General features: G+C 53.9%; 53 protein-coding genes and 1 tRNA gene (1 of these 54 running past the window's edge). 43 read left to right on the top strand and 11 right to left on the bottom strand.

Features of this window, described 5'->3' with window-relative positions:
- From glnS to AC2FC2_RS18760, 7 genes are all read left to right on the top strand, one after another.
- Positions 1–877: the 3' portion of a glutamine--tRNA ligase gene (gene glnS / locus AC2FC2_RS18790; protein ID WP_490659717.1), read on the top strand. The gene continues 788 nt to the left of window position 1, outside the view; the window shows 877 of its 1,665 coding nt (coding positions 789–1,665); its start codon lies off the left edge, out of view; it ends in the stop codon at positions 875–877.
- A 570-nt stretch (positions 878–1,447) separates the two neighbouring features.
- Positions 1,448–2,851 (top strand): chitoporin ChiP, encoded by a 1,404-nt coding sequence (gene chiP / locus AC2FC2_RS18785; RefSeq protein ID WP_209636329.1) that lies wholly within the window; start codon positions 1,448–1,450, stop codon positions 2,849–2,851.
- Between the two features lie 216 nt (positions 2,852–3,067).
- A complete protein-coding gene (gene chiQ, locus AC2FC2_RS18780) occupies positions 3,068–3,394 on the top strand; it encodes a ChiQ/YbfN family lipoprotein (RefSeq protein ID WP_209636327.1) in 327 nt (108 codons plus the stop codon).
- A gap of 14 nt (positions 3,395–3,408) precedes the next feature.
- Complete coding sequence (locus AC2FC2_RS18775; RefSeq protein WP_490659716.1) at positions 3,409–6,066, top strand: beta-N-acetylhexosaminidase; 2,658 nt, start codon at positions 3,409–3,411, stop codon at positions 6,064–6,066.
- Positions 6,067–6,142: 76 nt separating this feature from the next.
- Positions 6,143–7,288, top strand: coding sequence for an MFS transporter (locus tag AC2FC2_RS18770; protein ID WP_490659715.1), 1,146 nt, complete (start codon positions 6,143–6,145; stop codon positions 7,286–7,288).
- A gap of 49 nt (positions 7,289–7,337) precedes the next feature.
- Positions 7,338–8,375: a UDP-glucose 4-epimerase GalE gene (gene galE, locus AC2FC2_RS18765; protein WP_209636319.1), complete on the top strand. Its 1,038-nt coding sequence runs from the start codon at positions 7,338–7,340 to the stop codon at positions 8,373–8,375.
- Positions 8,365–10,326, top strand: a complete 1,962-nt coding sequence (locus AC2FC2_RS18760; RefSeq protein WP_490659714.1) for a glycosyltransferase — start codon at positions 8,365–8,367, stop codon at positions 10,324–10,326. The genes galE and AC2FC2_RS18760 overlap by 11 nt, the downstream gene beginning before the upstream one ends.
- 206 nt (positions 10,327–10,532) lie before the next feature.
- On the opposite strand, the gene fur is transcribed toward AC2FC2_RS18760, so the two are convergent.
- The 4 genes from fur to ybfF all read right to left on the bottom strand — a co-directional run bounded on the left by fur (position 10,533) and on the right by ybfF (position 13,420).
- The gene (gene fur, locus AC2FC2_RS18755) at positions 10,533–10,979 is read right to left on the bottom strand and encodes a ferric iron uptake transcriptional regulator (protein ID WP_020825646.1); all 447 of its coding nucleotides are present in this window, start codon (positions 10,977–10,979) and stop codon (positions 10,533–10,535) included.
- Between the two features lie 320 nt (positions 10,980–11,299).
- On the bottom strand, positions 11,300–11,839 hold the full coding sequence (gene fldA / locus AC2FC2_RS18750) for a flavodoxin FldA (RefSeq protein ID WP_209636316.1): 540 nt from the start codon (positions 11,837–11,839) through the stop codon (positions 11,300–11,302).
- Positions 11,840–12,067: 228 nt separating this feature from the next.
- The gene (gene ybfE, locus AC2FC2_RS18745; protein WP_012005675.1) at positions 12,068–12,355 is read right to left on the bottom strand and encodes a LexA regulated protein; all 288 of its coding nucleotides are present in this window, start codon (positions 12,353–12,355) and stop codon (positions 12,068–12,070) included.
- A gap of 291 nt (positions 12,356–12,646) precedes the next feature.
- On the bottom strand, positions 12,647–13,420 hold the full coding sequence (gene ybfF / locus AC2FC2_RS18740; protein WP_404760158.1) for an esterase: 774 nt from the start codon (positions 13,418–13,420) through the stop codon (positions 12,647–12,649).
- A 281-nt stretch (positions 13,421–13,701) separates the two neighbouring features.
- On the opposite strand from ybfF, the gene seqA reads away from it, so the two are divergent.
- From seqA to AC2FC2_RS18720, 4 genes are all read left to right on the top strand, one after another.
- Complete coding sequence (gene seqA / locus AC2FC2_RS18735; RefSeq protein ID WP_209636312.1) at positions 13,702–14,241, top strand: replication initiation negative regulator SeqA; 540 nt, start codon at positions 13,702–13,704, stop codon at positions 14,239–14,241.
- A 77-nt stretch (positions 14,242–14,318) separates the two neighbouring features.
- Positions 14,319–15,962, top strand: a complete 1,644-nt coding sequence (gene pgm, locus AC2FC2_RS18730) for a phosphoglucomutase (alpha-D-glucose-1,6-bisphosphate-dependent) (RefSeq protein WP_490659713.1) — start codon at positions 14,319–14,321, stop codon at positions 15,960–15,962.
- 184 nt (positions 15,963–16,146) lie between these two features.
- Positions 16,147–16,800, top strand: a complete 654-nt coding sequence (locus tag AC2FC2_RS18725) for a PadR family transcriptional regulator (RefSeq protein WP_209636308.1) — start codon at positions 16,147–16,149, stop codon at positions 16,798–16,800.
- A complete protein-coding gene (locus AC2FC2_RS18720; RefSeq protein WP_209636306.1) occupies positions 16,800–17,099 on the top strand; it encodes a DUF3861 domain-containing protein in 300 nt (99 codons plus the stop codon). Before AC2FC2_RS18725 ends, AC2FC2_RS18720 begins: the two co-directional genes overlap by 1 nt.
- Before the next feature lie 27 nt (positions 17,100–17,126).
- Here the strand turns inward: AC2FC2_RS18720 and kdpE are convergent, their stop codons facing one another.
- From kdpE to AC2FC2_RS18690, 6 genes are all read right to left on the bottom strand, one after another.
- Positions 17,127–17,816 (bottom strand): two-component system response regulator KdpE, encoded by a 690-nt coding sequence (kdpE, locus tag AC2FC2_RS18715; RefSeq protein WP_209636304.1) that lies wholly within the window; start codon positions 17,814–17,816, stop codon positions 17,127–17,129.
- An 18-nt stretch (positions 17,817–17,834) separates the two neighbouring features.
- Positions 17,835–20,528, bottom strand: coding sequence for a two-component system sensor histidine kinase KdpD (gene kdpD, locus AC2FC2_RS18710; protein ID WP_490659734.1), 2,694 nt, complete (start codon positions 20,526–20,528; stop codon positions 17,835–17,837).
- Between the two features lie 79 nt (positions 20,529–20,607).
- The gene (kdpC, locus tag AC2FC2_RS18705) at positions 20,608–21,177 is read right to left on the bottom strand and encodes a potassium-transporting ATPase subunit KdpC (protein WP_490659712.1); all 570 of its coding nucleotides are present in this window, start codon (positions 21,175–21,177) and stop codon (positions 20,608–20,610) included.
- Positions 21,178–21,196: 19 nt separating this feature from the next.
- Positions 21,197–23,266, bottom strand: a complete 2,070-nt coding sequence (kdpB, locus tag AC2FC2_RS18700) for a potassium-transporting ATPase subunit KdpB (RefSeq protein WP_490659711.1) — start codon at positions 23,264–23,266, stop codon at positions 21,197–21,199.
- 26 nt (positions 23,267–23,292) lie between these two features.
- Positions 23,293–24,981: a potassium-transporting ATPase subunit KdpA gene (gene kdpA / locus AC2FC2_RS18695; protein WP_265554389.1), complete on the bottom strand. Its 1,689-nt coding sequence runs from the start codon at positions 24,979–24,981 to the stop codon at positions 23,293–23,295.
- The gene (locus tag AC2FC2_RS18690; protein ID WP_004949718.1) at positions 24,981–25,070 is read right to left on the bottom strand and encodes a K(+)-transporting ATPase subunit F; all 90 of its coding nucleotides are present in this window, start codon (positions 25,068–25,070) and stop codon (positions 24,981–24,983) included. The genes kdpA and AC2FC2_RS18690 overlap by 1 nt, the downstream gene beginning before the upstream one ends.
- Before the next feature lie 445 nt (positions 25,071–25,515).
- Between AC2FC2_RS18690 and AC2FC2_RS18685 the strand changes: the two genes are divergently transcribed.
- The 12 genes from AC2FC2_RS18685 (at position 25,516) to nei (ending at position 35,802) form a co-directional block, all read left to right on the top strand.
- Positions 25,516–25,722 carry a YbfA family protein gene (locus AC2FC2_RS18685; RefSeq protein WP_209636294.1) on the top strand — a complete coding sequence of 69 codons (207 nt, stop codon included), beginning with the start codon at positions 25,516–25,518 and terminating at the stop codon, positions 25,720–25,722.
- A gap of 144 nt (positions 25,723–25,866) precedes the next feature.
- Positions 25,867–26,820, top strand: coding sequence for a YbgA family protein (locus tag AC2FC2_RS18680; protein WP_490659710.1), 954 nt, complete (start codon positions 25,867–25,869; stop codon positions 26,818–26,820).
- A gap of 15 nt (positions 26,821–26,835) precedes the next feature.
- On the top strand, positions 26,836–28,266 hold the full coding sequence (phrB, locus tag AC2FC2_RS18675) for a deoxyribodipyrimidine photo-lyase (protein WP_490659709.1): 1,431 nt from the start codon (positions 26,836–26,838) through the stop codon (positions 28,264–28,266).
- A 22-nt stretch (positions 28,267–28,288) separates the two neighbouring features.
- Positions 28,289–29,269, top strand: a complete 981-nt coding sequence (locus AC2FC2_RS18670) for an MBL fold metallo-hydrolase (protein WP_490308044.1) — start codon at positions 28,289–28,291, stop codon at positions 29,267–29,269.
- 17 nt (positions 29,270–29,286) lie between these two features.
- Entirely contained in the window at positions 29,287–30,030 is a 744-nt protein-coding gene (locus AC2FC2_RS18665) for a type 2 GTP cyclohydrolase I (protein WP_490659708.1), read from the top strand.
- A 152-nt stretch (positions 30,031–30,182) separates the two neighbouring features.
- Complete coding sequence (gene pxpB, locus AC2FC2_RS18660) at positions 30,183–30,839, top strand: 5-oxoprolinase subunit PxpB (protein WP_209636284.1); 657 nt, start codon at positions 30,183–30,185, stop codon at positions 30,837–30,839.
- The gene (gene pxpC / locus AC2FC2_RS18655) at positions 30,833–31,765 is read left to right on the top strand and encodes a 5-oxoprolinase subunit PxpC (RefSeq protein ID WP_490659707.1); all 933 of its coding nucleotides are present in this window, start codon (positions 30,833–30,835) and stop codon (positions 31,763–31,765) included. The genes pxpB and pxpC overlap by 7 nt, the downstream gene beginning before the upstream one ends.
- Complete coding sequence (gene pxpA / locus AC2FC2_RS18650) at positions 31,755–32,492, top strand: 5-oxoprolinase subunit PxpA (protein ID WP_265554375.1); 738 nt, start codon at positions 31,755–31,757, stop codon at positions 32,490–32,492. Before pxpC ends, pxpA begins: the two co-directional genes overlap by 11 nt.
- Before the next feature lie 60 nt (positions 32,493–32,552).
- Positions 32,553–33,284, top strand: a complete 732-nt coding sequence (locus AC2FC2_RS18645; RefSeq protein ID WP_209636277.1) for a DUF969 domain-containing protein — start codon at positions 32,553–32,555, stop codon at positions 33,282–33,284.
- Positions 33,281–34,300 carry a DUF979 domain-containing protein gene (locus AC2FC2_RS18640; protein ID WP_209636275.1) on the top strand — a complete coding sequence of 340 codons (1,020 nt, stop codon included), beginning with the start codon at positions 33,281–33,283 and terminating at the stop codon, positions 34,298–34,300. The genes AC2FC2_RS18645 and AC2FC2_RS18640 overlap by 4 nt, the downstream gene beginning before the upstream one ends.
- 9 nt (positions 34,301–34,309) lie before the next feature.
- Positions 34,310–34,954 carry a pyroglutamyl-peptidase I gene (pcp, locus tag AC2FC2_RS18635; RefSeq protein ID WP_490659706.1) on the top strand — a complete coding sequence of 215 codons (645 nt, stop codon included), beginning with the start codon at positions 34,310–34,312 and terminating at the stop codon, positions 34,952–34,954.
- Between the two features lie 56 nt (positions 34,955–35,010).
- Positions 35,011–35,802 carry an endonuclease VIII gene (nei, locus tag AC2FC2_RS18630; protein ID WP_490659705.1) on the top strand — a complete coding sequence of 264 codons (792 nt, stop codon included), beginning with the start codon at positions 35,011–35,013 and terminating at the stop codon, positions 35,800–35,802.
- 59 nt (positions 35,803–35,861) lie between these two features.
- On the opposite strand, the gene AC2FC2_RS18625 is transcribed toward nei, so the two are convergent.
- A complete protein-coding gene (locus tag AC2FC2_RS18625; RefSeq protein ID WP_209636268.1) occupies positions 35,862–37,154 on the bottom strand; it encodes a citrate synthase in 1,293 nt (430 codons plus the stop codon).
- A gap of 733 nt (positions 37,155–37,887) precedes the next feature.
- Here AC2FC2_RS18625 and sdhC point away from each other — a divergent pair.
- The 20 genes from sdhC to AC2FC2_RS18525 all read left to right on the top strand — a co-directional run bounded on the left by sdhC (position 37,888) and on the right by AC2FC2_RS18525 (position 57,670).
- Complete coding sequence (gene sdhC, locus AC2FC2_RS18620; RefSeq protein WP_020825671.1) at positions 37,888–38,277, top strand: succinate dehydrogenase cytochrome b556 subunit; 390 nt, start codon at positions 37,888–37,890, stop codon at positions 38,275–38,277.
- Entirely contained in the window at positions 38,271–38,618 is a 348-nt protein-coding gene (sdhD, locus tag AC2FC2_RS18615) for a succinate dehydrogenase membrane anchor subunit (protein ID WP_209636266.1), read from the top strand. The genes sdhC and sdhD overlap by 7 nt, the downstream gene beginning before the upstream one ends.
- 1 nt (position 38,619) lies before the next feature.
- Positions 38,620–40,386, top strand: coding sequence for a succinate dehydrogenase flavoprotein subunit (gene sdhA, locus AC2FC2_RS18610; protein WP_209636264.1), 1,767 nt, complete (start codon positions 38,620–38,622; stop codon positions 40,384–40,386).
- Positions 40,387–40,402: 16 nt separating this feature from the next.
- The gene (locus tag AC2FC2_RS18605) at positions 40,403–41,119 is read left to right on the top strand and encodes a succinate dehydrogenase iron-sulfur subunit (protein WP_209636262.1); all 717 of its coding nucleotides are present in this window, start codon (positions 40,403–40,405) and stop codon (positions 41,117–41,119) included.
- Between the two features lie 261 nt (positions 41,120–41,380).
- Positions 41,381–44,188: a 2-oxoglutarate dehydrogenase E1 component gene (sucA, locus tag AC2FC2_RS18600; RefSeq protein ID WP_265554873.1), complete on the top strand. Its 2,808-nt coding sequence runs from the start codon at positions 41,381–41,383 to the stop codon at positions 44,186–44,188.
- 17 nt (positions 44,189–44,205) lie between these two features.
- A complete protein-coding gene (gene odhB / locus AC2FC2_RS18595) occupies positions 44,206–45,420 on the top strand; it encodes a 2-oxoglutarate dehydrogenase complex dihydrolipoyllysine-residue succinyltransferase (RefSeq protein WP_209636258.1) in 1,215 nt (404 codons plus the stop codon).
- Positions 45,421–45,662: 242 nt separating this feature from the next.
- Complete coding sequence (sucC, locus tag AC2FC2_RS18590) at positions 45,663–46,829, top strand: ADP-forming succinate--CoA ligase subunit beta (RefSeq protein ID WP_012005704.1); 1,167 nt, start codon at positions 45,663–45,665, stop codon at positions 46,827–46,829.
- On the top strand, positions 46,829–47,701 hold the full coding sequence (gene sucD / locus AC2FC2_RS18585; protein ID WP_209636256.1) for a succinate--CoA ligase subunit alpha: 873 nt from the start codon (positions 46,829–46,831) through the stop codon (positions 47,699–47,701). Before sucC ends, sucD begins: the two co-directional genes overlap by 1 nt.
- Before the next feature lie 795 nt (positions 47,702–48,496).
- Positions 48,497–50,065 (top strand): cytochrome ubiquinol oxidase subunit I, encoded by a 1,569-nt coding sequence (gene cydA / locus AC2FC2_RS18580; RefSeq protein ID WP_490659704.1) that lies wholly within the window; start codon positions 48,497–48,499, stop codon positions 50,063–50,065.
- Positions 50,066–50,079: 14 nt separating this feature from the next.
- Positions 50,080–51,219, top strand: a complete 1,140-nt coding sequence (gene cydB / locus AC2FC2_RS18575; protein ID WP_265554343.1) for a cytochrome d ubiquinol oxidase subunit II — start codon at positions 50,080–50,082, stop codon at positions 51,217–51,219.
- A gap of 17 nt (positions 51,220–51,236) precedes the next feature.
- Positions 51,237–51,350: a cytochrome bd-I oxidase subunit CydX gene (cydX, locus tag AC2FC2_RS18570; RefSeq protein WP_004949761.1), complete on the top strand. Its 114-nt coding sequence runs from the start codon at positions 51,237–51,239 to the stop codon at positions 51,348–51,350.
- On the top strand, positions 51,350–51,646 hold the full coding sequence (gene ybgE, locus AC2FC2_RS18565) for a cyd operon protein YbgE (protein WP_265554335.1): 297 nt from the start codon (positions 51,350–51,352) through the stop codon (positions 51,644–51,646). Before cydX ends, ybgE begins: the two co-directional genes overlap by 1 nt.
- Positions 51,647–51,776: 130 nt before the next feature.
- On the top strand, positions 51,777–52,181 hold the full coding sequence (ybgC, locus tag AC2FC2_RS18560; protein ID WP_012005710.1) for a tol-pal system-associated acyl-CoA thioesterase: 405 nt from the start codon (positions 51,777–51,779) through the stop codon (positions 52,179–52,181).
- Complete coding sequence (gene tolQ, locus AC2FC2_RS18555; protein WP_209636248.1) at positions 52,178–52,861, top strand: Tol-Pal system protein TolQ; 684 nt, start codon at positions 52,178–52,180, stop codon at positions 52,859–52,861. Before ybgC ends, tolQ begins: the two co-directional genes overlap by 4 nt.
- A gap of 12 nt (positions 52,862–52,873) precedes the next feature.
- A complete protein-coding gene (gene tolR / locus AC2FC2_RS18550; RefSeq protein WP_037418155.1) occupies positions 52,874–53,302 on the top strand; it encodes a colicin uptake protein TolR in 429 nt (142 codons plus the stop codon).
- Between the two features lie 81 nt (positions 53,303–53,383).
- Positions 53,384–54,625 (top strand): cell envelope integrity protein TolA, encoded by a 1,242-nt coding sequence (gene tolA / locus AC2FC2_RS18545; RefSeq protein WP_209636246.1) that lies wholly within the window; start codon positions 53,384–53,386, stop codon positions 54,623–54,625.
- A gap of 133 nt (positions 54,626–54,758) precedes the next feature.
- Positions 54,759–56,051 carry a Tol-Pal system beta propeller repeat protein TolB gene (tolB, locus tag AC2FC2_RS18540; protein WP_020825685.1) on the top strand — a complete coding sequence of 431 codons (1,293 nt, stop codon included), beginning with the start codon at positions 54,759–54,761 and terminating at the stop codon, positions 56,049–56,051.
- 44 nt (positions 56,052–56,095) lie between these two features.
- Positions 56,096–56,605, top strand: a complete 510-nt coding sequence (gene pal / locus AC2FC2_RS18535; protein WP_037418161.1) for a peptidoglycan-associated lipoprotein Pal — start codon at positions 56,096–56,098, stop codon at positions 56,603–56,605.
- A gap of 9 nt (positions 56,606–56,614) precedes the next feature.
- Positions 56,615–57,415: a cell division protein CpoB gene (cpoB, locus tag AC2FC2_RS18530; protein WP_209636237.1), complete on the top strand. Its 801-nt coding sequence runs from the start codon at positions 56,615–56,617 to the stop codon at positions 57,413–57,415.
- A 179-nt stretch (positions 57,416–57,594) separates the two neighbouring features.
- Positions 57,595–57,670 (top strand) — tRNA-Lys (locus AC2FC2_RS18525).
- Position 57,671: the final 1 nt, after the last annotated feature.

Genomic DNA, 57,671 nt, shown 5'->3' with positions numbered 1-57,671 from the left:
TCTTGAGTACGCCATCATGTCAAAGCGCAAGCTGAACCAGTTGGTGACCGAGAATATCGTTGAAGGCTGGGATGACCCGCGTATGCCGACCGTTTCTGGCCTGCGTCGCCGTGGCTATACTGCCGCATCAATTCGCGAGTTCTGCCAGCGTATCGGCGTGACCAAGCAGGATAACAACGTCGAAATGATGGCGCTTGAGGCCTGTATTCGTGAAGATCTGAACGAGAACGCGCCGCGTGCGATGGCCGTGCTGGATCCGGTGAAGGTCGTTATCGAGAATTTGACGACCGGTGTGGAAATGGTGACGATGCCTAACCACCCGAATAAGCCGGAAATGGGCAGCCGTGAAGTGCCGTTCAGCCGTGAGATTTATATTGATCGCGCTGACTTCCGTGAAGAAGCCAACAAACAGTACAAGCGTCTGGTACTGGGTAAAGAAGTGCGTCTGCGTAATGCATACGTGATCAAGGCGGAACGCGTTGAGAAAGACGCTGAGGGTGAGATTACCACCATCTTCTGCAGCTATGACCCCGATACGTTGAGCAAGGATCCTGCCGATGGCCGCAAGGTGAAAGGTGTGATCCACTGGGTTTCCGTTGAGCACGCATTGCCAGCTGAAATCCGCCTGTACGATCGTTTGTTCAATGTGCCGAATCCAGCTGCAGCAGAGGACTTCCTGACCACGATCAACCCTGAGTCGTTGGTTATCAAGCGTGGCTTCGTAGAGCCAAGCCTGGCAGCAGCACAGCCTGAAGAAGCCTATCAGTTCGAGCGTGAAGGTTATTTCTGTGCTGACAACCGCGACTCTTCGGCCGAGCACCTGGTGTTCAACCGTACTGTTGGCCTGCGTGATACCTGGGCTAAAATTGACGCCTGAGTTCTGAAGCGGTATTAACGCGAAAAGCGCAACTTGAGTTGCGCTTTTTTTATGCCTGTCGCTGCAGCTTAGCCCCAGCAGGGCGTTTTATTTTCTCAATCTTATTTATCTGCCCGGCATATCAGTAATTTCTTGATAAAAATCATTAGTAATATAACATTGCCTTATATATTCGCGATGCGAATTAATGTCATTTAGAGAGCGCTCTCACATTTTTTCTCCTGACTGACTTTTTTGATTAAGCTGAAACCATTAATCGTCTCTGGTTGACCTGGTATCCTTTTTTATTCTGATTTAATTGAATTTTTTATTCGACAGCCTCTTTGCATAGCTACGTAACAAAATCTCATCGATATGTGCTCTTTGTCATACTTTGACAAATCTCTCTCATAATTCATTTGATAATTCGCGTCGCGAAAAATAGTCTAGCTGTAGCAATAAGTGCTGTGGGGTTTGAGCTCTGCCAGCATTATTTTTTACCCGGTTGGGTTTTTTATTAGCAGTCGTGCAGGGCAGTGGTGAACACGGGCGGCTGCAACTTTTAAAGTTAAGTCAAAGAGGAATTTCATTATGGGTACGCACGGTGCTCAGCGTAAAACGCTGGCGCTCGCAGTAGCGGGTGCGCTGTTGGGAACAGGGTTTGCCATGGCCCCTGAGGCGAAAGCCGCAGGGTTTGTCGATGATTCCACGATGACCGGCGGTGTGTATTACTGGCAACGTGAACGCGACCGTAAAGATCTCAATCCGACCAGTGACGATTACAATAAATACACCACTAACCTGTCACATTCGACGGCCAACCTGAGCCTGGATTTCGCTTCGGGCTATGCCTGGGACATGTTTGGTCTGGACGTAGGCGCCTTTACCGCCATTGAGCTCGCTGAGTCCAGTGCCAGCGGCCACCCGAACGAAATTGCGTTCTCTTCCAAAAACCGTACCTATGATGAAGATTACAGCGGCGATAAAGGCGGTATCAGCCTGTATAAAGCTGCAGGTAAATTCAAGTATGGCCCCGTCTGGGCACGTGCCGGTTATATCCAGCCAACCGGCCAAACGTTGCTGGCGCCACACTGGAGCTTTATGCCGGGCACCTATCAAGGGGCTGAGGCCGGTGCCAAATTTGACTACGGTGATGCAGGGGCATTGAGTTTCTCCTACATGTGGACCAATAAATACAAAGCGCCATGGCATATCGAAATGGACGACTTCCGCCAGAACGATAAAAAAACGGGCGTCTCCTACCTTCATTCGCTTGGTGCGAAGTATGACTTTAAAAACGACTTTGTACTGGAAGCGGCATTCGGTCAGGCCCAGGGCTATGTAAACCAGTACTTCACCAAAGCCTCTTATAAATTCGATCTGGTAGGCAACCCGTTGACGACCAGCTATCAGTTCTACGGTACGGAAGACCGTATTAGCGACAAGAATGATCCTAATAGCATCTATGACGGGTTAGCCTGGTTGCAGGCGCTGACTTTTGGCTACACCACAGGGCAGTTTAATTGGCGCCTGGAAGGCACCATGGTCAAGGCCGAAGGCAATCAGGGTTACTTCCTGCAGCGTATGACTCCAACTTACGCTTCGTCCAACGGGCGTCTCGACGTGTGGTGGGATAACCGTTCTGACTTCAACGCCAACGGTGAAAAAGCGGTTTACGCCGGCGTGATGTATGACCTGAGTAACTGGAACCTGCCGGGGATGGCGGTTGGCGGTTCTTATGTTTATGCCTGGGATGCGAAGCCGAGTACCAACCCAATGTACGATCAGAGCCAGCGTTTGAAAGAAAGCGCCTGGAGCCTGGACGCGATGTACACCATTCAGGACGGTCGTGCCAAAGGCACCCTGCTGAAACTGCACTACACCCAATATGACAACCACACCAACATCCCAAGCTGGGGTGGCGGCTACGGCAACATCTTCCAGGACGAGAAAGACGTCAAGTTCATGGTTATCGCACCATTCACCATTTTCTAAAACATAGCCTATGGCCTTCAAGTTACGGCTAGGCGGCCAGCTGGCTCATCCCCTGGCAAGGTAGGGGCGCTGCATGCAGCGCCCGTATTCATCGGGACGAATATATTCGTCCCCTAGGGTAACGGGTAAGCGAGTGCCGATAACAACGCTGCGGCTTGAAAGATGACGGGTATATTCCCGGCGGCAGCGCCGGGGACACTTAACGGGAATAACACGATGAAAAAAATCATGTTGATGTTGGCCGCAACTGTCGCGCTGAGTGCGTGTGTACAGCCAGCTGCACCGCCGGAAGACGCCAAATTGAAACAGGCCTACAGTGCCTGTATTAACACTGCCGAAGGGTCGCCAGAAAGGCTACAGCCCTGTAAGGCCGTGCTGAACGTATTGAAACAAGAGAAGCAGCATCAGCAGTTTGCCGAGCAGGAAACGGTGCGGGTGATGGATTATCAGAACTGCATTCAGGCGGTTCATAGCGGCAACGGCCAGGCTTATGACGCACAGTGCGGGAAAATTTGGAAAGAGATCCACGATAACAATAATTAAGGATGATGCTAAAGATGAACAAATTCAAATTGAGTGCGGTTGCTGCATTGACGGCAACCGTAGGGTTATTTGGCAGCGTGGGGAACGCGATGGCCAATCAGCAATTGGTGGATCAACTTAGCCAGTTGAAACTGAATTTGAAAATGGTCGATAACCGCGCCGCAGACAGTGGCCTGGATTGCGGCAAACTGGGCGCCGATTGGGCAGCATGCAATAAGGTCCTAATCAGTCTGACCAACGATAATCAGGAAATTACAGGCCACGACTGGGCGATTTACTTCCACAGTGCCCGCCAGACAATGCGGGTGGACAACGATCAATTCAAAATATCTCACCTGACGGGCGATCTGTATAAGCTGGAGCCCACCGATAAATTTACCGGCTTCCCTGCGGGTAAAACGGTTGATATCCCGATTATTGCAGAATACTGGCAGTTGTTTAAAACAGACTTTGTGCCGCGCTGGTATGCCACTTCAGGCGATGCCAAGCCAAAAATCCTGATCAATACCGACACCGAAGATCTGAGTCAGTTTGTGGCGCCCTTTACCGGCGACCAGTGGAAGCGCACCAAAGATGACAATAACATCTTGATGACGCCAGCCTCCCGTTTCACAAAAAATGCCGAGCTGAAAACCTTGCCGGCAGCGTCACTACGCGGTCAGATCGTGCCCACGCCGCTGCATGTGAAAGTACATTCACAGGATGCCGATCTGAGTAACGGCGTAGCGCTGGAATTAAGCGCATTGTCCAAACCGGCCGCAGACGCGGCAACCCAACGTTTTGCTTTATTGGGAATAACCGATAACGCGAGTGGCTATCCGATCAAGACCGATATCCAGCCTGGCAAATTCAACGGTGAGTTGGCGGTGTCGGGTGCCTATGCGTTGAGCATTGGCAACAAGGGAGCACAGGTTATCGGTTTCGATCAGGCCGGGGTTTTCTATGGTCTGCAATCTATACTGTCGCTGATTCCTGCCGACGGCAGCGCCAAAATTGCCACGCTGGAGGTTAAAGATGCTCCACGCTTCCAGTATCGCGGTATCTTCCTGGACGTCGCACGTAACTTCCATCAAAAAGAGGCCGTTTTGCGTCTGCTTGACCAGATGGCGGCTTACAAACTCAATAAATTCCATTTCCACCTGAGTGATGACGAAGGTTGGCGTATTGCCATCCCAGGGTTGCCGGAATTGACGGAAGTCGGGGGGCAGCGCTGCCATGACTTGAGTGAAACCACCTGCTTGTTACCACAATACGGCCAAGGCCCTGACGTCTACGGTGGGTTCTTCTCCCGTCAGGATTATATCGACATTATCAAGTACGCTCAGGCGCGCAAGATTGAAGTGATCCCAGAGATCGATATGCCGGCGCATGCTCGTGCAGCTGTGGTCTCAATGGAAGCACGTTATAAAAAACTGCATGCCGCAGGTAAAGAGCAAGAGGCCAACGAATTCCGCCTGGTGGATCCGACCGATACCTCCAATACCACCTCGGTGCAGTACTTCAACCGTCAAAGCTACCTCAACCCTTGCCTGGACTCGTCCAAGCGCTTTGTCGATAAGGTGATTGGCGAGATTGCCCAAATGCACAAAGAGGCGGGGCAGCCGCTGAGCACTTGGCACTTTGGCGGTGACGAGGCGAAAAACATTCGTTTAGGTGCTGGGTATACCGATGTTGCCAAGCCGGAGGCGGGTAAAGGCATCATTGATCAGCGTAAAGAAGACAAACCTTGGGCGAAGTCCCAGGTGTGCCAAATGATGATCAAAGACGGTAAAGTCGCGGATATGGAACACCTACCAAGCTACTTTGGCGTCGAAGTTAGCCAACTGGTGAAGGCACATGGCATCGACAGAATGCAGGCTTGGCAGGATGGTCTGAAAGATGCGAAGAATGCCAAGGCATTCGCTACTGAACGCGTCGGGGTGAATTTCTGGGATACTTTGTATTGGGGCGGTTTTGATAGTGCCAATGACTGGGCCAATAAAGGCTACGAAGTGATCCTGTCTAACCCGGATTACGTTTACATGGATTTCCCGTATGAGGTGAATCCGGACGAGCGTGGCTATTACTGGGGTACCCGTTTCAGCGACGAACAGAAAATGTTCAGCTTTGCGCCGAATAACTTGCCGCAAAATGCGGAAACCTCGGTTGACCGTGATGGCAATCATTTCACCGCCAAGAGCGACAAATCTTGGCCGGGCGCTTACGGTATTTCAGCCCAGATGTGGAGTGAAACCCAGCGCACCGACGATGAAATGGAATACATGATATTCCCTCGTTCGCTGTCGGTGGCAGAGCGCGCATGGCACCGCGCAAGTTGGGAGCAAGATTACCGGGCGGGCCGGGAGTATAAAGGCGGTGAAACCCACTTTGTCGACACGAAGAAACTGGATCGTGATTGGCTGCGCTTCGCCAACCTCCTTGGTCAGCGAGAACTGGCAAAACTGGACAAAGGTGGCGTGAGTTATCGGCTGCCGGTGCCGGGCGCTCGCGTAGTGGGGGGCATGCTGGAGGCCAATATTTCTCTGCCGGGTCTGGGCATTGAGTATTCCACGGATGGTGGCAAGCAATGGCAGCGGTACGATGCCAACGCCAAGCCGCGTGTTGGCGGTGAGGTGCTTATCCGCGCGATAAGCCCGGACGGGAAGCGCTACAGCCGTGCCGAGAAAGTGTAATTTTTGAGCCACGGCCCGTCTGTTCGCAGGCGGGCCGTTATTGATCCTCAATAGCAGCGACCGACGGTAATCAGAGATGAATTCGATACGGCTGACCTTTATGGTCGTTGCTTTTTTTTCCGGGATTGCCGGGGCACTGCAAATACCGACCCTGAGTCTGTTCCTCACGACCGAGGTGCAGGTCACGTCTTTATGGGTCGGTTTTTTTTATGCGGTTAACGCTGGCGTTGGCATTATTGTCAGTTTTTTACTGGCGAAAAAATCAGACCGCCAACGGGATCGGCGCAACCTGATTTTAATCTGTTATTTATTGGCGGCGGGGAACTGTCTGTTATTTGCATTTAATCGCAATTATTTAACGCTAATAACGGTGGGCGTGCTGTTAACGGCCATCGCCAATACGGCGATACCGCAATTATTTGCTCTTGCGCGTGAGTATGGCGAGCGCTCATCGCAAAACGTTGCGATGTTCAGCGCGGTCATGCGCGCCCAACTTTCTCTTGCCTGGGTCTTTGGCCCCCCATTGGCGTTTATGCTGGTGGTGAATTATGGCTTCACTGCCATGTTTATTTTTGCCGCGGGGATATTTCTGTTAGTCACTCTGTTGGCTTGGCGGATATTGCCCGAGGTGGCGCGTGTCATCATCAATAGCCACGTCGAAACGCAGCAAAAAACGGTCTTTGATAAAGACGTTAGCCTGCTGTTTTTTGCCTCGGTATTGATGTGGACCTGCAGCGCCATGTATCTGATTGATGTTCCGCTGTATATCAGTGCCGAACTGGGTTTGCCGCAGCGTTTGACCGGCTGGATGATGGGCGTTGCCGCTGCGATAGAAATCCCGATCATGATCCTGGCAGGGCGTTACGTGAACCGGGTGGGCAAACGCCTGATGATGTTGACTGCGATGGTGGCTGGCATGCTGTTTTATGCCGGCATGCTGTGGTTTACCTCTCCCGTTGGCTTGCTGGTCTTGCAGGTCTTTAATGCGATATTTATCGGTATTGGGGCCACCATCGGCATGCTCTACTTCCAGGATTTGATGCCGGAACGGGCGGGGATGGCCACCACGTTGTTCACCAACAGTATTTCAACCGGCGTGATCCTGGCCGGAATATTACAAGGGATCCTGACCGAGTACGGGCCACATTCCTCCGTTTATCTGTTAGCCATATTACTGCTTTTTATTGCTTTACCTGTCGGTTTTAAAACCCGGGAAGTGTAGGTGGTTTCTGAGTGAGTCGTTTATTTTTAAACACAAACAAGGATATATGATGGCTATATTGGTGACGGGCGGCGCCGGTTATATCGGCTCGCATACGGTGTTGGCGCTGTTGGAAAGGGGGGAGAACGTCGTTGTATTAGACAACCTGTCCAACAGTTCGTCAGAGTCTCTGTTTCGCGTAGAAAGGCTGACAGGGAAAAAAGTCATTTTCTATCAGGGGGATATTCAGCAATATCACCTATTGGATCACATCTTCCGTCAGCATGATATTCATGCTGTTATTCATCTAGCCGGTTTGAAATCTGTTAGAGAATCAACCGAGCAGCCACTGAAATATTATCAAAATAATATTTCTGGCTCATTGATCGTACTGGACAGAATGCGCCATGCGGGCATTAATCAGTTTATTTTCAGCTCTTCGGCCACCGTTTACGGACCTGCGGAATATACTCCGCTGACGGAAAATTGCCGTGTTGGGCAGACCACGAATCCTTATGGCACTTCCAAGCTGATTGTTGAACAGATCCTGGCAGAGTTTGCCACCACTGCACCACAGATGGCGATCACCGCATTGCGTTATTTTAATCCCGCCGGGGCGCATGAGTCTGGCTTGATTGGTGAAGATCCCGCCGGCATTCCCAATAATCTTCTGGCGTATCTGGCACAGGTGGCTATTGGCAAACTCGCGGTGTTGCCCGTGTATGGCAACGACTACCCGACCAGCGATGGAACTGGTGTACGTGATTATATCCACGTTATGGATCTGGCTGAAGGGCATTTGAAAGCGCTGGATAACCTGCAGCCAGGTTTTAACGTCTATAACCTGGGTACGGGCAAGGGTTACTCGGTACTGGAAATTATTCAGGCGTTCGAACGTGCCTGTGGATTCAAGATCGCCTACCAATTTAATCCCCGGCGTGCGGGTGACATCGCCGAGTGTTGGTCCGATCCGTCGTTGGCTGCGGAAAAGCTGGGTTGGCAAGCTAAGCGCAGCCTGGAAAAAATGGTATGTGATGCGTGGTCTTGGCAGAGTAAAAATCCGCAGGGTTATGGTCCATTAATAAGGATGGCTGCCGATGGCGCTTAACAACGGGCATTTTGGCGCCCTGCAGGATGATCTGTTTCGGGCTGAATATGAGGCGCGGCTAAGCGATTTGAAGTTTGAATTCGTGAAGTGCCAACGTCAGGCTACGCCAGCGGCAAAGGCGCGTTATCAACGTGGGGTGAATCAACTACGGGAATGGCTGTCTGCGCAGGGGCATTTATTTGATGCCGCACGCTGTTCTTCACTATTTTGCGTGCCCACGCGGGCACTTGCCGCAGGGGAACAATTGCTGCACCGCATTTGGTTGGGCGGAGCCATTCCTGACGACGCGCGAGAAGTTATCTCTCAGTGGGGGGATGCACAACAAGCGGTGAGTCGTGGCGAGGCTCGTGACTGGGTCGGCATGTTATGGGTTTGGGATGCAAAGCAGCTGGCAAAGGATGCCTGTTTCATTGCCTCACCCCAAACGCATGGCGGCCAGTTGGGTGAGTACGATGCCGGTAACCATCGCCTGCAGGTGCATTCGTTGAGTGAACTGGCGCAAAGAAGAGTCGGTAATAGTTTGGGGTTTATCCATCAGCTCCATGATAAACGCTATTACGCCACACTGTCCGACTACTTCCGCTTTTTGATTTTGATTGAGATGGGGGGCGTGTATATGGATATCGACACACTTCCCCACCGAGCGGCGACACTGTTTCTGATCAAGCCTGAGGTTCCGGACTATCTTCAGTTCCTGCCCGGAGGTGAAGTTAGCCACGTCAGTTGGTTGAATTTGTTCCTCGACGAAACGGGAATGATCATCAGCCGTAAGGGAGATATGGCGCTGTGCAGGATGTTAGCTGGGCTCGATCAAATTTATGCGGGGGAAAGCAGTGAGGTACCGGAAAGAAATCCGATTTATGAACGGAAGCTGTTCGATCCTTTTTACCAATTGTGGAGTCGCCATATTGAACGTACTTTCCTCAGCCACGATCGTTTTTGCCAGATGCATGGTGTTTTGTATGACGCAACCCCACAGGCGGTGACCTGCGGTATTCGCGGTATGCGGCTGCTGGAAGATGTGATCACCAATGAGCGGCTACCGTTGTCGCAAGAAGAAGAGCAGAGCTACCAGCAATGTGTTAGCCGGTTGGAAAATCTGGATTGGCAGCTTGAGCAGCCGCTGGATTTGGCACGCTATGCGGAAATATTTACCGTTGATGAAGTACCTCGCATGGCCTATCCGGCGCAGATTCGGTCCGACATCGATCATTACCACTACTATTCGGTGCTTTCTCATGATCAGCGGCTTGATCGGGTAAACCAGCTTTTTGGGGAGTACCTGATTGCCGACAACCGGCGGCAGATAGCGGCTGGGCATTACTGGCGTTCTGCCCAGGGGGGGGGGGAGGCTGTGCCGCCTGAACCGCGGGGATCGTTGCATTTCATGGCGGGACGGCAGGTGGGTGAAGCGGATAAGACCCGCATGGCAAAGCTGATTTTTAGCACGAGCTACCTGGAATACTGTTCCGTTGGCAATCGTGCTGGGCTGGATCTGGTGTCTTTGCAGCAGGCGCAAAATATCGAACCTTACCTGGATCTGATCACCGTGGCTTACGATCGGCGCGGTGAGTTTGTCGGTTTTTTCAATGCGGCGGCCGTCAGTGAACTGTATGCCATAGACACGGACTACCTTTATCGCGATGAAATGAAACCTCTTGATGAGGCTTACGACAGCTTTGTGCAAAGCCACTGTGTCGCTGACGATTATTTTGTCTGTAGCTTGGCGATTGAGAGCCAATTTCGGGGGCTGGGGTATTTTAACCAAATGTTTGCCTTGATTCAGCTACAGGCGGATCAACGCCAGGCGAAAAACATCGCGCTGTGCGTCTGGCAAAGTAGTGATGCCTGCAAAATGTATTTGAACAAGGGGTTCCGCATTCGTGGTGTGTTTGACCAAGCCAAGGCCATGTTTTTTGATCGGCTGCTCTTTCTTGAATATGCATTGTAACGAGTTTACTCATCCGCGTGTCGGCGGGGGAGTTGACGTTGAAGTGGGTGTAAGTGGGAAGTGAGAAGTACCGTGGAGAAGTGCCGCTGCAATTGTTGTCATTTAGCTATGATCTTTCCCCGGGCCTGTCCGGGGATTTTTTTATCTATTTGCTTCAGGCATAAAAAAACCGCCGTTAAGGCGGTTCTCAATGCCGGTTAAGGACATTATTTTTTGTCGTGCAGAGTGTCGTCTTCACGGCAGTCACCCGTTTCACAGTGGCCGTACAGGTACAGGCTGTGGTTGGTGAGCTTGATGCCGTGTTGTTTGGCGATATCACGCTGACGCACTTCGATAGATTCATCGCTGAATTCGATCACTTTGCCACAATCCAGGCAAATCAGGTGGTCGTGATGATGTTGCTGGGTCAGTTCGAACACGGACTTGCCGCCTTCGAAGTTGTGACGAGTCACAATGCCTGCATCATCAAATTGGTTCAGTACGCGGTAAACCGTAGCCAGGCCAATTTCTTCGCCCATATCTATCAGTTTTTTGTACAGATCTTCCGCACTGACGTGATGGCATTCCGGATTTTGCAGTACTTCCAGGATTTTGAGTCGCGGAAGCGTGACTTTTAAGCCGGCCTTCTTCAATGCGGTGTTGTTGTCAGTCATGCGGATTCAGTCCTGTTACTATGCTAATCAAGTTGAGGCGTTCTCGCCTGTGGCATCGGTCGGCACAAAGTGTTAATTGCGTCTCATTATAGAACCGGTTGGCCTAAATAGAAACCGCCGGTTGTTAACAAAGATATAATTGCACTATTGCATGTTGCACACGCAACGTCTTGATGGATGGGATAAACCGATATCTCAGTCTACCTTGACGATGTGAGAAGTTACAAATGTGTATCTTCTATTGCAGTAATCCGTACTGCCGATGACGGCCCTGCCGGCAACACTATGCACTTTGCAGGGCTTTTGTTCAACCTTTGGCGTTACCCGACGATCTCGGCCAGGCTCAACTCTTCGACGATTTGTTTTACCCAACCTTCGACACGTTCATTGGTCAGTTCTGGCTGGCGATCTTCGTCAATGGCGAGACCGATGAAGTGGCTGTCACTCGCCAAGCCTTTCGACGCTTCGAAGTGGTAACCTTTGGTTGGCCAGTGGCCTACAATGGCGGCGCCACGTGGTTCAATGATGTCGCGGATAGTCCCCATCGCATCACAGAAATATTCTGCATAGTCTTCTTGGTCGCCACAGCCAAACAGCGCAACCAGCTTACCGTTGAAGTCGATCTCTTCCAGCGTTGGGAAGAAGTCATCCCAGTCACACTGGGCTTCGCCGTAGTACCATGTCGGGATACCGAGCAACAGAATATCGAAACCTTCCAGGTCTTCTTTGCTGCTTTTGGCGATGTCGTGAATTTCGCAAACATCGTCGCCAAACTGTTGCTTAAGAATTTTCTGGATCATCTTGGCAATGTTTTCGGTATTGCCAGTGTCGCTGCCAAAGAAAATGCCTACATTAGCCATATCGCGTATAACCTTTAAATTCAATAAATTGCATTACACGATGTTAGCGCTGACCACGATAACACCGATTAAAATGATGCCATAGCAAGGGAAACCCTTACCGGTAATTGCGTATCATGCCAGAAATTTACCCCGGGGTTTTATCACGTTTATGCGATACCGGGTGGAATAAAACGATGTTGATCGGGCGTCATCCTTAACGCCGCGCCGCACGTGCGGCTGCAATGATCAATGTTCTGGCTGGTCGTCTGCCAGTTGCGCCAACAGCATTTGCTCAATAAGCTCGCTGCGACTGATATTACGCTGTTCCGCCAATTTGTTCAGGGCGTCCACCGCATCCGCGTTGATCTTCAGTTCCACACGCCGTAAGCCACGGACTTTATCGCGTCGAAGCTGATTACGCTTATTGATTCTAAGCTGTTCATCTCTGGATAGCGGGTTGGTTTTCGGGCGCCCCGGACGGCGTTCATCTGCGAACAGATCCAGCGTCGTGCGATCCGTTTGTTCTTTTGCCATAGGTAGCGGTACTGCAAGGGAGTTTGCATCAAAAAGCGCGTAAACGCTTCTGGATGGTTCGGTTAACACACTTCGGGCCAATAAACCCTAACCCAAATTCACCCCCAGCCCGGCGCTATTGAACACGCTTAGCACGGCGGCAAAATTATAGCGCGCCATATTACCCCAGCAGATGGAGCGACGACAATGTTTAACTGAGCCGAAAACGCGCTAAGCCGTTATCTTTAGCGCGTTTTTTCACCAGATGGCCGTTTTAGGGAGGATTCCTTCTCTGACAAGGGGGCAATTGGCTCAGGCTTCGCCGAGAAAACGGTGAATGGCACGTAACACGGCTTCTGGTTTTTCTGCATGAACCCAGTGCCCAGTGCCTGCAACCACGTGTGCACGTGCCTGTGGGAATTGACGGGCGATATCGGCGCGGTAGCTATCTTGTACATAGGGCGACAGCCCACCACGAATGAACAGCGTCGGGTGCGGCCAGGCGGGGACTTCCTGCCAGCCGGTGATATTTTCATATTGATCGATCAGCGCCGGTAGGTTGAAACGCCATTGGCCCTGATGGAATGACTTCAACAAGAACTGGATCACACCTTCTTCATCCAGATAGCTGCGCATCAACTCCGCAGCCTGTTGGCGCTGCGTGATGCCGGCTGCGCTGACGGCTTGTAACGCGGCAAAAATTTCGTCGTGGCGGCGAACGTGATAGTCCACCGGTGCAACGTCAATAATGATCAGTTTCTCCACTCGCTCTGGCGCGATGGCCGTCAGTGCCATCGCCGCTTTACCGCCCATTGAATGGCCGATAACAATGACCTTCTCCAGATGCAAATCATCCAGCAACGCCAGCAGATCCTGGGCCATTTCCGGGTAGGTCATTACCGCTGAGCGTGGCGACAGGCCGTGGTTACGCAAATCGACTTTAATCACGCTGTGCTGTTGGTTCAGGTCGCGCGCCAGGACGCCCAGATTGTCCAGATTGCCGAATAGCCCGTGGATCAGCATGACCGGCAACGCTGCGGACTCGGTTGCCAGCAATTGATAATGTAATTTCATGGTGAAGTTCATACTGAGAGAGATTCAGATTAGGTTATCATGATTAAAACACCGGATGAACATACCCGTTGCCGTGCTGCCGCTTGAAATCCATGGGGTATAACGCGGATTTTTCATGGTAAGGTGCGGGTTTGGCAACGTGGATGCTGGGCGGACTCTAGGTAATAGTCTGCTTTTGCCGTGTCGGGACACATTGTTATGTTCGCTCCCGCGCTTTTAACCTTATAATCCCATGGCTTGAATGCAGGATCTGGCTTCAGGTTCTAAGTAGAAAAAAACAGTACTGGATAAAGATGAAAACTATTGAAGTCGACGAAGAGCTTTACCGTTATATTGCCAGCCACACGCAACATATTGGTGAGAGCGCGTCCGATATTTTGCGCCGTATGTTGAAATTTACCGCCGGTCAGCCCTTGCGCGCTGCGCCAGCTGCCAGCGCACAGAGCGCCGAGCAGGACAAAATTGTTGCTGCTCCGCGACCGCGCGATCGCGTGCGTGCCGTGCGCGAACTGCTGTTGTCGGATGAGTATGCCGAGCAGAGCAAAGCGGTGAATCGTTTTATGCTGGTACTATCCACCCTGTATACCCTCGATGCGGCCGGTTTTGCCACCGCAACTGAAGCGTTGCACGGCCGTACCCGCACCTATTTTGCAGGCGATCAGCAAACCCTGTTGGCGAATGGAACGCACACCAAGCCGAAGCACGTTCCGGGCACGCCTTATTGGGTGATCACCAATACCAATACCGGTCGCAAACGCAGCATGGTGGAGCACATCATGCAGGCTATGCAGTTCCCAGCGGAACTGACAGATAAAGTTTGCGGCACTATCTAATTTAGCGAACAGCCCGTCATGGTGGCCGTGAGCGACATATTGCCAGGCCGCTGGACAGGGATTAGGGAGATATGTCGATGGCGAATAACCCACGTGCCGGGCAGCCGGCTCAGCAAAGCGATTTGATCAACGTAGCCCAGCTGACGTCGCAGTACTATGTACTGCAACCGGAAGCGGGCAACGCCGCACATGCGGTGAAGTTCGGGACCTCAGGCCATCGTGGCAGCGCTCAGCGCCACAGCTTCAATGAAGCCCATATTCTCGCTATCGCGCAGGCGATTGCCGAAGTACGCCACCAGCAAGGGGTCACCGGCCCATGCTACGTGGGCAAAGACACCCATGCATTGTCAGAGCCAGCCTTCATTTCTGTGTTGGAAGTGCTGACCGCCAACGGCGTGGATGTGATCGTGCAGGAAAATAACGGTTTCACACCGACGCCTGCGGTATCTCACGCCATCTTATGCCACAACCGCAACGGCGGAGCATTGGCTGACGGTATTGTGATTACCCCATCTCATAATCCACCTGAAGACGGCGGCATCAAGTATAACCCGACCAACGGTGGCCCGGCCGATACCAACCTGACTTCTGTGATTGAAAAACGTGCCAATGAACTGCTGTCTGTGCAGTTGAAAGGCGTACAGCGTCAGTCGCTGGATAAAGCCTGGAACAGCGGTCATGTACAGGCTCAGGATCTGGTGCAGCCCTATGTTGAAGGTTTGGTGGACGTGGTCGATATGCCCGCCATTCAGCGTGCCGGTCTGAAGCTGGGTGTTGATCCGCTCGGGGGTTCTGGCATTGCCTACTGGCAGCGCATTGCAGAGCACTACAAGCTGGATCTGACGCTGGTGAATGATTCTATCGATCAGACCTTCCGCTTTATGCATCTGGATCACGACGGCGTGATCCGCATGGACTGTTCGTCGGTTCCGGCGATGGGTGGCCTGCTGGCGCTGCGTGACAAGTTCGATCTGGCGTTCGCCAATGACCCGGACTATGACCGCCACGGCATTGTTACACCGTCGGGCCTGATGAACCCGAACCATTATCTGGCGGTGGCTATCAACTATCTGTTCCAGCATCGTCCACAGTGGGGCGCTGATGTGGCAGTGGGTAAGACGCTGGTTTCCAGCGCGATGATTGACCGCGTAGTGGCAGATTTGGGCCGTAAACTGGTCGAAGTGCCGGTGGGCTTCAAATGGTTTGTCGACGGTCTGTTTGACGGAACCCTGGGCTTTGGTGGTGAAGAGAGCGCAGGGGCATCGTTCCTGCGTTTCAACGGCACACCTTGGTCGACCGACAAAGACGGCATCATCATGTGCCTGTTGGCCGCCGAAATCACTGCGGTGACTGGCGAAAACCCTCAGCATCACTACGATGATTTGGCCAAGCGCTTTGGTGCACCGAGCTACAACCGCATCCAGGCACCGGCAACCTCAGCGCAAAAAGCCGCGTTGTCCAAGCTGTCGCCAGACATGGTCAAGGCCGATACTCTGGCGGGTGACCCTATCACTGCACGCCTGACGGCAGCGCCGGGTAATGGTGCACCGATTGGTGGTTTGAAAGTGATGACAGACAACGGCTGGTTCGCAGCACGTCCTTCTGGTACTGAAGATGCCTACAAGATTTACTGTGAGAGCTTCCTGGGTGCCGAACACCGCGAAAAGATCGAGCATGAAGCCGTCGATATCGTGAGTGCAGTACTGGCATCCGCCAAGTAATCTTTCTTTGTCTGATAAAAAGCGCTGTTTTTACAGCGCTTTTTTTATGCCCGGAGTTTAGATATATCTTTTTCATGAACACCGCTTGCGCATTTCGATATATCGATCTAGATTAGATATATCGAAGTTGTTTAGATATATCTAAATGACCTCGTCAGCGTACTATTCATTGAGAGGTATACCTATGTTTCACCGTTTAGATTTACACCGTCGTCATGGTTGTCACCATGACAGCGAAGAAGGGCACGACCATCATCGCCGTCGCGGCGGACGTCATCACTTTGGTGGCGATCACGGCGAAGAACTTGGCCGTGGTGGGCGAGGCGGACGTGGCGGGCGTCACCGCATGTTTGAACATGGCGATCTACGATTGGTGCTGTTGGCGCTGGTGGCGCGTAAGCCAAGCCATGGTTACGAACTCATCAAGGCGATTGATGAGGCCTCCTCCGGCCTGTATGTGCCAAGCCCAGGTGTGATTTACCCCACGCTGACACTGCTGGAAGAGCAAGATTTTCTTGAGCCAATCACCAGCGGCAACGGCCGTAAAAGCTACCAGATTACCGCACTGGGCCAGAGTGAGCTGCAAAAGCACCAGGCCGCTGTCGACGTGATCCTGGCCCGCCTGGCAGGAGCCGGTCGGGGTCATCATCATCACGGCAATCTTGCCGAAGGCATCTCTGACGCCATGAACCGTCTGCGCAGTTTGCTACGCGGTAATGTGATGCGTGCCGATCTTTCACCGCAGCAAGTTGAACGCATTAATGCCGCATTGCTCACCGCAGTAGCGGCGATTGAAAGCGAAATGAACATTACCCCAACAGCGACGGAGAATGACTGATGCCAGGACACCGTTTCCGTATTACCGTCGAAGCGTTGAATGACCGTAAGGGGGAGCCCGTCGACAAAGCACCACTGAGCTTTGAGGTGGAGAACCACGATGACATTCTGGGCATCGTTGAGCGTATCAAAGCGCGTGAAGATCTGAATTTCGGTGACAATAACAGCGCGGCTTTTGCCGTTGGCCTCAAGTTGTTTTCTGAAGTGATGATCGAAAACCGCAAGCACCCGGTATTTGCACCGTTACGTGAGGCGTTCAAAGAATTTATGATGGGGTTGAAGAAAGGGCCAAACGCGTAGGGGCGCGGTTTGTCGCGCCCCTGACTCTTAAGGCATAAAGCGGTAACCGACGCCGGTTTCGGTCAGTAAATGTTTTGGCCGGGCCGGATCGGCCTCCAGCTTTTGCCGTAGATGACCCATATAAATCCGCAGATAATGGCTATGCTCGACGTAATTCGGTCCCCAGACGTGGCTCAGTAGCTGACGCTGGGTGATGACTTTGCCGGAATTTGCCAGCAGTTCGGCCAGCAGACGAAACTCAATCGGCGTCAGATGCAGATCTTCACCCTTACGCAGTACCCGGCGATTAATCAGATCGACGGTAATTTCCGAGAAGTTAACCAATGGGCTTTCCTGCAGGCTGCCGGAATGACGCCGTAAAGCGACCCGCACCCGAGCAAGCAGTTCACCGATACCAAAGGGTTTGCTGAGATAGTCGTCCGCTCCAGCGTCCAGCGCGGCAATCTTGTCTTCTTCGGCGTTGCGCGCCGACAGCACAATCACCGGAATAGCGCTCCATTGCCGTAAATCACGGATATAGTTAAGCCCGTCGCCGTCCGGCAACCCTAAATCAAGAATAATCAGATCCGGTTTGCGCGTGCCGGCTTCTATTAACCCACGTTGCAACGTTTCGCTTTCAAACACCCTCAGACCTTCACTTTCGAGCGCGGTGCGGACGAAACGCCGGATCTCTTTCTCATCTTCGACAATCAGAATATTGGTTGGCGTGCTGCTCACAAGACTCCCGGGGCTTGATTAAAGATCAAAGGCTTCATTGTCTATTTCCGGTGGTTTTTCCAGCGGTAGCACAAAGCGGAAACTGGCACCGCCGTTGGCCCCGTTTTCTGCCCAGATGCGGCCACCGTGTACTTCAATAATGGCACGGCAAATCGCTAACCCCAAACCCACACCGGGGATTGCAGACTCTTTATTGCCGCGGGAAAACTTATCGAAAATAAGCTGCTTTTTCCCTTCGGGAATTCCCGGGCCATTGTCCCAGACTTCGACTTCCAGCCATTCAGGCAGAGTATGGGCACGAATGCCGATAGTAGCATCGTAGCCAGCATATTTATTGGCATTTTCCAACAGGTTAGTGAACACCCGTTCCAACAGGCTGCCATCGCAGTTGACCAATATCTGCTCTGGCGGTAGCTCAACCTTGATTTGATGCTGGGTCATCAAGGGTTCCAGCATATGCAGCGATGCGCCGACGATCTCTTCCAGTGACTGCCACTCTTTACGCAGGTTGAAGCCACCCGATTGAATGCGAGCCATGTCCAGTAGGTTGTTCACCAGCCGTGTCGTGCTCAGCACCTGTTGGCGGATTTGACTGGCCTGGGGGGCATGATTGGAACCTTCTGCCGCTAAATCGAGCGTCAGAATTTCCGCCTGGCCAAACAGTACCGTCAGCGGGGTGCGTAAATCATGGGACAGGGCCGCCAAGAGCGAGTTACGCAGTTGCTCGCGCTCGGCATCCAGTTTGGCTTCCTCGGCACTGCGTGCCAAATGCAAGCGTTCCAGCGCACTGGCGATTAATACGGCAAAGGTCTGCAGCAGCCGCTGTTGTTCCGGCACCATCAGTTGGCGCAGGTTGCTGGGTTCGATGGCCAATAAGCCAAAGGTTTGTTTCGACGTGGCTAACGGCAGCAGCTGATAGGGGACGCCGGGCAGAGTGTCGGTACCGGCGCCGGCAGGCATGCCCTTGTCAAAACTCCAGCGTGCGATAGCTTCATCCACCGATAATAATCCGCCGGTTTCCCCGACCATTTGCTGTAACTTGCCGTCCTCCTGCGGGAGCAACAACACGGTTTTGGCCTGGAAGCTACTGGAGAGGAAATGGCGACTGGTTTTGGCGATGTCTTCGGCGGTCAGCGCCTGGCTCAGCCCTCGAGAAATCTCATACAGGTGTCGAGCACGCTGTTCGCGATAACGCGCGACACGCGCCTGATAGCGCACGCCTGCGGTCAGGTTACCGATGGTGATGCCAACGATCAGCATCACGCCGAAGGTCAGCAGATACTGCATGTCACTGACGGCAAACGACCATTCCGGCTGGACGAAGAACAGATCGAAGCTGGCGACGTTAATCACAGCGGCCAGAACCGAGGGCCAGCGGCCGAAGAACAACGCGACGATTGCGACCCCGAGCAGATACACCATCACCAGGTTGGCCTGGTCAAAGCCAGGCAGCAACCATTGAGAGAGCAGGGTGATCAGGGCACAGAGTGCGACCGCCACGGCGCAGCCGCGCAATTGCATGCGCCACTTTTCGGTAAAGTTACGGTTATCATGCTCTTTCCCCGGCGCTACGGGGGGATCGTTTTCCAACGCGACGATCACCAGATCCAGATCCGGCCCCAGCCGGCCGAGACGGTCGGCAAAGCTGCCGCGCAGTTTCCAGCGTTGCTCGCTGCGACGGCCAATAATGATTTTGCCCAGATTGTGCTCACGGGCATAGCGCAGCACCGCACGTTCTTCATAGGGTTCGGACAGCGTGGCGGTCTCGGCACCCAGTTCCTGTGCCAGCCGCAGCGCCCGCAGTATTGCCCGGCGGTGATTCTCCGGCAGACGGTGCAACTTTGGCGTTTCCACGTAAACTGCGTGCCAGTGACAACCCAGTCTGGCTGCCAGGCGAGCGGCGATGCGCACCAGTTTTTCGTTACCGCTGTTATGACCGACGCACAGCAATATGCTGTCACGGGTATGCCACACGCGTTCACGGCCTTGAGTATCGCGGAAGGCGCGCATTTGGTCATCGACCCGATCGGCAGTGCGGCGCAGCGCCAGTTCACGCAGGGCAATCAAATTGCCCTTACGGAAAAAGTGCTCGATGGCACGTTCGGCCTGACCGGGGATATACACTTTGCCTTCGTTCAGGCGCTGGCGCAGATCGTCGGGGGGCAAGTCAACCAGTACCACTTCGGTGGCTTCGTCGAAGACATGATCGGGCACCGTTTCGCGTACTCGCACCCCGGTCACGCCGCCAACCACGTCGTTTAGGCTTTCCAGGTGTTGTACGTTGACGGTGGTGAGCACGTCGATGCCCGAATCCAGCAGCTCTTCCACGTCCTGCCAGCGTTTCGGGTGGCGTGACCCCTGGGCGTTGCTGTGCGCCAGTTCATCCATCAGGATCAGAGCAGGGTGACGTGCGAGCGCGGCGTCGAGATCAAACTCCTGCACTAACCTGCCGCGATACTGGATGCGCTTTTGCGCTAACACATCTAACCCATTCAGTAGCGCAGCGGTTTCGCTGCGACCGTGAGTTTCGACCACGCCCACCAGCACGTTTAACCCTTGGCCACGCAGCCGCTGCGCCTCTTGCAGCATGGAGTAAGTTTTGCCTACGCCGGCACAGGCACCGAAAAATACCTTCAGCCGACCGCGTGGTTTCTCATTGGCCAGTGCCAGCAGGCTGTCTGGGTCTGGACGCTGTTGTTCCTCATCCACTATCGGAGTTCCTTTTGCAGCAACGTAAAGCGGGTTCGGCACGCCGAACCCGATACTTATCCTGTCACTCGCACGTGAAGCATTATTTCAATGCGTCGAGTGACAGGTTCAATTTCAGCACGTTTACCACCGACTCGCCCATAAAATTGGGGGTCGCCTGATCGGTGCTTTCATCAATCAGTTTGGCGATTTGCTCCGGTGCCAATTGGCGTGCCGCAGCAACACGGGCCAGTTGGTATTGTGCCGCCGCAAGTGAAATCTGCGGATCCAACCCGCTGCCCGACGCGGTCAGCAGGTCGACAGGGATCGGGCCTTTCATCGCTGGGTTGGCCTGGCGCAATTGGGCCGCGCGTTCGGCGATGGCTTTATCCAGTGCCGGGTTGGTGGCCGCCAGGTTGCTGCCGGCAGACGCCATGGCATTATAGGCCGAATCACCGGTAGCAGAAGGGCGTCCCCAAAAATACGCCGGTTTAGTGAAGTTTTGGCCGATCAGCGCCGAACCTATCACTTTATCGCCCTGATGCAGCAAAGAGCCGTTGGCTGCATGAGAAAACAGTAACTGTGACAGCCCGGTCGTCAACAGCGGATAAGCGATACCGGTAATCAACGTCAGCAGGACCAACATCACCAGCGACGGACGTAAGTAAGACATGGTTATTTCCTCTCAATGATTAACCGGCAATGTGCAAAGCAACCAGGATCAGGTCGATCAACTTGATGCCGACAAAGGGCACTAACAGACCACCGACACCGTAGATCCACAAGTTGCGACGCAGCAGTGCGGCTGCACTCATCGGCTTGTAGCTCACCCCTTTCAACGCCAGTGGGATCAGGAACACAATTACCAAGGCGTTGAAAATAACCGCCGACATAATGGCGGACGCAGGGGAGTGCAGGTGCATCACGTTTAGCGCGTTCAACTGCGGATAGGTTGCCGCGAACGCCGCCGGAATAATGGCAAAATACTTCGCTACGTCGTTGGCGATGCTGAACGTCGTCAGTGAACCACGCGTCATCAGCATTTGTTTACCGATGTGCACGACTTCAATCAGCTTGGTCGGATTGGAGTCCAGATCCACCATGTTGCCCGCTTCCTTGGCGGCTTGGGTACCGGAGTTCATCGCCACCGCGACATCGGCCTGTGCCAGCGCAGGAGCGTCGTTGGTACCGTCGCCGGTCATCGCGACCAGGCGTCCTTCTGCCTGATATTGGCGAATCAACGCCAGCTTGGCTTCCGGTGTTGCTTCTGACAGAAAGTCATCCACCCCGGCCTCGGCGGCGATGGCTGCTGCGGTGAGCGGGTTATCACCGGTGATCATTACCGTTTTGATGCCCATTTTGCGCAGTTCGGCGAAACGCTCTTTGATACCGCCCTTGACGATATCTTTCAGTGCGACCACCCCCAGCACGCGTGGGCCTTCGGCTACGACCAGCGGTGTACCGCCGGTACGTGCGACGCTGGCGACCAAATCGTCCACCGCCTGTGGGAAGTGGCCCTGATTGGATTCCACGTGGCGACGGATGGCATCCACAGCCCCTTTACGGATCATGCGGTCCTGCACGTTCACGCCGCTCATACGCGTCTGGGCGGAGAAAGGCACAAAGGAAGCATTCAGCGCCTGCAGGTCGCGTTCACGCAGGTTAAAGCGCTGTTTGGCCAGCACCACAATGCTGCGGCCTTCCGGCGTTTCATCGGCCAGTGAAGACAGCTGTGCGGCATCGGCCAGTTCCTGTTCTTTAACCCCGGGAGCCGGCAGGAACTCGGAAGCCTGGCGGTTACCCAGCGTAATGGTGCCGGTTTTATCCAGCAGCAACACGTCCACGTCACCGGCGGCTTCTACCGCCCGCCCGCTGGTAGCGATGACGTTAGCACCCAGCATCCGGCTCATCCCCGCCACGCCGATGGCAGACAGCAGGCCGCCAATGGTTGTAGGGATCAGACAGACCAGCAGTGCCACCAGTACGGTGATGGTGACGACAGACCCTCCGTTGGCGGCTTCCACGCTGTATTGCGAAAACGGGAACAGCGTGGCCGTCGCCAGTACGAACACAATGGTCAGCGCGACCAACAAAATAGTCAGTGCCACTTCGTTCGGGGTTTTGCGGCGTTTGGCGCCCTCCACCATGGCGATCATCCTGTCGAGGAAGGTTTCGCCTGGGTTGACGCTGCACTGTATCACCAGCCAGTCGGACAGCACGCGGGTACCGCCGGTCACCGAGGAGAAGTCACCGCCGGATTCACGGATCACCGGGGCAGACTCACCGGTAATGGCGCTTTCATCGACCGAGGCACCGCCTTCCAGCACTTCACCGTCACACGGAATAGTGTCACCGGCCTCAACCAGGACGATGTCGCCTTTTCGCAGACTCTCGGCGGAAACTTTCTCGGTCGCGCCATCACGGCGCGGCGCGGCCAGTTTCTTCGCCCAGCTGGTTTTCTTGGTGCCTCTCAGGCTCTCGGCCTGGGCCTTGCTGCGCCCTTCGGCCAGCGCCTCGGCAAAGTTGGCGAACAGCACGGTGAACCACAGCCACAGGGCAATGCTGCCGGTAAAGGCTGCGCTACCCTCGGTCTGTTTGGTGAGGATCGCTAACCAGATAACCGTGGTCAGGATGCTGCCTATATACACCACGAACATCACCGGATTACGCCATTGAGTGCGCGGATCCAGTTTTTTCAGCGCATCGATCAGCGCGGTACGGACCAATGCCGGTTCAAACAGCGCGCGTTGTTTGCGAGTCATCTCTTCTTCTCTCTCTATGAGCTCTGTTATTTAGCCAGCCAAAGCTGCAAATGCTCTGCCACCGGTCCCAGCGCCAACGCCGGTACGAAGGTTAAAGCGCCCACCAGCAATACGGTGCCGATCAGCAGGCCAATAAACAGTGGCCCGTAGGTTGGCAGAGTACCGTTACCCGCCGGCTGACGTTTCTTCGCGCACAGCGAACCGGCAATCGCCAGGACAGGGAGGATCACCCCAAAACGGCCGACGAACATGGCAAAGGCCAGCAGCAGGTTGTAGAACGGGGTGTTGACGCTCAGCCCGGCAAAGGCGCTGCCGTTGTTGTTGGCTGCGGACGACACGGCGTACAGCACTTCGCTAAAACCGTGTGCACCTGGATTCAGGATACCGGCGCGTCCTGCGTCGGTGGCGATAGCTAACGCCGTGCCCAACAGCACCAGCGTCGGTGTCACCAAAATCGCCAGCGCGGTCATTTTCATGTCATAGACATCAATCTTTTTGCCCAGGTATTCGGGGGTACGGCCAATCATCAAGCCGGCAATAAAGACGGTCAGCAGGACGAACAGCAGCATGCCGTACAGGCCAGAGCCGACGCCGCCAAACACCACTTCACCAATTTGCATCAGCCACATGGGCACCATGCCACCCAGCGCAGTGAAGGAGTCATGCATGGCGTTGACTGCACCGCAGGAGGCCGCAGTCGTCACCACCGAGAACAGGCTGGTGGCGAGAATGCCAAAGCGTGATTCTTTGCCTTCCATGTTGATGTTGCTATCGCTGCCCAATGCGCTCAAATGCGGGTTACCCGCCAATTCGGCAAACATCACCACGACCACAGCGACGACAAAGATCAGCGCCATAGCCCAGATCAACGCGTGGCCCTGGCGGTTCTCTCCGGCCACGCGGCCGAAAGCGAAACACAACGCGCAGGGGATCAAGAAGATCGCCAGCATCTGCACAAAGTTGGTCAGAACCGTTGGGTTCTCAAACGGGTGCGCGGAGTTAACGCCAAAGAAGCCGCCGCCGTTAGTACCGAGCATCTTGATCGCTTCCTGTGAGGCTACCGGCCCCATAGGCAGCGTTTGCTGCGCGCCTTCCAGCGTGCTGATATGCACGTAAGGCAGGAAGTTTTGCAGCGTGCCCTGGCTGACGAAGAACAGCGCAATCAGCAGTGAAATTGGCAGCAAGACATAGAGCGTCACGCGGAATATGTCGATCCAGGCGTTACCGATGGTGGCACTGGAACGGCGGGTGAAGGCACGGATCAAGGCGAACGCCACCGCGATACCGGTCGCCGCTGACAGGAAGTTCTGCACTGCCAATCCCGCCATCTGGCTGAAATAGCTGAGTGTGCTTTCACCACTGTAGGCCTGCCAGTTGGTGTTGGTGACAAAGCTAACGGCGGTATTGAACGCCAGATCCCAAGACAGGCCGGGGAAGCCCTGTGGGTTGAGTGGCAGCGAACCTTGTGTCATCAGCAGCACGAACAGTAAAGCCAGACCGAGCAGGTTAAACCACATGATTGCCAGCGCGTACTGCCACCATTTCATCTCAGCGGTAGTATTGCCACAGCAGCGCCAAACGGCCGTTTCCAACTGACGCAGTGCCGGCAGTGGCTCACCTTCGATCAACCGCGCCAGAAAGCCGCCCAATGGACGGGCTAGCAGCAGAAGCACCAGCAGGAAGCTGGCAATCAATAAAAAGGCTGAAGCCGCCATCAGAAATCCTCCGCATTAAACAGGGCATAGACCAGATAGCCCAACAGCAGCAGAACCAACAGCGCACCACCAATAACGCTGATACTCACGGGACACCTCCAGAGGTGTAGTTTTTGATACAGCGAGTGTAGGGAGGGCGGTAGAAAGAAGATGAAAAAATAGCGTTGGCCGGTGTAAAAAAAGTATAAAAATGGCTGAAATTACAGCAGAAAATGGCTTTTTAGCCTCGATTTTTGGGGGCGTAGTGCGATTGGACGCCTGTTTGGGGGCGTGAAGATGAAGGTTTGTGTAAACAGGCTGTAAATAACCACAATGTAACCAATGGTTAGTTAATTATTAACCTTGATGTAACAAAATTACGGATTGTACGAATTATTTGCGATTTTTTGTGCGATAAGGTGGTCGGATGAGTAGTAAACTTTCATCAATTGCGCTAAAATTTTGTCCAGTTACCAAATGGTCCTGTTTTAATTGTTTACGCCAGTGCTGTTTCCAAGACAGATCAACGGCCAGGCGTTTTTTGAGGAGGTTCGCATGTCTATCTATCACGCTTATTCATTGCATCGGATTCTCCTGCGCCGCAGCGCAGTGATCCTGGCAGGTTTATTGGCTTTACCGGTAATGCTGTTCCGCAGCGACCGTGCACGTTTTTACAGCTATTTGCACCGCGTTTGGTCAAAAACCAGCGATAAACCGGTCTGGCTGCAACAGGCGGAACTGGCGTCCTGCGATTTTTACTGATCGTTGCCGTCGTCCCCTAAAACCCTCGCTTCACAGCGGGGGTTTTTTTATGGGCGCCGTTCAGTCATTGTGTCGGTAAGGTTCGTCCCCTGAGGGAAATTCCTCTACACTTTTAACATCATCCAACGCTGGGAGAGCCTATTGATGAGTGACAAAATTCCTATTGGGATCAGCGCCTGCCTGCTGGGTGAGAAGGTGCGCTTTGACGGTGGCCATAAACGGCTGGCCTTTGCGGTGGAACAACTGGCCCCCTTCGTGCGTTTTGAGGCGATTTGCCCGGAAATGGCGATCGGTTTGTCGACCCCGCGCCCGGCACTGCGGTTGATCAAAAAACAACATCATGTGGCATTACGCTACAGCAATGACGACAGCATCGACGTGACCGACCAGATGCAGCAATTTTCCTCACAGCGCATTGCCGCTTTGCAGCACCTGTGCGGATACATTGTTTGCGCCAACTCGCCAAGCTGTGGGATGGAGCGGGTTCGACTGTATGACGATAGCGGCGAAGGCGCGCGTAAAAGCGGTGTCGGGTTGTACACTGCCGAACTGCTGCGGCAAATGCCCTGGTTACCGGTGGAAGAAGACGGGCGGTTGAACGATGCAACGCTGCGGGAAAATTTTGTAGAACGCGTTTATGCGCTGTATGAATTGAACATGCTGTGGCGCAAAGGGCTAACCCGTGGCGGGTTGATTGCCTTTCATAGCCGTTACAAGCTGTTGTTGTTGGCGCACTCGCAGCCAGAATACCGTGAGTTGGGCCGTTTTGTGGCAGGCGTGGACAAATGGGAATCGCTGGAGGCGTTTGCCATTGAATACCGTAGTCGCTTGATGAAACTGCTGGCGCACAAGGCGACGCGCCGTAACCACACCAACGTGCTGATGCATGTGCAGGGTTATTTCCGCAGCCATCTGAGTTCTGCGCAGCGCCAGGAGTTGGCACAGCTGATTGATCGTTATCGACAGGGTGTACAACCGCTGCTGGCACCGATCACCTTACTCAAGCATTACATGGCTGAGTACCCCGATCGCTATCTGGCCGATCAACGTTATTTCGAACCCTATCCCGAAGCGCTGCGCCTGCGTTATGGCCACTAACCAACTAGGAGTTTTATGACCACGCATCTGGTCTGGTTGCGTAACGATCTGCGTATTACCGACAACAAAGCGCTGCACGCCGCCTGTAGCGATCCTGACGCCCGCGTGTTGGCCGTGTTTATCGCCACCCCGCAACAATGGTTACAGCACGAAATGGCACCGCGCCAGGCGGCATTTATCCATGCCAATTTGCTGCTGGTGCAGCAGGCGCTTGCCGAACGTGGTATTCCGCTCGGCTACCATCAATGTGATGATTTCGCCACCTCGGTTGATTGGTTGGTTGCTTACTGCGAGCAGGAACAGGTAGATAGGCTGTTTTACAATCGCCAGTACGAAATCAACGAACGCGTCCGTGACCAAGGATTAGAGCAGTGTTTATCCGGGAAGGTGATTTGCCAGAGTTTTGATGACAGCCTGTTATTGCCGCCGGGTAGCGTAAGAACCGGTGGCGGTGAAATGTACAAAATCTATACGCCATTTCGTAAAGCTTTTATCCAACGCCTGACAGAATCGGACGTTCGTTCCCTGCCAGCCCCCAAAACACGGTGTGGTGGCGCGCTGCCAATAACCGCCGTACCTGAAGCATTCAATTATCCGCCGGCAGAGGCAATGGGGGATTTCCCTGCAGGGGAAGAGGAGGCGCTGCAGCGGTTACGAACCTTTTGCCGTGAACAGGTGCAAGATTACCTTGAACAGCGAGATCTGCCCGCCATTGCCGGCACTAGCAGTTTGTCGCCTTATCTGGCCATCGGCGCCTTATCACCGCGCCAGTGCTTTAATCGTCTGCGTGCTGAATGCCCGCAGGTATTGGAAAACAGCGATAGCGGCGCCTTTGGTTGGCTAAATGAGCTGATCTGGCGCGAGTTTTATCGGCATCTGATGGTGGCCTATCCTGCGTTATGCAGGCACCGTCCCTTTATCGATTGGACGGATAAGGTACGCTGGCAGAATAATCCTGAGTTTTTGCAGGCGTGGCAGCAGGGGGCAACGGGCTATCCGATTGTCGATGCCGCCATGCGCCAGTTGAATGAAACCGGTTGGATGCACAATCGCTTACGTATGATCAGCGCCAGCTTTCTGGTGAAAGACTTGTTGGTTGATTGGCGCGCTGGCGAACGTTACTTCATGTCAAAACTGGTGGACGGCGACCTGGCGGCCAATAACGGTGGCTGGCAGTGGGCGGCGTCAACCGGTACCGATGCTGCGCCCTATTTCCGTATTTTTAACCCGACCACTCAGGGCGAACGTTTTGATCCGCAAGGCACTTTTATCCGTAAATGGTTGCCCGAGCTGGCGGATGTACCGGACAATGCTATCCATCAACCCCATCGCTGGGCGGAACAGCAGCAGCGTGTGCTGGATTACCCGCTGCCGATTGTCGACCACAAGCAGGCGCGGTTGGATACGCTGGCAGCCTTTGAAGCGGCGAAGCGCGGGGAATATTAAGGCAACAGCAAGGAGCGACATAATGATGAAAAAGGTGCTGGCCCTGTGCCTGAGCGGTTATTCAGCCCTGGCGATGGCGGGCTTTGATGTAGTGGCATTAGGCGTGGACGGGGGGGTTAGCGACGGCAATCTGACCTCCTACCTGATCCGCAGCGACAATCAGTCGCAGTATCTGGCGCTGGATGCTGGCTCGCTGCTGCCAGGCATTGCCAAAGGGCTGGAAAAGGGCAGTTTCCCTCAAGTCACCCCTGAATTGGCCGCGCCCTATACCCCGCAAGGCTATGTATTCCGCCAGCTGATTGGCGCTTATTTTATCAGTCACGGCCATTTGGACCATGTGGCGGGGCTGATTATCGGCTCGCCGGAAGACAGCAAGAAAAATATCTATGCCCAGGCAGATACCATTCTGACCCTGCGCAACCATTACTTTAACTGGAAAGCCTGGCCCAACTTTACCGACTCCGGCAATGGATCGCGGTTGGGTACCTACCGCTTGCAAACGGTAAGGCCGCAGCAGCGCGTGACGCTGGGGGTCACCGGATTGACGGGCGTGATGTATCCGCTCAGCCATGATCGTTACCCTTCATCGATGTTGCTGGTGTCCGACCGTAGCGGATCCTTTGCCTTTTTCGGCGATACCGGGCCGGATGCACTTGAGCAATCACGCAATCTGGATAGCGCCTGGCGCGTGCTGGGGCCGCTTATCGAACAGAAAAAACTGAAAGGGATGATCATCGAAGCGTCCTACCCCAATGAGGTGGAGGATAAAAATCTGTATGGGCATTTGACGCCTGCGTGGTTGCTTAAAGAGCTGAAAAATCTGGCGCAGTACAGCGGCGGCGAAGGTTCACTGAAAGATTTACCGGTGGTGATCAGCCATATCAAGCCCAGTCTGAAGCAAGGTGAAAACGTGCGCGCGACCATTAAGCAACAGTTGGATCAGGGCAACGATCTGGGCGTAAAATTTATCCTGATGGAACAGGGCGACCGGCAGACATTTTGAATTGAAGAGAGAACTTTATGCGTAACCTCGATCTGGAACAGTTGATTAATAGCGAACTGAACACCGCCGCGTTTCAGGATTACGGGCCAAATGGCCTGCAGGTGGAAGGGCGACCGCATGTGCAGCGCATTGTCACTGGCGTTACTGCGTGCCAGGCCTTGCTGGATGCCGCGGTGGTACACCAGGCGGACGCTATTGTGGTGCATCATGGCTATTTCTGGAAAAACGAAGCGCCATCAATACGCGGCATGAAGCGCAACCGGCTGAAAACGCTGCTGAGCAATGATATCAACCTGTATGGCTATCACCTGCCGCTGGACGCACACCCGGTATTGGGCAATAACGCGCAGTTGGCACATTTGCTGGGTATTCGCGTGATTGGTGAGGTGGAGCCCCTGGTACCACACGGCGAATTCGAACAACCGCTGACCGGGGCTGAACTGCAACAACGTATCGAGAGCCGTCTGGGGCGTTCCGTGCTGCACTGTGGCGATAATGCGCCAGCACATATCCGCCGCGTTGCCTGGTGTACCGGCGGCGGTCAGGGCTTTATCGACAGCGCGGCACGATTTGGCGTGGATGCCTTCATTACCGGCGAAGTTTCTGAGCAAACTATTCACAGCGCGCGGGAAATGGGCATTCATTTCTTTGCGGCTGGTCACCATGCCACTGAGCGCGGTGGTATCAAGGCGCTGGGGGAATGGCTGGCTCAACAACATGGTTTTGATGTGACCTTTATTGATATCCCGAATCCTGCCTGATTTTTCTCTTCAGGATTCAGCCGGTTTATACACTGGCTGAATCCTTTTAATAGCCTAATCCCTTATTTTCGCAAAGGTTGTTCTATTGACAGCCGGGGCGCTGTCACGCATAACTGATGGGTTTTCATCGCGATAATAATAAGGAGAAAAGGGTGCAACGAGCACGATGTTACCTGTTAGGTGAAAGAGCGGTGGTGCTTGAACTGTCGCCGCCGGTGACGCTGTCGAGCCAGCAGCGGATCTGGGCGTTGGCCGAAAAACTGAATCATCATCCTGATGTACGTGAAGTGGTGCCGGGCATGAATAATCTTACGCTGTTGCTGAATACGCCCAAGGCTGACGCCGAAGCGATGCTGGGGTTGTTGCAAGAGGGCTGGGACAGCAAGGAAAGCCTGGTTCCTGAATCGCGTCAGGTGGATATTCCGGTCATTTATGGTGGCCAGGATGGGCCCGATCTGGATGACGTCGCGCGCCATACCGGTATGACGCCACAGCAGGTGGTGGAATGTCATTCATCAGCAGCTTACGTGGTCTATTTCCTCGGTTTCCAGCCCGGTTTTTCCTACATGGGCGGTATGCCTGAAAAATTGGCGACGCCGCGACGTGCCGAACCACGGCTGTCAGTGGCGGCCGGTTCCGTAGGCATTGGCGGTAGCCAGACCGGGATTTATCCGTTGGTGACCCCGGGCGGATGGCAGTTGATTGGGCGAACCCCCCTGGCGTTGTTTAATCCGTATGAAATGCCACCAACCCTACTGCGTCCTGGCGATAGCGTAAGGTTTGTGCCACAGAAGGAGGGCGTATGCTGAAGATTCTGCGTGCGGGTATTTACACCACGGTGCAGGATCTGGGCCGTAACGGTTTCCGCCGTCTGGGGATCAGCCAGGGCGGTGCACTCGATGAACCCGCGTTGAGGATCGCTAACTTGCTGGTGGGCAATGACATCAAGGCCGCCGGACTGGAAATCACCCTTGGGCAATTTAGCGCCGAATTTACCCTGCCAGGTTGGATCGCTCTGACCGGTGCTGGTTGCGATGCGCAATTGGATGGAAAGCCTTTATGGACCGGCTGGCGCTATGCGGTCAGTGCGGGTCAGCAGCTTGTTCTGAAAATGCCGAAACGCGGAATGCGCACTTATCTGGCGATAGCCGGGGGTATCGCGGTTCCTGAAATGCTCGGCTCCCATAGTACAGATAGCAAAGCGGCTTTCGGCGGGCTGGAAGGGCGCAACCTGCGGGATGGTGACAGCCTGCCATTGGGGCAAGGGCGTTCGTTGCCGCCGCAGAGCACTGGCGTAAAGCAATTGCTGTTTAACAACCGCGTCCGTGCGTTGCCGGGGCCGGAATATGACGAATTCAGTGAAGAGGCGCGGGAAGCATTTTGGCGTACGGCCTGGCAGCTGAGCCCGCAGAGTAATCGTATGGGCTATCGCCTGCATGGTAGCAGTGTGCTGAGCCGCACCACCGATCGCGAAATGTTGTCGCATGGCCTGTTACCGGGTGTTGTACAGGTACCGCATAACGGCCAGCCAATCGTACTGATGGCCGACGCGCAGACTACCGGGGGATATCCGCGTATTGCCTGCGTGATCGAAGCCGATCTTTACCATTTGGCGCAAATTCGCCTGGGCGAAGCCATCCACTTTGTACCCTGTACTCTGGCAGAGGCGCAACGAGCCAAGGCGGAACAGGAACACTTCATCCAACAGATTGCCTGGGGGTTAAATGATCGTTGATTTGAATGCCGATCTTGGAGAAGGCTGCGCCAACGATGAGGCGCTGTTGCAACGGGTGAGCTCGGCCAATATCGCCTGCGGTTTTCATGCTGGGGATGCACAGACCATGCGGCAGTCGGTGCGTTGGGCACTGCAATACGGCGTTGCCATTGGCGCGCATCCAAGCTTCCCCGATCGTGAGAATTTTGGCCGTACTCGCATGCAATTGCCGCCAGAAACGGTGTATGCGCAAGTGGTGTATCAGCTTGGTGCGCTTGCCGCAATTGCCCGTGCTGAAGGCGGAGTAATGGTGCATGTGAAACCCCATGGCATGTTGTACAACCAGGCCGCGGTAGAACCGGAGCTGGCAGAGGCTATCGCCCGGGCGGTTAAAGCGGTAGATCCGACGTTGCGATTAGTGGGGTTGGCGGGCAGTGAGCTTATCCGCGCCGGTCAAAAACAGGGGCTGAAGACTCGGCAGGAAGTTTTTGCGGATCGTGGTTATCAGGCCGATGGCACGCTGGTGCCGCGTGGCCAGGCTGGGGCGCTGATTACCAGCGACGAACTGGCGTTGGCACAAACACTGGAAATGGTTCGTCATCATCGGGTTCGTACGCTGGACGGCACCTGGGCCGCCGTTCAGGCCGAAACTGTCTGCCTGCATGGCGACGGTGAACATGCGCTGGAATACGCGCGCACGCTGCGCGAGCGTTTTGCCGTTGAAGGTATCAACGTTAGCGCCGAGTAGTTAAGCAGTACACACAACATCACAAACAAAAAAACTATTAGAAATTATCGAGGGAATACTATGGAACAGGCCGTTAACCTCTGGCCATTGATTGGCATTGCCGCCATCGTGGTTGGATTTGTTTTACGCTTTAACCCCGTGCTGGTGGTGATTGTCGCCGGCATCATCACCGGGCTGGCGGCACTGATGCCGCTAGACGTGATCCTGGAAAAACTGGGTGAAGGCTTCCTCAATACCCGTAACCTGCCGCTGATCTTGTTACTGCCATTGGCGGTAATTGGTTTGCTGGAGCGCCACGGGTTGAAAGAGCGCGCGCAGGCGTGGATCGCCAAGATCAAGAGTGCCACCGCAGGACGGTTGTTGATCGTCTATCTGTTTGTTCGTGAAATCACCGCAGCCATGGGGCTGACCAGCCTGGGCGGGCATCCGCAAATGGTGCGTCCATTGTTGGCGCCGATGGCTGAAGGGGCAGCAGAAAACCGCTACGGCGAATTGCCGGAACGTACGCGCCACCGTCTGCGTGCCATGTCTGCTGCTACGGATAACGTCGGGTTGTTCTTTGGTGAGGATATTTTTGTGGCTTTCGGTGCCATTATCTTCATGCACAACTTTATGCTGGAGTCCGGTGGTATTCAGACCGAGCCATTGCATATCGCACTTTGGGGTATCCCGACGGCCATCTTTGCTTTCCTGATCCATTCATTCCGGCTTTATCGGATGGATAAACAGCTCAGCGCCGAATTGGCGCAACTCAATCAGGCGGCGCTGCAGGCTAAAGGGGATGCTCAATGACTTTCCAACAACAATATCTCTATTGGCTGGCCGGTGTCGTGCTGTTGATCGTGGCGGTGATGTCTTTCCGCGATCGTGCCAATCCACGCCGCATTACCACAGGTTTGTTCTGGGCGCTGTATGGCCTGGTGTTCCTGGTTGGCGACTGGACTTATCGTCTGTTAGGTGACGTGCTGGGTGAAGGCAGCAACGAGAAACGCATGCTGCACATCATTGTCGGTGTGGTGGTCGTGATCATGGCGTTGATCGCCGGTTTTGGCGGTGTACGCCTGGGTAGCTATCATCAGCGTACTCCACAACAGCGCGAAGAAAGTGCCAAGCGCCTGGGGAACCGGCTGTTTATTCCCGCATTGGCCATCCCGGTAGTGACGGTCGTGGGTGTGCTGCTGTTTAACAATATTCCTGCGCTGCAAACCGCGGTATTCGGCAGCGGCAATCACGCAACCTTGATTACGCTGTTCTCGATGACCGCCGGTTGTTTGCTTGGCCTGGTTATCGCCGTGAAAATGACGCATGAAAAAGTGCTGCAACCGATCCAGGAAGCGCGTCGCCTGTTGGACTCCATCGGTTGGGCGTTTATTTTGCCGCAAATCCTCGCCACGCTGGGCCTGTTGTTTACCGCAGCCGGTGTCGGCACGGCCATTTCTCATCTGACCCAGGAGTATCTGGCGGTCGACAATCGCTTTATTGCCGTTGCGGTTTACGCTATCGGTATGGCGTTGCTGACGATGGTGATGGGCAATGCCTTTGCGGCTTTCCCCATTGTTACCGCAGGTATCGGTATTCCGATTCTGGTGTTACAGCATGGGGGTAATCCGGCAGTCATGGCGGCTATCGGTATGTTTTCCGGCTATTGCGGCACGCTGATGACGCCAATGGCTGCTAACTTTAATATTGTACCGGCGGCGTTATTGGAATTGCCGGACAAGAATGCGGTGATCAAAGCGCAGGTACCGACTGGGGTGCTGCTGCTGCTGGTTAACGTATTCCTGCTTTATTTCCTGATGTTCCTGTAAGGAGAACGCATGCAAAAGGTATTGATCACGGGTTTTGAACCCTTTGGCGGCGAACGCGTTAATCCTTCGTGGGAAGTGGTCAAGCAACTCAATGATATGGAATTGGCTGGTGCGCGCATTATTGCGCGCCAACTGCCCTGCGTGTTCGGCGCGGCGTTGGACACGCTGAATGCCGCGATCGATGAGGTACAACCCGTGATGGTGCTGGCTATCGGGCAGGCGGGTGGGCGCACCGATATAACCCTCGAACGGGTGGCGATCAACATCGATGATGCGCGTATCCCCGATAATCAGGGGCAACAGCCAATAGACGAAGCTATCGTTGCAAGCGGGCCGGCAGCCTATTTCAGCACGTTGCCGATCAAGGCAATGGTGAACTCGATGCGTGAAGCCGGTATTCCGGCCTCAGTGTCACAAACGGCCGGGACCTATGTCTGCAACCACGTGATGTACGGCTTGTTGCACCGCTTGAGTGACCAACAGGCAATCAAGGGTGGGTTTATTCATATCCCTTATCTGCCGGAACAGGCGGCGGCGCACCCTGGTGCGCCGAGCATGGCCGCGAACACGGTGTTGTTTGCCCTCGAGCTGGCGATTTCCATTGCATTGCAGGTGGAACATGATTTGAAAGTGATTGGCGGTGCGACACACTAACACCCGTCATACCCCGGTGCGGCTTGCTGCGCCGGGGCTTATTCAGGAGTTTTCATATGCCGGAAGGACCGGAAATTCGCCGGGCGGCAGATGCGCTGGCGGCGGCGGTGCTAGACCAACCGCTGACCGAGGTCGGTTTTGCTTTCCCGCAACTTAAACATTATCGCAATCAGCTAATTGGCGAACGCATAGTCGCTATTGAACCGCGTGGCAAGGCGCTGTTAACCCATTTTTCAAACGGATTGACGCTGTATAGCCATAACCAATTGTATGGCGTATGGAAGGTGGTGAACGCGGGGGAGATGCCTGAAACCAAACGGGATCTGCGTGTAAGGCTTGAAACGGCGGAGCGGGCAATTCTGTTGTACAGCGCTTCGGATATTACCGTTGGACCGCGTGAAGAGATAGAACAGCACCCGTTTTTAAAGCGCATTGGCCCTGACGTGTTGGACATGACGCTGACAGTGGCGGCAGTGGAGCTGAGACTCTTGTCGCCTGCATTTCGCCGCAGACAACTGGGCGGCATGTTGCTCGATCAAGCTTTTCTCGCGGGGTTAGGTAACTATCTGCGCGCTGAAATTCTTTGGCAGGCAGAATTGGCACCTCACCATAAGCCGCAAGATCTGCCGCCTGACGTTTTACAGCGGCTGGCGGAAGCTTTACTGGCGGTGCCGCGATTGTCTTACCAAACGCGCGGGCAGGTGGATGAAAACCGCCACCATGGTGCGCTGTTCAGTTTTAAAGTATTCCACCGCAATGGCGAACCTTGTGAGCGTTGCGGTGCGATGATCGTGCGTACTTCATTGTCGTCCCGACCTTTCTATTGGTGTCCGGGATGTCAGAAATAGCAAAAAAATGCCGCCCATTGGGGCGGCATTTTAGTGGCAATACGTAGGGTAAAGCGGCGTTACTTGTTTTTCAGCTGGGACGTGAAGTCGCGTTCGGCATAACCGGTGTACAACTGACGTGGACGGGCAATCTTGATGCCTTCGTCGTGCATTTCGTTCCAGTGTGCGATCCAGCCGATAGTTCGGGCGATAGCGAAGATAACGGTAAACATGGAAGAAGGAATACCCATCGCCTTCAGGATGATACCTGAATAGAAGTCGACGTTCGGGTACAGTTTCTTCTCGATGAAGTACGGGTCGTTCAGCGCGATGTGTTCCAGCTCCATCGCCACTTCCAACAGGTTATCGTCCTTCTTGTTCAGCTCTTTCAGCACTTCGTGACAGGTTTCACGCATCACGGTGGCACGTGGGTCGTAATTCTTGTACACGCGGTGGCCAAAGCCCATCAGACGGAATGAGTCGTTTTTGTCTTTGGCACGCTTGATGAACTCAGGGATGTGCTCAACGGTTTTGATCTCTTCCAGCATTTTCAGTGCGGCTTCGTTGGCACCGCCATGTGCTGGTCCCCACAGTGAAGCAATACCGGCAGCAATACAGGCAAACGGGTTAGCGCCTGAAGAGCCTGCGGTACGTACGGTTGAGGTGGACGCATTTTGCTCGTGGTCTGCGTGCAGGATCAGGATGCGATCCATAGCGCGTTCCAGCACCGGGTTCACCACGTATTCTTCACACGGAGTCGCGAACATCATATGCAGGAAGTTGCCGGCGTAGGACAGATCGTTGCGAGGGTAAACGAACGGCTGGCCCAGAGAATATTTGTAACACATGGCTGCCACGGTAGGCATTTTGGACAGCAGGCGGAACGCGGTGATTTCGCGGTGGCGCTCGTTGTTAACGTCCAGTGCATCGTGGTAGAACGCCGCCAGGGCACCTGTTACACCGCACAGCACGGCCATTGGGTGTGAGTCACGACGGAAACCACGGAACAGATGGGTGATCTGGTCGTGGATCATGGTGTGGCGGGTGACGGTCGTTTTGAAGGTCTCAAACTCTTCGGCAGTCGGGGTCTCGCCGTACAGCAGGATGTAGCATACTTCCAGATAGGAAGATTCTTTCGCCAACTGTTCGATTGGGAAGCCACGATGCAGCAGTATGCCTTTGTCACCGTCGATAAAGGTGATTTTGGATTCGCAGGAAGCGGTAGAGGTAAAGCCGGGATCAAACGTGAAATAACCTTTGGAGCCCAGGGCGCGGACATCAAGGACATCGGGGCCCAGTGTCGGGGATAATACGCCCAGTTCGATTGGAGCTTCACCATCGTTAATGGTTAGCGTCGCTTTCTTATCAGTCATTTACAGTCTCCTTTGCGCCTTATTTTAAAAACCTCTAACAACTGAAATACCTTAATTCTCCTCAGGTTGCCCGCAAAAAATGGTGCGGACGCTAACTCTGTGAGCGACTGCGCAATTGCGCGGGTAGGGTACAGAGTGCTAACCAGGCGAACGAGGCGGGTGACCAGTTGTTAACGATTCATCGGAATTCGTTATGTTCTGTTAATCTTACCTACGACGTGTTCGGGGGTTGTTGAACCTATCCCAATAAACTGTTTTCTATGCCTTATTTAATTATGTCTGCGGCAATGTGCTGCAAATATGAACGGCAAAAACCGCCATTGGGATAGGTTCCGCCAAATACACTGTTGCATATCTTGAACACTGGGGGAAGTGTATCTGCTGACCTATAGCGCGTCATAGGGCCGTTTGTGCCCCTATATGTAATGGAATTGTTGATCTCTTGTCAAATCAGATAATTAATTTTGTGCCAATTGTGAAATCCGTGATCTAAATCACTGTTCGGGGGAAATGTTACCAAAGGGATTGTATGGGAATTGTAATCAGAATGTGATCCTCCTATACTGCCGCCAGGTCTCCGGGATACCCTGAAGTAGGAGCACCCAGCGTTATAACTACGCGCCGTTTAAGCACACAGGATGTTGTTGTTTGAGCGCGTGACGTGTGAGGGTTTTGGCTCTTAACGCTGTCTGATCCCCGCCCAGGCCGGAGGAAGGAAAATAATAAGAGCTGTGTGGGCAAAAACGTGAAAAAACAAAGACCTGTCAACCTGGATCTGCAAACGATCCGGTTTCCCGTAACTGCGATAGCGTCCATCTTACATCGAGTCTCTGGCGTAATTACCTTCGTTGCCGTGGGTATCCTCCTCTGGCTGCTGGGCCTGTCTCTCTCTTCCCAAGAGGGTTTCATGCAGGCTGCTGCCATCATGAATAGCTTCGTTGTCAAATTCATATTCTGGGGCATCCTCACTGCACTGGCCTATCACATTTGCGGTGGCATTCGCCATTTGTTAATGGATTTTGGCTATATCGAAGAGAGTTTAGCCGCCGGTACCCGTTCTGCCCAGGTGGCGATCGGTCTGACCGTCGTGCTGTCAGTTCTGGCTGGAGTCCTCGTATGGTAAACAATGTTTCTGCATTAGGACGCAACGGCGTACACGACTGGTTGTTACTGCGTGCTTCCGCTATCGTCATCACCCTGTATGTACTGTATATCCTGGGCTTCTTCGTCACGGCTCCGGATCTCACCTACGAAATCTGGCGCGGTTTCTTCGCCACCTCTATTACGAAAGTGTTCACTGTACTGACGCTGCTGTCGATTCTGGTTCACGCCTGGGTTGGTTTGTGGCAGGTACTGACAGACTATGTCAAACCCGTCGCGGTGCGTCTGGTGTTGCAACTGGCGGTTATTGTCGTGTTGCTGGTCTATTTACTGTACGGAACAATCGTAGTGTGGGGTGCGTAAAATGAAACTGCCGGTCAGAGAGTTTGATGCTGTCGTTATCGGTGCAGGCGGCGCAGGTATGCGCGCGGCACTGCAAATTTCTCAAGCGGGCTCTACTTGCGCCTTGCTGTCAAAAGTCTTCCCGACCCGTTCCCATACCGTGTCTGCTCAGGGGGGTATTACCGTAGCCCTGGGTAACAACCACGAAGATAACTGGGAATGGCATATGTATGACACGGTGAAAGGCTCTGATTATATCGGTGACCAAGACGCCATTGAATATATGTGTAAAACCGGCCCTGAAGCCGTTCTGGAACTGGAACATATGGGGCTGCCGTTTTCTCGTACGGATGATGGCCGCATCTATCAGCGTCCATTCGGCGGCCAGTCACTGAACTTCGGTGGCGAGCAGGCGGCCCGCACTGCGGCGGCAGCTGACCGTACCGGTCACGCGTTGCTGCATACCCTGTATCAACAGAACCTGAAAAACCACACCACTATCTTCTCCGAGTGGTACGCGCTGGATCTGGTGAAAAACCAGGATGGTGCGGTCGTCGGTACCACGGCTATCTGCATTGAAACCGGTGAAGTGGTGTACTTCAAAGCCAAAGCTACCGTGTTGGCAACCGGCGGCGCAGGCCGTATTTACCAGTCCACCACTAACGCACATATCAATACCGGTGACGGTGTTGGCATGGCAATTCGTGCCGGCGTGCCCGTGCAGGACATGGAAATGTGGCAGTTCCACCCGACCGGCATCGCTGGCGCGGGTGTCTTGGTGACCGAAGGTTGCCGTGGCGAAGGCGGTTATCTGCTGAATAAACACGGCGAGCGTTTCATGGAGCGCTATGCGCCGAACGCTAAAGACCTGGCTGGTCGCGACGTGGTTGCTCGTTCGATCATGATTGAAATCCGCGAAGGCCGTGGTTGTGACGGTCCGTGGGGCCCGCACGTCAAACTGAAGTTGGATCACCTGGGCAAAGAAGTCCTGGAATCCCGCCTGCCGGGTATTCTGGAACTGTCGCGTACTTTCGCTCACGTCGATCCAGTGAAAGAACCTATTCCCGTTATTCCAACCTGTCACTACATGATGGGCGGTATTCCGACCAAAGTGACTGGCCAGGCGCTGACTGTGAACGAAAAAGGCGAAGATGTTGTGATCCCGGGCCTGTTCGCCGTTGGCGAAATTGCCTGTGTATCCGTGCATGGCGCCAACCGTTTGGGTGGCAACTCGTTGCTGGACCTGGTGGTGTTCGGTCGTGCTGCCGGTATGCATCTGCAGGAGTCGATGGCAGAGCAGGGCGCAAGCCGTGATGCCAGTGAATCTGATGTGGAAGCGTCACTCGACCGTCTGAACCGCTGGAACAATACCCGTTCAGGTGAAGATCCGGTTGAAATCCGTAAGGCACTGCAAGCCTGTATGCAGCACAACTTCTCGGTATTCCGTGAAGGTGATGCGATGGCGAAAGGCCTGGAAGAGCTGAAAGAGATCCGTGAACGTCTGAAGAATGCACGTCTGGATGATACCTCCAGCGAGTTCAACACCCAACGCATTGAATGCCTGGAGTTGGATAACCTGATGGAGACCGCGTATTCCACCGCCGTGTCGGCCAACTTCCGTACTGAGAGCCGTGGTGCACATAGCCGCTTCGACTTCCCAGAACGTGACGATGCCAACTGGCTGTGTCATTCGCTGTATCAGCCGCAATCGGAAAGCATGACGCGTCGTGAAGTGAACATGCAACCGAAGCTGCGCCCGGCATTCCCGCCGAAAGTGCGTTCTTACTAATTGCGGAGATCGATTGATGAAACTCGAATTTTCAATTTATCGCTACAATCCGGATGTTGACGACGCTCCGCATATGCAGGACTACAGCCTGGAAGCGGAAGAAGGTCGCGACATGATGTTGCTGGATGCCTTGATCCAGCTGAAAGAGAAAGATCCGACCCTGTCGTTCCGCCGCTCTTGTCGTGAAGGGGTCTGTGGTTCCGATGGCCTCAACATGAACGGTAAAAACGGTCTGGCATGTATCACACCGGTCTCGTCGTTGCGTAAAGGCAATAACAAGATTGTGATTCGTCCGTTGCCAGGTTTGCCGGTCGTGCGCGATCTGGTCGTTGATATGGGTCAGTTCTACACCCAGTATGAGAAGATCAAGCCTTACCTGCAGAACGACGGCAAGAACCCACCGGCGCGTGAGCACCTGCAATCGCCGGAGCAACGCGCCAAGCTGGATGGTCTGTACGAGTGCATTCTGTGTGCATGTTGCTCGACGTCTTGCCCATCGTTCTGGTGGAACCCTGACAAATTCGTTGGCCCGGCTGGCCTGTTGGCGGCGTACCGCTTCCTGATCGACAGCCGTGATACGGAAACGGAAGAACGTTTAGACGATCTGGACGACGCTTTCAGTGTTTTCCGCTGCCATAGCATTATGAATTGTGTCAGTGTATGCCCTAAAGGCTTGAATCCGACGCGTGCTATCGGTCATATCAAGTCCATGTTGCTGCAACGCGGCGCATAAGTGGAATGAGATGCTGCGCCGGGCAGTTTCCGGCGCACGTCGCAAAGGAGGGAGCCTCTAAAAACTGACCAGTGGCTGTGGCAGCATGCAGCCTGGTTCGCCCGCCGGTTTTTAGAGGTTCCTTGTAAGGGACCGCGAGGTCCATAGCAGAACGTACCGTAAAAGTACGTCGAGTGAACCGTTTCTACGGCAAACCGTATCCATCACGGTAATTATGTTAACCACGGCGAAAACTAAAGCTTCAAAGCTTAAGGGATCATGATGCAGAACGGCGCAATGAAGGCCTGGCTGGATTCCTCCTATCTGGCGGGCGCGAACCAGTCTTACATAGAACAGCTCTATGAAGACTTCTTAACCGATCCGGGCTCCGTTGAAGATAGCTGGCGTTCCATTTTTCAACAGCTACCAACCGCGGGTGTAAAACCCGATCAGCTTCACTCTCAAACGCGTGACTACTTCCGCCGCCTGGCGAAAGACTCTGCGCGTTATAACACCACCATCAACGATCCAGACACCGACGCCAAACAGGTCAAGGTACTGCAGCTGATTAACGCCTTCCGTTTCCGCGGACATCAGCATGCCAACCTCGATCCGCTCGGTCTATGGCAGCGGGAGCAAGTTCCTGACCTTGAACCTGGCTACCATAACCTGACCGAAGCCGACTTCCAGGAAACCTTCAACGTGGGTTCTTTCGCCATCGGCAAAGAAACCATGAAACTGGGCGACCTGTATGCTGCGCTGAAGCAGACCTACTGCGGTTCGATCGGTGCTGAATACATGCACATCACCAATACCGAAGAGAAACGCTGGATCCAGCAGCGTATCGAATCGGTCGTGGGTCACGCCAGCTTTACCAACGACGAGAAACGCCGTTTCCTGAACGAGCTGACCGCTGCGGAAGGCCTGGAACGCTACCTGGGTGCCAAGTTCCCGGGGGCGAAGCGCTTCTCGCTGGAAGGCGGCGATGCGCTGGTGCCGATGCTGAAAGAGATGGTGCGTCACGCCGGTAAGAATGGCACGCGCGAAGTGGTATTGGGCATGGCCCACCGCGGCCGTCTGAACGTGCTGATCAACGTACTGGGTAAAAAACCTGCCGACCTGTTCGACGAGTTTGCTGGCAAGCATAAAGAACACCTCGGTACCGGTGACGTGAAATATCACCAAGGCTTCTCCTCCGACGTAGAAACCGAAGGCGGCATGGTTCACCTGGCGCTGGCGTTTAACCCGTCGCACCTGGAGATCGTCAGCCCAGTGGTTATGGGTTCTGTACGTGCTCGTCGTGACCGTCTGGATGAAGCGCGCAGCAATATGGTACTGCCAATCACTATCCACGGTGATGCCGCCATTACTGGCCAGGGTGTAGTTCAGGAAACGCTGAACATGTCTCAGGCTCGCGGCTATGAAGTGGGTGGTACGGTTCGTATCGTGATTAACAACCAGGTTGGTTTCACCACCTCCAACCCGTTGGATGCGCGTTCAACCGAATATTGTACCGACATTGCCAAGATGGTGCAGGCGCCGATCTTCCACGTGAATGCTGACGATCCTGAAGCGGTGGCCTTTGTTACCCGTCTGGCGTTGGATTTCCGTAACACCTTCAAACGTGACGTGATGATCGATCTGGTTTGCTACCGTCGCCACGGGCATAACGAGGCCGATGAGCCAAGTGCAACCCAGCCGGTGATGTACCAGAAGATCAAAAAACACCCTACGCCGCGCAAGCTTTATGCTGACGTGCTGACTGAACAAAAAGTCGCCACGCTGGAAGATGCCACGGAAATGGTCAACCTGTATCGTGATGCGCTCGACCGCGGTGACTGCGTGGTTGAAGAATGGCGTCCGATGAACCTGCACTCCTTTACCTGGTCGCCGTACCTCAACCACGAATGGGACGAAGAGTACCCAAGCAAAGTTGAAATGAAGCGCCTGCAGGAACTGGCCCGTCGCATCAGTACCGCGCCGGAAGCGATCGAAATGCAATCACGCGTAGCGAAAATCTACGGTGACCGCGCAGAGATGGCAGCAGGTAGTAAAGCGTTCGACTGGGGCGCAGCGGAAACGCTGGCTTACGCGACTTTGGTTGACGAAGGCATTCCAATCCGCCTTTCCGGTGAAGATGCCGGTCGCGGTACCTTCTTCCACCGTCATGCGGTGGTGCATAACCAGAAAAACGGTTCGGTCTACGTGCCGCTGGCCAATGTCCACAGCGGGCAGGGCGAGTTCAAAGTTTGGGACTCCGTACTGTCTGAAGAAGCCGTACTGGCGTTCGAATATGGCTATGCCACCGCAGAACCACGCACCTTGACGATTTGGGAAGCGCAGTTCGGTGACTTCGCTAACGGCGCTCAGGTGGTCATCGACCAGTTCATCAGTTCCGGCGAGCAGAAATGGGGCCGTATGTGTGGTCTGGTGATGCTGCTGCCGCACGGTTACGAAGGCCAGGGCCCAGAGCACTCATCTGCGCGTCTGGAACGTTACCTGCAGCTGTGTGCTGAGCAGAATATGCAGGTGTGTATCCCATCCACCCCGGCCCAGGTTTACCACATGCTGCGTCGTCAGGCGCTGCGCGGTATGCGCCGTCCGCTGGTGGTGATGTCACCGAAATCTCTGCTGCGTCACCCGCTGGCGACTTCTTCTCTGGATGAGCTGGCTAACGGCACCTTCATGCCGGCGATTGGTGAGATCGACGATCTGGATCCGAAAGCGGTCAAACGCGTGGTGCTCTGCTCCGGTAAGGTCTATTACGATCTGCTGGAACAGCGTCGCAAAAACGACCAGAAAGACGTGGCCATCGTACGTATTGAGCAACTGTACCCGTTCCCGCATCAGGCCCTTCAGGCGGTGCTGGAGAAATATGCTCACGTGCATGATTTCGTCTGGTGTCAAGAAGAGCCGCTGAACCAGGGTGCCTGGTACTGTAGCCAACATAATTTCCGTGAAGTCGTGCCGTTCGGGGCTTCTTTACGTTACGCCGGACGTCCAGCCTCTGCCTCTCCGGCAGTCGGTTATATGTCCGTACACCAGAAGCAGCAGCAGGCTCTGGTTAATGACGCGCTGAATATTGATTAAAGATTAAGGGAAAGCAAATGAGTAGCGTAGATATTCTGGTTCCTGACCTTCCTGAATCGGTTGCAGATGCGACCGTAGCCACCTGGCACAAGAAACCAGGTGACAGCGTCCAGCGTGACGAAGTTCTGGTTGAAATCGAAACTGATAAAGTTGTGCTGGAAGTACCGGCCAGCGAAGCAGGGATCCTCGATGCGATCGTGGAAGAAGAGGGCGCAACCGTGCTTTCTCGCCAGATCCTCGGCCGTATTCGCCCGGGCAACAGTTCAGGCAAGCCGACCGAAGAGAAGAGCCAGGCTAAAGAAGCCACTCCAGCTCAGCGCGCAACCGCCAGCCTGGAAGAAGAAAGCAACGACGCACTCAGCCCGGCGATCCGCCGCCTGATTGCCGAGCACGATCTTGATGCTGCTGCCATCAAAGGTAGCGGTGTGGGTGGCCGTATCACCCGCGAAGATGTGGAAGCACACCTGGCTAACGGCAAGAAAGGCGATAAGCCAGCTGCCGTTGAGGCCGCTCCGCAGCCTGCTCTGAGCGGTCGCAGCGAGAAGCGTGTACCTATGACCCGTCTGCGCAAGCGCGTAGCCGAGCGCCTGTTGGAAGCGAAGAACAGCACTGCGATGCTGACGACCTTCAACGAAATCAACATGCAGCCGATCATGGACATGCGCAAGCAGTACGGCGAAGCCTTCGAAAAACGTCACGGTGTACGTCTGGGCTTCATGTCCTTCTACATCAAGGCCGTGGTTGAAGCGTTGAAACGCTTCCCTGAAGTGAATGCGTCTATCGACGGCACCGACGTGGTGTACCACAACTATTTCGATATCAGCATTGCAGTATCTACCCCACGTGGCCTGGTGACCCCAGTGCTGCGCGATGTAGACAGCATGAGCATGGCGGACATCGAGAAGAAAATCAAAGAACTGGCAGTCAAAGGCCGTGATGGCAAATTGACCGTGGAAGAGCTGACGGGCGGTAACTTCACCATTACCAACGGCGGCGTATTCGGTTCACTGATGTCTACCCCGATCATCAACCCACCGCAAAGCGCCATCTTGGGCATGCACGCCATTAAAGATCGCCCAATGGCGGTTAAAGGCCAGGTTGTGATTCAGCCAATGATGTATCTGGCACTGTCCTATGACCACCGCCTGATCGACGGTAAAGAATCCGTGGGTTACCTGGTGACGGTCAAAGAGATGCTGGAAGATCCGGCTCGTCTGCTGCTGGACGTTTAGTAACCCTGATGGGCGCGCGACCCTTAAATAATTGAAGTTACATCGCGGCGGCAACGGAACGAATCCCCAGGAACATAGCGAACTATGTGACTGGGGTGAGAGAAGGCAGCCAACAAAGTTGTAGCTTCAAGTATGACGGGTACGCCGCGTCCACACTCTGTGCTATGTGGCCGATTAAAGTCATGCGGTTTTCCGCCAAAATGGCTCGGCTAAAACCTTCAGAACTGAATGGATAGAACATCATGAATTTACACGAATATCAGGCAAAACAGCTGTTTGCTCGGTATGGTATGCCGGCACCAACCGGTTATGCCTGTACCACACCGCGTGAAGCGGAAGAAGCCGCATCCAAAATCGGCTCCGGCCCGTGGGTGGTTAAATGTCAGGTTCATGCTGGCGGCCGCGGTAAAGCTGGCGGCGTTAAAGTCGTAAACAGCAAAGAAGATATCCGTGCTTTTGCTGAAGCCTGGCTGGGCAAACGTCTGGTGACTTACCAGACTGACGCGCTGGGTCAGCCGGTTCACCAGATCCTGGTAGAAGCCGCGACCGATATCGATAAAGAGCTGTACCTGGGTGCGGTAGTAGACCGTGCAAGCCGTCGCGTGGTGTTTATGGCATCCACCGAAGGTGGCGTTGAGATCGAGAAAGTTGCGGAAGAAACGCCGGAACTGATCCACAAAATGACCATCGATCCACTGGCAGGCCCGCAGCCTTACCAGGGTCGTGAGTTGGCCTTCAAACTGGGTCTGACTGGCAAGCAAGTTGGCCAGTTCGCCAAGATCTTCATGGGTCTGGCGACCTTGTTCCTGGAGCGTGATCTGGCCATGGTTGAGATCAACCCGTTAGTCGTCACCAAGCAGGGCGATCTGATCTGCCTGGACGGTAAACTGGGCGCCGACGGCAACGCATTGTTCCGTCAGCCAGAGCTGCGTGAAATGCGTGACCTTTCTCAGGAAGATGAGCGTGAATCCCGTGCGGCTCAGTGGGAGCTGAACTACGTTGCTCTCGACGGCAACATCGGTTGCATGGTTAACGGCGCAGGCCTGGCGATGGGTACCATGGACATCGTTAAACTGCACGGCGGCGAACCTGCTAACTTCCTCGATGTGGGCGGCGGTGCAACCAAAGAGCGCGTGACTGAAGCATTCAAAATCATCCTGTCTGACGACAAGGTGAAAGCCGTTCTGGTTAACATTTTCGGTGGTATCGTGCGTTGCGACCTGATCGCCGACGGTATCATTGGCGCAGTTGCCGAAGTGGGCGTTAACGTCCCGGTGGTTGTGCGTCTGGAAGGGAATAACGCCGAGCTGGGCGCCAAGAAACTGGCGGACAGCGGTCTGAATATCATTGCTGCGACCAGCCTGACTGATGCGGCTCAGCAAGTTGTTGCGGCAGTGGGGAGCAAATAATGTCCATTTTAATCGATAAGAACACCAAAGTAATTTGCCAGGGCTTCACCGGTAGCCAGGGGACTTTCCACTCTGAGCAAGCTATCGCTTACGGCACCAAAATGGTCGGCGGCGTTACGCCGGGCAAAGGTGGCACTCAGCATCTGGGCCTGCCCGTGTTTAACACTGTGCGTGAAGCCGTAGAAGCGACTGGCGCAACAGCGTCCGTGATCTACGTACCGGCGCCATTCTGCAAAGATTCCATTCTGGAAGCTATCGATGCAGGCATCAAACTGATCATCACCATCACCGAAGGTATCCCAACGCTGGATATGCTGACTGTGAAAGTGAAGCTGGACGAAGCCGGCGTGCGCATGATCGGCCCTAACTGCCCAGGTGTTATCACCCCAGGCGAGTGCAAAATCGGCATCATGCCTGGCCACATCCACCTGCCGGGTAAAGTGGGTATCGTTTCCCGCTCTGGTACCCTGACCTATGAAGCGGTGAAACAAACCACGGATACCGGTCTGGGTCAGTCTACCTGTGTGGGCATCGGTGGTGACCCGATCCCGGGCTCCAACTTCATCGATATCCTCAAGTTGTTCCAGGAAGATCCGCAGACCGAAGCGATCGTGATGATCGGTGAGATCGGTGGCAGCGCGGAAGAAGAAGCCGCCGCTTACATCAAAGACCACGTGACCAAGCCAGTGGTTGGCTATATCGCGGGTGTTACCGCGCCTAAAGGCAAACGTATGGGCCATGCTGGTGCCATCATTGCCGGCGGTAAAGGCACTGCAGACGAGAAATTTGCGGCGCTGGAAGCGGCAGGGGTTAAAACCGTACGCAGCCTGGCTGATATCGGTGAGGCAGTAAAAGCGGTTCTGAATCGCTAATTAACCGCCTGCAGTAGCCCATATTTAAACAGGGCCAGACTTTTTGTCTGGCCCTGTTTTTTTTGCCTGCCCTAGGCGGGAGCGTTAACCTATATCCCGTGTATCGGGCGTCAGGCACCTTTGGAGAGCCATTTCGTGGCGAAAAGAGGATAGGCGGCGGGTGTATATGCTGACTGTTTCAATCAATAAGTTTTCTTTTTTATTGCCAGAAATTATCAGAGCAAAAAAATAAGCTAAGCTTGTCCTGAGAGTAGGTTAATAAAAGCTAACATTAGTCACAGGCCAACTTCGATTTAAATACAAATAACCATTAAATATCACATCTATTTAACACAAAAGGCACGTAGATAGACTACGAAACCATTGTGTAACATAACCACAAGATAATTATGAGAAATTGTGAGCTGAATCTGGAAATAAAATGCAGATAGGCTTAAATTGTTTCAGATCAAATTACGTCTGAATACCTCTTTAGGCCAGAATTTGACCTGTAACCAAAAGTCTAACCCATATCACGTAAAAACCTATTTATTGTGTGGGATTGGGCGAGTATCATCCATGATGAAAATGGATGGTTGATCTTGTTGCATTTGTTACCCGTTGTCGGTTTTCAGTGGTGTGTTTAGTACATTGGCCGGTGTGGCCTGCGTCGAATGCATGGTTGAAAGCGGAGAAGCTGGATCAAATTTTTGTTGTGTTTAAGGGCATTCACTGCGGGGCGTTACCGGTAGCTTCACCCGAAGTCATATCGATAACCGCATGTCGGAGTCTTCCTGCGAGGAGCAAGGAGTCAAGATGTTTGATATTGTCGAACTGTCGCGCTTACAGTTTGCTTTAACGGCGATGTACCATTTCTTATTTGTCCCATTAACGCTAGGTATGGCGTTTTTGCTGGCAATTATGGAAACGGTATATGTACTGTCAGGCAAGCAAATCTATAAAGATATGACCAAATTCTGGGGCAAGTTATTTGCAATTAACTTTGCTCTGGGTGTGGCCACCGGTTTGACCATGGAGTTCCAGTTCGGGACTAACTGGTCATATTTCTCACATTACGTCGGTGATATTTTCGGGGCCCCTCTGGCCATCGAAGGTCTGATGGCGTTCTTCCTTGAATCGACGCTGGTCGGCCTGTTCTTCTTCGGCTGGGATCGTCTGGGCAAGGTGCAGCACATGGCCGTTACCTGGCTCGTTGCATTAGGCTCAAACTTCTCTGCGCTGTGGATCCTGGTCGCCAACGGTTGGATGCAGAACCCAATTGCCTCGGATTTCAACTTCGAAACCATGCGTATGGAGATGCTCAGCTTCTCCGAACTGGTACTCAACCCCGTTGCGCAAGTGAAGTTTGTACACACCGTGGCTGCCGGCTATACCTGTGGCGCGATGTTCGTTCTGGGTATCAGTTCTTACTACCTGTTGAAAGGCCGTGATATTGCCTTTGCCAAGCGCTCTTTCGCTATTGCTGCCAGCTTCGGCATGGCTGCCGTGCTGTCTGTTATCGTACTGGGTGATGAATCCGGTTACGAAATGGGCGACGTGCAGAAAACCAAACTGGCTGCCATTGAAGCCGAGTGGGACACTCAACCGGCTCCGGCTTCCTTTACCCTGTTCGGTATTCCGAATCAGGATAAAATGGAAAACTCCTACTCTATCCAAATTCCTTATGCGCTTGGCCTGATTGCCACCCGCTCAACAGATACCCAGGTCACCGGCCTGAAAGATCTGATGGCGCAGCATGAAGTCCGTATCCGCAACGGTATGAAAGCCTACCAGCTGCTGGAAGAGCTGCGCAGCGGCAATACCGACCCGGCAGTACGTGCTGAGTTCAATAAGGCCAAACAGGATTTGGGTTACGGTTTACTGCTGAAGCGTTATACCCAGAACGTCACCGACGCGACGGAAACGCAGATCCAACAGGCAACCAAAGACTCCATTCCACGCGTAGCACCACTGTACTTCGCCTTCCGTATCATGGTGGCCTGTGGCGTGCTGATGCTGTTGATCATCGGTCTGTCGTTCTGGAGCGTCCTTCGCGGCCGCATCGGCCAGAAGAAGTGGCTGCACCGTGCGGCGCTGTATGGCTTGCCATTACCTTGGATTGCGATCGAAGCCGGCTGGTTCGTGGCTGAATACGGTCGTCAGCCTTGGGCAATTGGTGAGGTGCTACCGACTGCGGTTGCGAACTCTTCACTGACTGCGGGCGACATTCTGTTCTCGATGGGGCTGATTTGCGGCTTGTACACCCTGTTCCTGGTGGCTGAAATGTACCTGATGTTCAAATTTGCACGTCTGGGTCCAAGCAGCCTGAAAACTGGCCGCTACCACTTTGAACAACCGACTGCCGCCGTGCAGGAAGCGCGCTAAACAGGAGTCCACGTATGTTTGATTATGAAGTACTGCGATTTATCTGGTGGGTCCTGATTGGCGTACTGCTGATCGGTTTCGCCGTCACCGACGGTTTCGACATGGGTGTCGGTATCCTGGTGCGCATTATCGGTAAAACCGATACTGAGCGCCGTGTGATGATCAACTCCATCGCACCGCACTGGGACGGTAACCAGGTGTGGCTGATCACTGCCGGTGGTGCGTTGTTTGCTGCCTGGCCAATGGTCTATGCGGCGGCGTTCTCCGGTTTCTATGTTGCTATGATCTTGGTGCTGTCTGCCTTGTTCTTCCGCCCGGTCGGTTTTGACTACCGTTCGAAGCTGGAAAGCAGCCGCTGGCGTAACATGTGGGACTGGGGCATCTTCATCGGCAGCTTCGTGCCGGCGGTGGTGTTCGGCGTGGCATTCGGTAACCTGCTGCAGGGCGTACCTTTCCACATGGACGAATACATGCGTCTGTTCTACACCGGTAACTTCTTCCAACTGCTGAATCCGTTTGGCCTGTTGGCGGGTGTGGTCAGTTTGACCATGCTGGTGACGCAGGGGGCAACTTACCTGCAGATGCGTACAACCGGTGAGATTCACCTGCGTGCTCGCGCTGCGGCGCAGATCTCCACGCTGGTGATGGCGGTATTCTTCCTGTTAGGTGGCATTTGGCTGGTAAAAGGCATCGATGGTTATGTGATTACCTCGGCGCTGGACACCATGGCAGAGTCTAACCCGATGCGCAAAGAAGTGGCTCATCAGGCCGGTGCCTGGTTGATCAACTTCAACAAGTACCCGCTGCTGTGGGCACTGCCTGCCTTGGGTGTGGTGCTGCCGTTGTTCACGGTTCTGTTCTCTCGCTTGTCGAAAGACGCGCTGGCGTTCGTGACGTCGTCATTGACCATTGCCTGTGTGATCCTGACCGCCGGGGTGACTATGTTCCCGTTCGTGATGCCATCAAGCACGGTGCCTAACATCAGCCTGACGATGTGGGATGCCACCTCCAGCCTGTTGACGCTGGAAGTGATGACCGTTGTCGCGGCGATCTTCGTGCCTATCGTTCTGGGGTACACCAGCTGGTCGTACTACAAAATGTTCGGCCGTCTCGACAAAAACTTCGTCGAGAACAACAAGCATTCGCTGTATTAAGGATAGGGAGCTAAACCATGTGGTATTTTGCCTGGATTCTCGGAACGCTTCTTGCCTGTGCCTTCGGCATCATCACGGCGCTGGCGCTTGAGCATCACGAAGATTCAAAAGCACAGCAAGACGGTAAGTAATGAGTTCGTCATTGACTGACAAGCTGTACGCTATCACTGATAAGGGCCCTATCAGGGCCCTTTCACTGGTGCTGGCGTTGATTTTGGCGGGCTGCATTTTCTGGGATCCAACCCGCTTTGCGGCGAAGACCAGCTCGCTGGAGATTTGGGAAGGCCTGCTGCTTATTTGGGCAGTGTGCGCCGGGGTGGTTCATGGCGTCGGGTTCCGACCGCAACGCACTTTGTGGCGTGCTTTTTTTGCGCCACTTCCGGCAATTGTGATCCTGGCCGCAGGATTACTTTACGTTTCTTTATAATCTCCGCTATACCCCCAAGTTATGGGCCATCGCGGCCCATAATTATTTTCGTTCCCATCTTGTAACCCATTCCCAACCCGATCCGTCTTGCGTATAGTAGCACCGTTAAATTGCATTGCTGGGAAGTAGAGTGAGTAATACGTTGTTTCGATGGCCGGTTCGCGTTTACTACGAAGATACCGATGCCAGTGGTGTGGTCTATCACGCCCGCTATGTGGCTTTTTTTGAAAGAGCGCGCACTGAGATGCTGCGTCATCATAACTTTCATCAACAGCAGCTGCTCAGTGAAAATGTCGCCTTCGCTGTCCGGCGCATGACGGTAGATTATCTGCTTCCCGCACGTCTTGATGACCAGCTGGAAGTTCAGAGTGAAATCACCTCGATGCGCGGGGCTTCTCTTACGTTTGCTCAACGTATTGTCAATTCTGACGGAACTCTTTTGAGTCAGGCCGATGTGTTGATTGCATGCATTGATCCACACCAAATGAAGCCGATAGCGCTTCCTAAGTCTATTGTCGCGGAGTTTAAGCAGTGAATGAGATGAACATCCTAGATTTATTCTTGAAGGCAAGCCTGCTGGTTAAGCTTATCATGTTGATTTTGATATGCTTCTCAGTGGCCTCCTGGGCGATCATCATTCAGCGCACCCGCATTTTGAATGCGGCTACGCGTGACGCCGAAGCCTTTGAAGACAAATTCTGGTCCGGTATTGAGCTTTCCCGTTTGTATCAGGAAAGCCAGGCACGTCGCGATAGCCTGACGGGTTCCGAACAAATTTTCCACTCTGGTTTCAAAGAGTTCGCGCGTTTACATCGTGCTAATAACCATGCGCCGGAATCGGTGATCGAAGGGGCGTCGCGTGCGATGCGTATCTCGATGAACCGCGAACTGGAAACGCTGGAAACCCACATTCCTTTCCTTGGCACCGTAGGTTCGATCAGTCCGTATATCGGCCTGTTCGGCACCGTGTGGGGGATTATGCATGCCTTTATCGCACTGGGTGCGGTTAAACAGGCCACGCTGCAAATGGTAGCGCCGGGTATCGCTGAAGCACTGATCGCAACGGCTATCGGTTTGTTCGCCGCTATTCCGGCTGTTATGGCCTATAACCGCCTCAACCAGCGCGTCAACAAGCTTGAGCAGAATTACGACAACTTTATGGAAGAGTTCACCGCTATTCTGCATCGTCAGGCCTTCTCCAGCGACAGCAAATAAGTAGGAGGTAGCATGGCGAGAGTTCGTGGACGTAATCGGCGCGAGCTGAAGTCCGAAATTAACATAGTTCCGTTGCTCGACGTGTTGCTGGTGCTGTTGCTGATCTTTATGGCAACGGCGCCGATTATCACGCAGAGTGTTGAGGTTGATCTGCCAGACGCCACCGATTCTAAAGCGGTGTCCAGTAGCGATAACCCGCCGGTAATCCTTGAGGTTTCCGGTGTGGGTCAATACACGTTAGTGGTAGATCACGATCGCATGGAGCTATTGCCGCCGGAGCAGGTTGCTGCCGAAGCCAAGTCGCGTTTAGCGGCTAACCCTAAAACGGTCTTTTTGATCGGTGGGGCAAAGGAAGTTCCGTATGATGAGATTATCAAGGCATTGAATATTCTCCATCAGGCGGGCGTCACTTCTGTAGGGCTGATGACCCAGCCGATCTGACCCTGAGGTCAGTGGCAACCCGGTTCCTGTGCTGTGGCGCAGGAACCCCGTATAAGCAACGCCAGTTTTTGGGAATCTATTTTGGTAAAGGCAACTGAGCAAAACGATAAGCTGAACCGCGCCGTTATTGTTTCGGTCGTTCTGCACTTTGTATTGATTGCCCTGCTGATTTGGGGATCGCTGCAAGAAAACGTCGAAATGAGTGCCGGCGGCGGCGGTGACGGTTCGGTCGTCGGTGCAGTGATGGTCGATCCCGGGGCAGTGGTGGAGCAGTACAACCGCCAACAACAGCAGAGTAACGACGCGCAGCGTGCTGAAAAGCAGCGCCAGAAAAAAGCGGAACAGCAGGCCGAAGAACTTCAGCAGAAGCAGGCGGCGGAACAGCAGCGCCTGAAAGAGCTGGAGAAAGAGCGTTTGAGCGCGCAGGAAAAAGCGGCCCAGGACGCCAAAGCACAGGCTGAACAGCAAAAACAGGCCGCAGAGCAACAAAAGCAGGCAGCTGAACAGCAAAAAGTGGCCGAGAACGCCGCGGCGAAAGCCAAAGAACAACAGAAAGTAGCGGAAGCGGCCGCTGCGAAGGCCAAGGCTGAAGCGGATAAAGTCGCTAAAGCGCAGGCGGACGCACAGAAGAAAGCCGAGTCTGAAGCCAAGAAAGAAGCCGCTGCTGCCGCAGCCGCCAAGAAACAGGCGGAAGAGGCGAAGAAAGCTGCTGCTGAGGCTGCAGAACAAAAAGCTGCCGAAGCCGCGGAGAAAAAGGCTGCTGCTGACGCCGAGAAGAAAGCGGCGGCAGAAGCCGAGAAGGCTGAGAAAAAAGCGGCCGCAGAAGCTGAGAAAAAAGCCGCTGCTGCCGAAAAGGCTGCTGCTGAGAAAGCTGCAGCCAAGAAAGCCGCAGATGCCAAGAAGAAAGCTGCTGCAGCCGCTGCACAGTCATCAGAAGTTGACGATTTGTTCGGTGGTCTGGCGGACGGCAAAAACGCGCCGAAAGGCGGCGGCAAGCAGAAGGGTGACGGCAAACCGGCGGGTCAGGGCAATGCCAAGACTGCGGGTGCCAGTGGTGCTGAAATCAACGGCTATTTGGGGCAGATTACTTCGGCCATTCAAAGCAAGTTTTACGACGCAGACTTGTATAAAGGACGTAAGTGTGACCTGCGGATCAAATTGGCACCGGACGGCCTGTTGATTGATGTTAAATCTGAAGGGGGTGATCCAGCACTGTGTCAGGCGGCAATAGCTGCTGCGAAACAGGCGAAGATCCCGAAACCGCCAAGTCAGGCAGTTTATGAGGTGTTTAAGAATGCTCCCCTTACGTTTAAGCCACAATAATGGTTGTTTTAGCTAAGTCATATCGCAGGGATGTACTAAGGTAACCAACAGGGATTATGTAGTTTTGTTTGCGTTGGTTTGTTAAAATTCTGCTAATTTATCGCAGGCATCCCGCCTGGATAAGGGAGATGAGATGAAGCAGGCATTTCGAGTAGCGTTAGGTTTTTTGATTCTGTGGGCGTCCGTTCTTCACGCGGAAGTTCGCATTGAAATCACCCAAGGGGTCGACTCTGCTCGTCCTATTGGTGTGGTGCCGTTTAAATGGGCGGGCCCAGGCACGCCTCCAGAAGATATTGGCAAGATTGTCGGCGCAGACCTGCGCAACAGCGGCAAATTCAACCCAATTGACGTGGCGCGTATGCCGCAGCAACCTACCACCGCGTCTGAAGTGACGCCGGCGGCATGGACTGCATTGGGCATTGACGCGGTCGTGGTCGGCCAGGTGCAACCTGGTGCAGACGGCGGCTACCTGATCTCTTATCAACTGGTGGACACCTCGGGTTCACCTGGCACCGTTCTGGCGCAGAACCAGTATAAAGTGACCAAGCAATGGTTGCGTTATTCTGCTCACACCGCCAGTGACGAAGTGTTTGAGAAGTTGACCGGTATTAAAGGTGCATTCCGTACCCGTATCGCTTACGTGGTGCAGACCAACGGCGGGAAATTCCCGTACGAGCTGCGCGTCGCGGATTACGACGGCTACAACCAGTTTGTGGTACACCGTTCACCGGAACCACTGATGTCCCCAGCCTGGTCGCCGGACGGCAGCAAGCTGGCGTACGTGACCTTTGAGAGCGGTCGTTCAGCGTTGGTTGTGCAGACGCTGGCTAACGGTGCTATCCGTCAGATCGCTTCGTTCCCGCGTCACAATGGTGCACCTGCGTTCTCACCGGACGGCAGCCGACTGGCTTTTGCGCTGTCTAAAAGCGGCAGCCTGAACCTGTACGTGATGAACCTTGGCTCTGGCCAAATCACCCAAATCACCGACGGGCGCAGCAACAATACCGAACCGACCTGGTTCCCGGATGGCCAGTCTCTGGCTTATACCTCCGATCAGGGCGGCCGGCCACAGATTTATAAAGTCAGTGCCAGTGGCGGTGCGTCACAGCGTCTGACATGGGAAGGCTCTCAGAACCAGGATTCTGAAGTCAGCTCTGATGGTAAATTCCTGGTGATGGTGAGCTCCAACAATGGTGCTCAGCATATCGCCAAACAAGATCTCGGATCGGGCGCCGTTCAAGTTTTAACCGGCACCTTCCTGGACGAAACGCCTAGTATTGCGCCAAATGGCACCATGGTGATCTATAGCTCCACGCAAGGTATGGGCTCCGTGTTGCAACTGGTATCGACTGATGGGCGTTTCAAAGCGCGTCTTCCGGCAACTGATGGACAGGTCAAATTCCCTGCCTGGTCGCCGTATCTGTGATGCATGTGTAAATATGTATGGCAAACTATAAAAGGATTAAAGAAATGCAACTGAACAAAGTGCTGAAAGGGCTTCTGCTGGCACTGCCAGTTCTGGCTGTAGCGGCTTGTAGTTCTAACAAAAGCGCAAACAACGACCAATCTGGTATGGGCGCTGGCACTGGTACAGAAAATGGCAGCAGCAACCTGTCTTCTGAAGAACAAGCTCGTCTGCAGATGCAAGAACTGCAGAAGAACAACATTGTTTACTTCGGCCTGGACAAGTATGACGTGAGCTCTGAGTTCGCTCAGATGCTGGACGCGCACGCTGCATTCCTGCGTAACAACCCGTCTTACAAAGTGACCGTAGAAGGTCATGCGGATGAGCGCGGCACGCCGGAATACAACATTGCCCTGGGTGAGCGTCGTGCTAACTCAGTGAAAATGTACCTGCAAGGTAAAGGCGTTTCTGCTGACCAGATCTCTATCGTTTCTTACGGTAAAGAAAAACCAGCAGTACTGGGCCACGACGAAGCGGCTTATGCTAAAAACCGTCGTGCAGTTCTGGTTTACTAAGAGAATCGCATGAACAGTAACTTCAGACGTCACTTGTTGAGTCTGTCGTTACTGGTTGGCGTAGCGGTCCCATGGGCCGCTACTGCCCAAGCGCCAATCAGTAATGTCGGCTCCGGCTCGGTCGAAGACCGTGTCACCTCACTTGAGCGCATCAGCAATGCTCAGGGCCAGCTTTTAAACCAACTCCAGCAACAACTCTCTGACAACCAGCGTGATATTGACTCTCTCCGCGGGCAAATCCAGGAAAACCAATATCAACTGAATCAGGTTGTTGAACGCCAAAAGCAGATCTATCAACAAATGGATAGCATCAGCCAGGGCGGCGCTCAGGGCTCTGCTGCCGCAGCAGGTGCCGCGGGTGGGGCAGCAGCGGCTGCATCTTCCGATGGCGCTGAGAGCGCGTCTGCGGGCGCTACAGCTGCAGCACCCGCCAGCTCGGGCGATGAAAACAGCGACTATAATGCCGCTGTTTCATTGGCGCTGGAAAAAAAGCAGTATGACCAGGCAATTTCCGCTTTTCAGACCTTCGTAAAACAGTACCCAAAATCGACTTACCAGCCTAATGCCAACTATTGGCTGGGCCAGTTGTTTTACAATAAGGGTAAGAAAGATGATGCGGCCTACTATTACGCGGTCGTGGTGAAGAATTACGGAAAATCACCAAAGGCACCGGACGCAATGTACAAGGTGGGTATCATCATGCAGGAAAAAGGGCAGGCTGATAAAGCCAAAGCCGTGTTCCAGCAGGTGATTAAACAATACCCAACCAGTGCTGCGGCCAAACAGGCGAAAAGTCGCGTCGCCGGTTAGCAAGCAAAAAAAATGAGCCCAGAAGTTAGTCGATTTGACCGATTTCTGGGCTCATTCGTGTGAAGAACAAGCAGTTGAACCACTTGTTCGAAAATTTAAGTTGCGCTGCCAAGATAAATTAGTAATATATGCCGCCGTTGCCAAGACATCTTGCAAGATGTTAAAGCAGCAAGGAAATTGGGTCGTTAGCTCAGTTGGTAGAGCAGTTGACTTTTAATCAATTGGTCGCAGGTTCGAATCCCGCACGACCCACCAA

The organism is Serratia sp. CoH_122_TC_1, from assembly GCF_058191755.1.
This window is presented reverse-complemented; position numbering and strand designations above follow the sequence as displayed.

Bases quoted from the DNA above. Each gene is read 5' to 3' on its own strand.
- AC2FC2_RS18680 (WP_490659710.1), top strand. From the start codon at position 25,867: ATGAGTGACAAAATTCCTATTGGGATCAGCGCCTGCCTGCTGGGTGAG.
- cydB (WP_265554343.1), top strand. From the start codon at position 50,080: ATGTTTGATTATGAAGTACTGCGATTTATCTGGTGGGTCCTGATTGGC.
- galE (WP_209636319.1), top strand. From the start codon at position 7,338: ATGGCTATATTGGTGACGGGCGGCGCCGGTTATATCGGCTCGCATACG.
- kdpA (WP_265554389.1), bottom strand. From the start codon at position 24,981: ATGGCGGCTTCAGCCTTTTTATTGATTGCCAGCTTCCTGCTGGTGCTT.
- fldA (WP_209636316.1), bottom strand. From the start codon at position 11,839: ATGGCTAATGTAGGCATTTTCTTTGGCAGCGACACTGGCAATACCGAA.
- AC2FC2_RS18640 (WP_209636275.1), top strand. From the start codon at position 33,281: ATGACTTTCCAACAACAATATCTCTATTGGCTGGCCGGTGTCGTGCTG.
- odhB (WP_209636258.1), top strand. From the start codon at position 44,206: ATGAGTAGCGTAGATATTCTGGTTCCTGACCTTCCTGAATCGGTTGCA.
- AC2FC2_RS18685 (WP_209636294.1), top strand. From the start codon at position 25,516: ATGTCTATCTATCACGCTTATTCATTGCATCGGATTCTCCTGCGCCGC.
- phrB (WP_490659709.1), top strand. From the start codon at position 26,836: ATGACCACGCATCTGGTCTGGTTGCGTAACGATCTGCGTATTACCGAC.
- ybfF (WP_404760158.1), bottom strand. From the start codon at position 13,420: ATGAACTTCACCATGAAATTACATTATCAATTGCTGGCAACCGAGTCC.
- kdpB (WP_490659711.1), bottom strand. From the start codon at position 23,266: ATGACTCGCAAACAACGCGCGCTGTTTGAACCGGCATTGGTCCGTACC.
- fur (WP_020825646.1), bottom strand. From the start codon at position 10,979: ATGACTGACAACAACACCGCATTGAAGAAGGCCGGCTTAAAAGTCACG.
- pxpA (WP_265554375.1), top strand. From the start codon at position 31,755: ATGATCGTTGATTTGAATGCCGATCTTGGAGAAGGCTGCGCCAACGAT.
- AC2FC2_RS18775 (WP_490659716.1), top strand. From the start codon at position 3,409: ATGAACAAATTCAAATTGAGTGCGGTTGCTGCATTGACGGCAACCGTA.
- AC2FC2_RS18645 (WP_209636277.1), top strand. From the start codon at position 32,553: ATGGAACAGGCCGTTAACCTCTGGCCATTGATTGGCATTGCCGCCATC.
- pcp (WP_490659706.1), top strand. From the start codon at position 34,310: ATGCAAAAGGTATTGATCACGGGTTTTGAACCCTTTGGCGGCGAACGC.
- AC2FC2_RS18770 (WP_490659715.1), top strand. From the start codon at position 6,143: ATGAATTCGATACGGCTGACCTTTATGGTCGTTGCTTTTTTTTCCGGG.
- tolB (WP_020825685.1), top strand. From the start codon at position 54,759: ATGAAGCAGGCATTTCGAGTAGCGTTAGGTTTTTTGATTCTGTGGGCG.
- nei (WP_490659705.1), top strand. From the start codon at position 35,011: ATGCCGGAAGGACCGGAAATTCGCCGGGCGGCAGATGCGCTGGCGGCG.
- pgm (WP_490659713.1), top strand. From the start codon at position 14,319: ATGGCGAATAACCCACGTGCCGGGCAGCCGGCTCAGCAAAGCGATTTG.
- ybfE (WP_012005675.1), bottom strand. From the start codon at position 12,355: ATGGCAAAAGAACAAACGGATCGCACGACGCTGGATCTGTTCGCAGAT.
- AC2FC2_RS18665 (WP_490659708.1), top strand. From the start codon at position 29,287: ATGCGTAACCTCGATCTGGAACAGTTGATTAATAGCGAACTGAACACC.
- AC2FC2_RS18625 (WP_209636268.1), bottom strand. From the start codon at position 37,154: ATGACTGATAAGAAAGCGACGCTAACCATTAACGATGGTGAAGCTCCA.
- sucD (WP_209636256.1), top strand. From the start codon at position 46,829: ATGTCCATTTTAATCGATAAGAACACCAAAGTAATTTGCCAGGGCTTC.
- AC2FC2_RS18605 (WP_209636262.1), top strand. From the start codon at position 40,403: ATGAAACTCGAATTTTCAATTTATCGCTACAATCCGGATGTTGACGAC.
- sucA (WP_265554873.1), top strand. From the start codon at position 41,381: ATGCAGAACGGCGCAATGAAGGCCTGGCTGGATTCCTCCTATCTGGCG.
- sdhD (WP_209636266.1), top strand. From the start codon at position 38,271: ATGGTAAACAATGTTTCTGCATTAGGACGCAACGGCGTACACGACTGG.
- AC2FC2_RS18670 (WP_490308044.1), top strand. From the start codon at position 28,289: ATGATGAAAAAGGTGCTGGCCCTGTGCCTGAGCGGTTATTCAGCCCTG.
- cydA (WP_490659704.1), top strand. From the start codon at position 48,497: ATGTTTGATATTGTCGAACTGTCGCGCTTACAGTTTGCTTTAACGGCG.
- pal (WP_037418161.1), top strand. From the start codon at position 56,096: ATGCAACTGAACAAAGTGCTGAAAGGGCTTCTGCTGGCACTGCCAGTT.
- sucC (WP_012005704.1), top strand. From the start codon at position 45,663: ATGAATTTACACGAATATCAGGCAAAACAGCTGTTTGCTCGGTATGGT.
- chiP (WP_209636329.1), top strand. From the start codon at position 1,448: ATGGGTACGCACGGTGCTCAGCGTAAAACGCTGGCGCTCGCAGTAGCG.
- seqA (WP_209636312.1), top strand. From the start codon at position 13,702: ATGAAAACTATTGAAGTCGACGAAGAGCTTTACCGTTATATTGCCAGC.
- AC2FC2_RS18725 (WP_209636308.1), top strand. From the start codon at position 16,147: ATGTTTCACCGTTTAGATTTACACCGTCGTCATGGTTGTCACCATGAC.
- AC2FC2_RS18720 (WP_209636306.1), top strand. From the start codon at position 16,800: ATGCCAGGACACCGTTTCCGTATTACCGTCGAAGCGTTGAATGACCGT.
- tolR (WP_037418155.1), top strand. From the start codon at position 52,874: ATGGCGAGAGTTCGTGGACGTAATCGGCGCGAGCTGAAGTCCGAAATT.
- pxpC (WP_490659707.1), top strand. From the start codon at position 30,833: ATGCTGAAGATTCTGCGTGCGGGTATTTACACCACGGTGCAGGATCTG.
- AC2FC2_RS18760 (WP_490659714.1), top strand. From the start codon at position 8,365: ATGGCGCTTAACAACGGGCATTTTGGCGCCCTGCAGGATGATCTGTTT.
- kdpC (WP_490659712.1), bottom strand. From the start codon at position 21,177: ATGTCTTACTTACGTCCGTCGCTGGTGATGTTGGTCCTGCTGACGTTG.
- chiQ (WP_209636327.1), top strand. From the start codon at position 3,068: ATGAAAAAAATCATGTTGATGTTGGCCGCAACTGTCGCGCTGAGTGCG.
- ybgE (WP_265554335.1), top strand. From the start codon at position 51,350: ATGAGTTCGTCATTGACTGACAAGCTGTACGCTATCACTGATAAGGGC.
- sdhA (WP_209636264.1), top strand. From the start codon at position 38,620: ATGAAACTGCCGGTCAGAGAGTTTGATGCTGTCGTTATCGGTGCAGGC.
- cydX (WP_004949761.1), top strand. From the start codon at position 51,237: ATGTGGTATTTTGCCTGGATTCTCGGAACGCTTCTTGCCTGTGCCTTC.
- cpoB (WP_209636237.1), top strand. From the start codon at position 56,615: ATGAACAGTAACTTCAGACGTCACTTGTTGAGTCTGTCGTTACTGGTT.